51 protein-coding genes, 2 tRNA genes, 1 rRNA gene and 1 pseudogene are annotated in these 55,140 nt (G+C 33.8%); 36 read left to right on the top strand and 19 right to left on the bottom strand.

Annotated features, from left to right (window positions below; all coding sequences use genetic code 11):
• Positions 1–73 (top strand): 5S ribosomal RNA (rrf, locus tag J8H85_RS19250); the annotation flags it as partial.
• 418 nt (positions 74–491) lie between these two features.
• Here the strand turns inward: rrf and J8H85_RS16775 are convergent.
• Positions 492–564, bottom strand: a tRNA-Phe gene (locus J8H85_RS16775).
• Positions 565–745: 181 nt separating this feature from the next.
• On the opposite strand from J8H85_RS16775, the gene J8H85_RS16770 reads away from it, so the two are divergent.
• The 7 genes from J8H85_RS16770 (at position 746) to J8H85_RS16740 (ending at position 8,646) form a co-directional block, all read left to right on the top strand.
• Positions 746–1,477: a type III pantothenate kinase gene (locus tag J8H85_RS16770; RefSeq protein WP_209656538.1), complete on the top strand. Its 732-nt coding sequence runs from the start codon at positions 746–748 to the stop codon at positions 1,475–1,477.
• Positions 1,474–2,778: an outer membrane protein transport protein gene (locus J8H85_RS16765; RefSeq protein ID WP_209656537.1), complete on the top strand. Its 1,305-nt coding sequence runs from the start codon at positions 1,474–1,476 to the stop codon at positions 2,776–2,778. Before J8H85_RS16770 ends, J8H85_RS16765 begins: the two co-directional genes overlap by 4 nt.
• Positions 2,779–2,799: 21 nt before the next feature.
• Positions 2,800–4,176: a hypothetical protein gene (locus tag J8H85_RS16760; RefSeq protein WP_209656535.1), complete on the top strand. Its 1,377-nt coding sequence runs from the start codon at positions 2,800–2,802 to the stop codon at positions 4,174–4,176.
• A 28-nt stretch (positions 4,177–4,204) separates the two neighbouring features.
• Positions 4,205–4,735 carry an LPS export ABC transporter periplasmic protein LptC gene (gene lptC, locus J8H85_RS16755; RefSeq protein ID WP_245243840.1) on the top strand — a complete coding sequence of 177 codons (531 nt, stop codon included), beginning with the start codon at positions 4,205–4,207 and terminating at the stop codon, positions 4,733–4,735.
• A gap of 69 nt (positions 4,736–4,804) precedes the next feature.
• On the top strand, positions 4,805–5,002 hold the full coding sequence (locus J8H85_RS16750; protein ID WP_209656531.1) for an LPXTG cell wall anchor domain-containing protein: 198 nt from the start codon (positions 4,805–4,807) through the stop codon (positions 5,000–5,002).
• Positions 5,003–6,292 (top strand): hemolysin family protein, encoded by a 1,290-nt coding sequence (locus J8H85_RS16745; RefSeq protein ID WP_209656529.1) that lies wholly within the window; start codon positions 5,003–5,005, stop codon positions 6,290–6,292.
• Positions 6,293–6,516: 224 nt separating this feature from the next.
• Positions 6,517–8,646 (top strand): peptidylprolyl isomerase, encoded by a 2,130-nt coding sequence (locus J8H85_RS16740; protein WP_209656527.1) that lies wholly within the window; start codon positions 6,517–6,519, stop codon positions 8,644–8,646.
• Positions 8,647–8,734: 88 nt separating this feature from the next.
• Here the strand turns inward: J8H85_RS16740 and J8H85_RS16735 are convergent, their stop codons facing one another.
• Together J8H85_RS16735 and J8H85_RS16730 are read right to left on the bottom strand one after the other, a co-directional pair.
• Positions 8,735–9,661 (bottom strand): GYDIA family GHMP kinase, encoded by a 927-nt coding sequence (locus J8H85_RS16735; RefSeq protein WP_209656525.1) that lies wholly within the window; start codon positions 9,659–9,661, stop codon positions 8,735–8,737.
• Between the two features lies 1 nt (position 9,662).
• Entirely contained in the window at positions 9,663–10,991 is a 1,329-nt protein-coding gene (locus J8H85_RS16730) for a hydroxymethylglutaryl-CoA reductase, degradative (RefSeq protein ID WP_209656523.1), read from the bottom strand.
• A gap of 211 nt (positions 10,992–11,202) precedes the next feature.
• Between J8H85_RS16730 and J8H85_RS16725 the strand changes: the two genes are divergently transcribed.
• The 3 genes from J8H85_RS16725 (at position 11,203) to J8H85_RS16715 (ending at position 15,163) form a co-directional block, all read left to right on the top strand.
• Entirely contained in the window at positions 11,203–12,744 is a 1,542-nt protein-coding gene (locus J8H85_RS16725) for a peptide MFS transporter (RefSeq protein WP_209656521.1), read from the top strand.
• Positions 12,745–12,782: 38 nt separating this feature from the next.
• A complete protein-coding gene (locus J8H85_RS16720; protein WP_209656519.1) occupies positions 12,783–14,525 on the top strand; it encodes a peptide MFS transporter in 1,743 nt (580 codons plus the stop codon).
• 89 nt (positions 14,526–14,614) lie between these two features.
• Complete coding sequence (locus J8H85_RS16715; RefSeq protein WP_209656517.1) at positions 14,615–15,163, top strand: thioredoxin family protein; 549 nt, start codon at positions 14,615–14,617, stop codon at positions 15,161–15,163.
• A gap of 68 nt (positions 15,164–15,231) precedes the next feature.
• Here the strand turns inward: J8H85_RS16715 and J8H85_RS16710 are convergent, their stop codons facing one another.
• The 5 genes from J8H85_RS16710 to surE are packed head-to-tail and all read right to left on the bottom strand — an operon-like array spanning position 15,232 to position 20,099.
• Positions 15,232–17,271, bottom strand: coding sequence for a ComEC/Rec2 family competence protein (locus tag J8H85_RS16710; protein ID WP_209656515.1), 2,040 nt, complete (start codon positions 17,269–17,271; stop codon positions 15,232–15,234).
• Positions 17,272–17,295: 24 nt separating this feature from the next.
• Positions 17,296–17,880, bottom strand: coding sequence for a C40 family peptidase (locus tag J8H85_RS16705; protein WP_209656513.1), 585 nt, complete (start codon positions 17,878–17,880; stop codon positions 17,296–17,298).
• 7 nt (positions 17,881–17,887) lie between these two features.
• Complete coding sequence (gene lpxB / locus J8H85_RS16700) at positions 17,888–19,000, bottom strand: lipid-A-disaccharide synthase (protein ID WP_209656511.1); 1,113 nt, start codon at positions 18,998–19,000, stop codon at positions 17,888–17,890.
• Positions 19,001–19,045: 45 nt separating this feature from the next.
• Complete coding sequence (locus J8H85_RS16695; RefSeq protein ID WP_209656509.1) at positions 19,046–19,330, bottom strand: hypothetical protein; 285 nt, start codon at positions 19,328–19,330, stop codon at positions 19,046–19,048.
• Entirely contained in the window at positions 19,323–20,099 is a 777-nt protein-coding gene (gene surE, locus J8H85_RS16690; protein WP_209656507.1) for a 5'/3'-nucleotidase SurE, read from the bottom strand. Before surE ends, J8H85_RS16695 begins: the two co-directional genes overlap by 8 nt.
• 178 nt (positions 20,100–20,277) lie before the next feature.
• Between surE and J8H85_RS16685 the strand changes: the two genes are divergently transcribed.
• Together J8H85_RS16685 and J8H85_RS16680 are read left to right on the top strand one after the other, a co-directional pair.
• Positions 20,278–22,416: a carboxy terminal-processing peptidase gene (locus tag J8H85_RS16685; RefSeq protein ID WP_209656548.1), complete on the top strand. Its 2,139-nt coding sequence runs from the start codon at positions 20,278–20,280 to the stop codon at positions 22,414–22,416.
• Between the two features lie 7 nt (positions 22,417–22,423).
• Positions 22,424–23,518 (top strand): ABC transporter permease, encoded by a 1,095-nt coding sequence (locus J8H85_RS16680; protein WP_209656506.1) that lies wholly within the window; start codon positions 22,424–22,426, stop codon positions 23,516–23,518.
• A gap of 91 nt (positions 23,519–23,609) precedes the next feature.
• Here J8H85_RS16680 and J8H85_RS19115 read toward each other — a convergent pair whose 3' ends face one another.
• From J8H85_RS19115 to J8H85_RS16665, 3 genes are all read right to left on the bottom strand, one after another.
• The gene (locus tag J8H85_RS19115) at positions 23,610–24,236 is read right to left on the bottom strand and encodes a DUF2914 domain-containing protein (RefSeq protein ID WP_317195023.1); all 627 of its coding nucleotides are present in this window, start codon (positions 24,234–24,236) and stop codon (positions 23,610–23,612) included.
• 515 nt (positions 24,237–24,751) lie between these two features.
• Positions 24,752–25,369 (bottom strand): ribosome biogenesis GTP-binding protein YihA/YsxC, encoded by a 618-nt coding sequence (gene yihA, locus J8H85_RS16670; RefSeq protein ID WP_209656504.1) that lies wholly within the window; start codon positions 25,367–25,369, stop codon positions 24,752–24,754.
• A 96-nt stretch (positions 25,370–25,465) separates the two neighbouring features.
• On the bottom strand, positions 25,466–26,233 hold the full coding sequence (locus tag J8H85_RS16665; protein WP_209656502.1) for an alpha/beta fold hydrolase: 768 nt from the start codon (positions 26,231–26,233) through the stop codon (positions 25,466–25,468).
• 292 nt (positions 26,234–26,525) lie between these two features.
• Between J8H85_RS16665 and mraZ the strand changes: the two genes are divergently transcribed.
• The 20 genes from mraZ to J8H85_RS16570 all read left to right on the top strand — a co-directional run bounded on the left by mraZ (position 26,526) and on the right by J8H85_RS16570 (position 46,077).
• Positions 26,526–26,996 carry a division/cell wall cluster transcriptional repressor MraZ gene (gene mraZ, locus J8H85_RS16660; protein WP_209656500.1) on the top strand — a complete coding sequence of 157 codons (471 nt, stop codon included), beginning with the start codon at positions 26,526–26,528 and terminating at the stop codon, positions 26,994–26,996.
• Complete coding sequence (gene rsmH, locus J8H85_RS16655; protein ID WP_209656499.1) at positions 26,971–27,879, top strand: 16S rRNA (cytosine(1402)-N(4))-methyltransferase RsmH; 909 nt, start codon at positions 26,971–26,973, stop codon at positions 27,877–27,879. Before mraZ ends, rsmH begins: the two co-directional genes overlap by 26 nt.
• A gap of 40 nt (positions 27,880–27,919) precedes the next feature.
• Positions 27,920–28,237: an FtsL-like putative cell division protein gene (locus J8H85_RS16650; protein ID WP_209656494.1), complete on the top strand. Its 318-nt coding sequence runs from the start codon at positions 27,920–27,922 to the stop codon at positions 28,235–28,237.
• A 63-nt stretch (positions 28,238–28,300) separates the two neighbouring features.
• Complete coding sequence (locus J8H85_RS16645; protein WP_209656546.1) at positions 28,301–30,262, top strand: penicillin-binding protein; 1,962 nt, start codon at positions 28,301–28,303, stop codon at positions 30,260–30,262.
• Positions 30,259–31,722 carry a UDP-N-acetylmuramoyl-L-alanyl-D-glutamate--2,6-diaminopimelate ligase gene (locus tag J8H85_RS16640; RefSeq protein ID WP_209656493.1) on the top strand — a complete coding sequence of 488 codons (1,464 nt, stop codon included), beginning with the start codon at positions 30,259–30,261 and terminating at the stop codon, positions 31,720–31,722. The genes J8H85_RS16645 and J8H85_RS16640 overlap by 4 nt, the downstream gene beginning before the upstream one ends.
• 57 nt (positions 31,723–31,779) lie before the next feature.
• Positions 31,780–33,021: a phospho-N-acetylmuramoyl-pentapeptide-transferase gene (mraY, locus tag J8H85_RS16635; RefSeq protein WP_209656492.1), complete on the top strand. Its 1,242-nt coding sequence runs from the start codon at positions 31,780–31,782 to the stop codon at positions 33,019–33,021.
• A 49-nt stretch (positions 33,022–33,070) separates the two neighbouring features.
• A complete protein-coding gene (murD, locus tag J8H85_RS16630; RefSeq protein WP_209656491.1) occupies positions 33,071–34,408 on the top strand; it encodes a UDP-N-acetylmuramoyl-L-alanine--D-glutamate ligase in 1,338 nt (445 codons plus the stop codon).
• A gap of 70 nt (positions 34,409–34,478) precedes the next feature.
• Complete coding sequence (locus J8H85_RS16625; RefSeq protein WP_209656490.1) at positions 34,479–35,672, top strand: FtsW/RodA/SpoVE family cell cycle protein; 1,194 nt, start codon at positions 34,479–34,481, stop codon at positions 35,670–35,672.
• A gap of 41 nt (positions 35,673–35,713) precedes the next feature.
• Positions 35,714–36,067, top strand: a complete 354-nt coding sequence (locus J8H85_RS16620; RefSeq protein ID WP_209656488.1) for a four helix bundle protein — start codon at positions 35,714–35,716, stop codon at positions 36,065–36,067.
• Positions 36,068–36,070: 3 nt separating this feature from the next.
• Positions 36,071–37,180: an undecaprenyldiphospho-muramoylpentapeptide beta-N-acetylglucosaminyltransferase gene (gene murG / locus J8H85_RS16615; protein WP_379937181.1), complete on the top strand. Its 1,110-nt coding sequence runs from the start codon at positions 36,071–36,073 to the stop codon at positions 37,178–37,180.
• Positions 37,177–38,529: a UDP-N-acetylmuramate--L-alanine ligase gene (gene murC / locus J8H85_RS16610; RefSeq protein ID WP_209656486.1), complete on the top strand. Its 1,353-nt coding sequence runs from the start codon at positions 37,177–37,179 to the stop codon at positions 38,527–38,529. The genes murG and murC overlap by 4 nt, the downstream gene beginning before the upstream one ends.
• Complete coding sequence (locus J8H85_RS16605; RefSeq protein ID WP_209656484.1) at positions 38,519–39,238, top strand: cell division protein FtsQ/DivIB; 720 nt, start codon at positions 38,519–38,521, stop codon at positions 39,236–39,238. Before murC ends, J8H85_RS16605 begins: the two co-directional genes overlap by 11 nt.
• A gap of 3 nt (positions 39,239–39,241) precedes the next feature.
• Positions 39,242–40,555: a cell division protein FtsA gene (ftsA, locus tag J8H85_RS16600; protein WP_209656482.1), complete on the top strand. Its 1,314-nt coding sequence runs from the start codon at positions 39,242–39,244 to the stop codon at positions 40,553–40,555.
• A 58-nt stretch (positions 40,556–40,613) separates the two neighbouring features.
• Entirely contained in the window at positions 40,614–42,611 is a 1,998-nt protein-coding gene (gene ftsZ, locus J8H85_RS16595) for a cell division protein FtsZ (protein ID WP_209656480.1), read from the top strand.
• A gap of 161 nt (positions 42,612–42,772) precedes the next feature.
• Positions 42,773–43,222: a GatB/YqeY domain-containing protein gene (locus tag J8H85_RS16590; protein ID WP_209656478.1), complete on the top strand. Its 450-nt coding sequence runs from the start codon at positions 42,773–42,775 to the stop codon at positions 43,220–43,222.
• Positions 43,223–43,253: 31 nt separating this feature from the next.
• Positions 43,254–43,327, top strand: a tRNA-Arg gene (locus J8H85_RS16585).
• Between the two features lie 679 nt (positions 43,328–44,006).
• Complete coding sequence (locus J8H85_RS19075; protein ID WP_262897552.1) at positions 44,007–44,129, top strand: hypothetical protein; 123 nt, start codon at positions 44,007–44,009, stop codon at positions 44,127–44,129.
• A gap of 152 nt (positions 44,130–44,281) precedes the next feature.
• The gene (locus J8H85_RS16580) at positions 44,282–45,133 is read left to right on the top strand and encodes a zinc-dependent peptidase (protein ID WP_245243839.1); all 852 of its coding nucleotides are present in this window, start codon (positions 44,282–44,284) and stop codon (positions 45,131–45,133) included.
• Positions 45,134–45,214: 81 nt separating this feature from the next.
• Positions 45,215–45,640 (top strand): CBS domain-containing protein, encoded by a 426-nt coding sequence (locus J8H85_RS16575; RefSeq protein ID WP_209656476.1) that lies wholly within the window; start codon positions 45,215–45,217, stop codon positions 45,638–45,640.
• 20 nt (positions 45,641–45,660) lie between these two features.
• Positions 45,661–46,077, top strand: a complete 417-nt coding sequence (locus J8H85_RS16570) for a CBS domain-containing protein (RefSeq protein ID WP_209656474.1) — start codon at positions 45,661–45,663, stop codon at positions 46,075–46,077.
• Here J8H85_RS16570 and rpe read toward each other — a convergent pair.
• The 8 genes and pseudogenes from rpe to J8H85_RS16530 form a co-directional block, all read right to left on the bottom strand.
• The gene (rpe, locus tag J8H85_RS16565) at positions 46,074–46,736 is read right to left on the bottom strand and encodes a ribulose-phosphate 3-epimerase (protein ID WP_209656471.1); all 663 of its coding nucleotides are present in this window, start codon (positions 46,734–46,736) and stop codon (positions 46,074–46,076) included. The two genes, J8H85_RS16570 and rpe, sit on opposite strands and share 4 nt — an antisense overlap.
• Before the next feature lie 64 nt (positions 46,737–46,800).
• On the bottom strand, positions 46,801–47,202 hold the full coding sequence (locus tag J8H85_RS16560; RefSeq protein WP_209656469.1) for a BLUF domain-containing protein: 402 nt from the start codon (positions 47,200–47,202) through the stop codon (positions 46,801–46,803).
• 159 nt (positions 47,203–47,361) lie between these two features.
• On the bottom strand, positions 47,362–48,225 hold the full coding sequence (locus J8H85_RS16555) for a sigma-70 family RNA polymerase sigma factor (protein ID WP_100610046.1): 864 nt from the start codon (positions 48,223–48,225) through the stop codon (positions 47,362–47,364).
• 152 nt (positions 48,226–48,377) lie between these two features.
• Complete coding sequence (locus J8H85_RS16550) at positions 48,378–48,752, bottom strand: hypothetical protein (protein ID WP_209656467.1); 375 nt, start codon at positions 48,750–48,752, stop codon at positions 48,378–48,380.
• A gap of 335 nt (positions 48,753–49,087) precedes the next feature.
• Positions 49,088–49,372 carry a hypothetical protein gene (locus J8H85_RS16545; RefSeq protein WP_245243838.1) on the bottom strand — a complete coding sequence of 95 codons (285 nt, stop codon included), beginning with the start codon at positions 49,370–49,372 and terminating at the stop codon, positions 49,088–49,090.
• A 102-nt stretch (positions 49,373–49,474) separates the two neighbouring features.
• The gene (locus J8H85_RS16540) at positions 49,475–50,212 is read right to left on the bottom strand and encodes a hypothetical protein (protein WP_209656466.1); all 738 of its coding nucleotides are present in this window, start codon (positions 50,210–50,212) and stop codon (positions 49,475–49,477) included.
• Between the two features lie 254 nt (positions 50,213–50,466).
• A pseudogene (locus J8H85_RS16535) lies at positions 50,467–50,733 on the bottom strand (ApaG domain-containing protein); the annotation flags it as partial.
• 41 nt (positions 50,734–50,774) lie between these two features.
• Positions 50,775–51,242 (bottom strand): hypothetical protein, encoded by a 468-nt coding sequence (locus tag J8H85_RS16530; RefSeq protein WP_209656464.1) that lies wholly within the window; start codon positions 51,240–51,242, stop codon positions 50,775–50,777.
• A 329-nt stretch (positions 51,243–51,571) separates the two neighbouring features.
• Here J8H85_RS16530 and J8H85_RS16525 point away from each other — a divergent pair, with 329 nt between their 5' ends.
• The 3 genes from J8H85_RS16525 to J8H85_RS16515 all read left to right on the top strand — a co-directional run bounded on the left by J8H85_RS16525 (position 51,572) and on the right by J8H85_RS16515 (position 54,616).
• The gene (locus tag J8H85_RS16525) at positions 51,572–52,366 is read left to right on the top strand and encodes a helix-turn-helix transcriptional regulator (protein WP_209656461.1); all 795 of its coding nucleotides are present in this window, start codon (positions 51,572–51,574) and stop codon (positions 52,364–52,366) included.
• A 229-nt stretch (positions 52,367–52,595) separates the two neighbouring features.
• Complete coding sequence (locus tag J8H85_RS16520; RefSeq protein WP_209656460.1) at positions 52,596–53,294, top strand: cupin domain-containing protein; 699 nt, start codon at positions 52,596–52,598, stop codon at positions 53,292–53,294.
• A gap of 53 nt (positions 53,295–53,347) precedes the next feature.
• On the top strand, positions 53,348–54,616 hold the full coding sequence (locus tag J8H85_RS16515; protein WP_209656457.1) for a hypothetical protein: 1,269 nt from the start codon (positions 53,348–53,350) through the stop codon (positions 54,614–54,616).
• The last annotated feature ends 524 nt before the right edge of the window (positions 54,617–55,140 follow it).

Genomic DNA, 55,140 nt, shown 5'->3' with positions numbered 1-55,140 from the left:
CATTCCGAACAGAGAAGTTAAGCCCGTTAGCGCCGATGGTACTGCATTGTGGGAGAGTAGGTCGTTGCCTTTTTTGGAAACCCTTCATTGAAAAATGAAGGGTTTTTTGTTTTTATATGGTTTGGTACGGCCCCTTTTGGTAAACCTAGTTTTTGGGACTTGGCACTGGACCGGCAGCTGTGGGCAAGAGCGATAGCAGTGTCATCCTTTTTATGGGCTTTTGGGACCACTCATTGTGGGGAAAAAGTGCAACTGTGGCACTGCCAGTAACTGTGCTGCAGCCCCTAGGCCATAAAAAGATACAACGGATAGCGTGGTTTTTGCTTTTTTTCAAAAACTTGCACTAAAGGGTGACTAAATTTGTTGGCTATTTAATACGAAATGGGGATTATTGAATTTTAGAGCTTGAAAGTTAGAAGAATTTAATAGGAATTAATAGGAATTGATTAAAAACAAAAAATCCCGTAAACAAAAGTTTCGGGATTTTTTTGTGGTACCTCCAGGAATCGAACCAGGGACACAAGGATTTTCAGTCCTTTGCTCTACCAACTGAGCTAAGGTACCTCGCCAAAGCGGTTGCAAATATATGTTGATTTTTGTTATTCAGCAAGAGAAATTTGTAAAAAATGCATCTTATTTTGTGTTTTTTTATTTTTAAAAATGCATGTATTTTATAATCAATATAATAAGTAAAATAAAATTTTAATTATGTTTCGTTTCGTAAATTTGAATTTTTATAATTTCTATGAATTTAATAATTGACGTAGGTAATTCTTTTGTGAAGCTGGCCGTGTTTAACGGGAATACCATGGAACATAAAGAAGTTGTTAAACTGGATTTGATTTTAGAGCGTATAAGAGCAATTAGGCATGAGTTTAGCGCTATTAAAAGAGCCATTGTATCTTCGGTAGGCAGATTAAATGAAGCGGATGTTGAAATTATTGGTGCTTATTTCGATTTATTGATTTTAAATTCAAACTTAAAGCTTCCTTATAAAAGTTTGTACAAAACCCCAAAAACTTTAGGGGTTGATAGGATAGCGCTAGTAAGTGCATCAGTCAATCAATTTCCAAATAACAATGTGCTTATTATAGATGCTGGAACATGCATTACTTATGATTTTATAACTGCAGAAAACCATTACTTAGGGGGGGCTATTGCTCCCGGTTTACGTATGCGTTATAAAGCTTTGCATAATTTTACCGCAAATTTACCGTTATTAGATACAACTTTGCCCAATAATATTGTTGGGAATTCTACGGAAACATCTATTCACTCGGGTGTGGTATATGGTGTTTTAAAAGAAATTGATGGGGTTATAGAAGATTATAAATTAAAATATTCAGATTTAACAGTTATTTTAACAGGAGGCGATAGTAATTTCTTGTCTAAACAATTAAAAAGTAGCATATTTGCGACTTCTAATTTTCTGTTAGAAGGACTGAACTTTATTTTACAATTTAATTCAAACGAATGATTAAAAAACTTGTATTGGTTTTTATTGCAGTTTTTGCAATTAATAGTTACGGGCAAGAAGGAACAACCTCACCTTATTCTTTTTATGGTATAGGTAGCTTAAAATTTAAAGGAACAGTCGAAAATAGAAGTATGGGAGGCTTAAGTATTTATAGCGATAGTATCCATGTTAACTTAAGAAATCCTGCCGGATATGCTGGTAAAAACTTAGATATATTAAATGGGGAAAGCAGACCCGTAAAGTTTACAGTTGGAGGATCTTTTTCCAATGTGACTTTAAAGAGCAACTCAGGAAGTGACAAAGCTAGTTCTGCTACGTTCGATTATTTAGCATTATCTGTGCCAATGGGTAAATTTGGCTTTGGCTTTGGTTTAATACCTTATACATCTGTGGGATATAAACTGGAAACTTTAGATGATAACTATGATGATGGTAGAAAATCGAATAGATTTAATGGTGAAGGCGGGTTGAATAAAGCATTTTTAGGTTTTGGATATCAAGTTAATGAAAAACTAAGTGTTGGTATTGATGTTCAATACAATTTTGGGAACATTCAAAATAGTTTTACCGCTCTTAATTATGACGATGATGGCGATATCATAACAAGCCAAACCAGAGAAAACAATAGATCTGATTTAAGTGGTTTGAATGTGAATTTAGGGTTGTCCTATAAAACGATGATAAGTACTAATTTAGAATTAGTTTCAGGTTTAACTTATACACCAAAAGCTAACTTAGGTTCACAAAATACAAGATCTTTTACGGTTGTAAATACTTTAGAACCAAGATTGAATAGAACAACAGAAGTAGATTTAGAGGCACTAGGGTTATTGGAAACAGATTTGGTTTTACCGTCAAAATTCTCGGTAGGAGCAGGTATTGGGAAACCAAGAAAATGGTTTGTAGGTATTGAATCTGAATACCAACAAACAAGTGAGTTTTCAAACGACTTATATACAAGTTCTGCGATAGTCTACAAAAATGCGTCAAGTGTTTCACTTGGAGGTTTTTACATTCCACAGTATAATTCATTCACAAGTTATTTAAAACGTGCCGTTTATAGAGCTGGTTTGCATTATGAAAACACAGGCTTAAATATAGAAAATGAATCAATAAACGAGTTTGGCATATCTTTTGGAGTAGGATTACCAGTTGGTAGTTTTTTCTCTAACGCCAACTTAGGAATGGAACTTGGAAGAAGAGGAACAACAAACAGTAATTTAATACAAGAGAATTTTGTTAATTTCCAAATAAGTTTATCTTTGAATGATAGATGGTTCCAGAAAAGAAAATATGACTAACAGCGTAACATTATTATTATCATGAAAACAAAAATTACATTATTATTAGCAGCTTTATTTATTGGGTTAAATATTGGGTTTGCACAGCAAGATGAAGAGTGTATGACAAAACTTTCCATATTCCATGAATATGTTAAAGCCCAAAATTTTGATGCAGCCTACCAACCTTGGATGGATGTAAGAAAAAAATGCCCTCAATTTAATAACGCTATATATATTGATGGTGAGAAAATTTTAACCGATAAAATTGAGAAATCAACTGGTGCAGATAAAGCTGCAGCTATAAACGATTTAATTAAGCTTTGGGCTGAAAGAGGCGAGCATTTTCCTGATAAAACACCTAAAGGTGAATATGGAGCACAGTCTTGTCAATTAATGTATGATAACAGAGCTCTTTTAAATAAAACAAATGAGGAATTATATGCTTGTTTTGATGCTGTTTACAAAGAAGATAAAGCAACATTTACAAACCCTCAAAGTTTATACACTTACTTTTCTTTGATGGTAGATTTATTTGATGCAGGAAAAAAAACAGCAGAGGATTTATTTAATAAATACGATGATATTGTAGAGAAAGTTGAAGATGAAGTAAAAAACTACTCTGAAAGCTTAAACGTACTTATCGAAAAAGAGGCAGCAGGTACTGAATTAACAAATACAGAAGGGCAATACAAAGTTTATTACGAGAGCTATTTGTCTAATTATGACTTGATTGCTTCGGGTATTGATGAAAAAATGGGTACAAGAGCTAATTGTGATATTTTAATTCCTCTTTATCAAAAGAATTTTGAGGATAATAAAATGAATGCCGATTGGTTACAAAGCGCGATGAATATGATGTATCAAAAAGAATGTACTGATGATCCATTGTTTGTGAAAATTGTTGAACAAAAAAACTCTATAGCTCCAGATGCAAATACTGCATTTTATGTGGGTGTGCTTAAAGATAAACAAGGTAAATCAAACGAAGCGATTGCTTTCTATAAGCAAGCCATTGATTTGGAAACTGATAATTTCAAAAAGTCAAATCTTAACAACAAAATTGCATTAAAGCTTAAAGCTAAAGGTAGCTATGGGCAAGCAAGAACCTTCTTTAGAGAAGCTTTAAGATTGAATCCTTCAAACGGACGTCCTTACTTATCAATTGCAGCTATGTATGCAGCAAGTGCTAATGATTGTGGAGATACTAACTTTAATAAAAGAGCGGTGTATTGGTTAGCAGCAGATGAAGCTCAAAAAGCTGCACGAGTTGATTCCAAACTATCAAGTGCATCTGCAAACTCTGCAGCAAACTATTTGTCTAAAGCACCTTCAAAAGCCGAGGTTTTTAGTTCCGGTAGATCTGGTGAAACTATTAAAATTGGTTGTTGGATTGGAGCTTCGGTTAAAGTTCCTTAAATAGATGACACTAAAATTTAAAAATATATTGCTGAACATAGTCACCATTATTGTGGTGACTATGTTTTTTTCATGTAACGACAGTTTTAATCAAGTTCAGAAAATAGGTGTTTCAGAAAATGAACCCATTGGCATTGCTGAAAACATTAACCTAAAACATACCGATTCTGGCAGAGTTACCGCAAATTTGTTAAGTCCAAAAATGCTGGATTTTACCAATAGAGACTTCCCTTATAACGAATTCCCAAAGGGTATTGTATTGAATTTGTTTGACGAGCAGAATAAAAAAAGTATTGTGGTAGCCGATTATGCTATTGTTTATGATAAAACAGATCTTTTGGACCTACAAGGAAATGTAGTGATTACTACCGCTGATAACAGGGTTTTAAAAACGGAACAATTATATTACGACCAAAAAAAAGAATGGTTGTTTACCAATAAGCCTGTAACATTTAGAACAGAAACGGATATTATAAATGGTAATGGTTTCGATTCAGATTCAAAATTCAAGACAGCCGAAGTGCTAGAAGTTACAGGTATTATTTCTGTGGAAGATTAATTTTGTTCAAAATTAATTTAAAAACTATCATGCTTCAATTTTAATTATCTTTACAAATATTATATAAAAATGAAATATTCTAAAATTTTTCAATACGCCTATTTGGTTTTCGCTGTACTGTTTATTTATGATGGTATAACTAAATGGAGTTCAGGGGCCTCTAATAGTGCCTATGTTTCCTTTGGACTTGCTGCACTAGCTATTTTCATGTATTTCTTTAGAAGAAAGTTTGCTAAAAAATACGATAATACTAATAATTCAAAATAAATGAGTATTGATGTCATCATCATTATTGTATCATTAATACTATCAGCTTTTTTTTCGGGTATGGAGATTGCTTATATATCTTCAAACAAAATCCATATAGAAATTGAAAAAAAACAGGAAGGTATTTTATCAAAAGTTTTAACGAAACTTACGGCTAAACCTTCAAAATTTATTGCAACCATGCTTATTGGCAACAATATAGCCTTGGTTATTTATGGGTTTTTTATGGGCGATTTGTTGGTAGATTGGTTTAAAACCATGGTGCCAACATCATACGCTTTTTTAGATTTGATGCTTACCGATTTTAGTCTGCTATCCCAAACGGTAATTTCTACACTCGTTATTTTAATTACTGCGGAATTTTTCCCGAAAGTATTTTTCCAAATATATGCCAATACATTAATTAAAGCTTTAGCAATTCCAGCTTACGGGTTTTATGTACTGTTTACGTTTATATCCGATTTTGTTATTTGGATTTCAGATTTTGTTTTAAAACATATTTTTAAAACCGAAGGCGACCAAATACAATTAGCATTCACTAAGGTGGAATTAGGTAATTATATTAGTGAACAAATGGAATCGGTTGAAGCACATGATGACGTGGATTCCGAAATTCAAATTTTTCAAAATGCTTTAGAGTTTTCAGAAGTTAAAGCACGCGAGGTTATGGTGCCTCGTACAGAAATCACTGCTGTTGAAATTAACGATTCCATCAAATCGCTTAGCGCGCTCTTTACAGAAACAGGTTTTACCAAAATTTTGGTTTATAAAGATACGATTGACGATATTTTAGGCTATGTGCACTCTTTCGAGTTATTTAAAAAACCTAAAAATATTAAAGCCATGATGCTTCCTGTGGAATACGTTCCAGAAACGGTATTGGTAAAAGACGTGCTTAGTGTGCTTATAAAAAAGCGTAAAAGTATGGCGATTGTTTTAGACGAATATGGCGGTACTGCAGGAGTTATGACTGTGGAAGATATTGTTGAAGAATTATTTGGTGAAATTGAGGATGAACATGATACCGTCGATTTAATTGAAGAAAAAAAGGAAAATGGTTCCTATACATTTTCAGCACGATTGGAAGTAGATTATCTTAATGAAACCTACAAGCTTAATCTTCCTGAAAGTGAAAACTACGAAACTTTAGGAGGTTTAATTGTAAACCATACTGAAGAAATTCCGGCACAAAATGAAGTTGTAAAAATTGACACCTTTGGTTTTACAATTTTAGAAGTATCAAACACTAAAATAGACCTTGTAGAATTGAAACTTTTGGATGAAGATTAGTTTTTTTATCTACGAATTGAAAAGACTTAAGGGAATGATTATGCCAAAAATATGATGTCAAAAAGTATCTATGATAATTCAAAAAACGTTATTCGAAAATCCTAATTCATAAATAGAGAATAACCCTTTTATTATTAAATAGAAAATAGTATTTTCGCCCACGATATTTTGCCAAGTACAATTGGCAACCAACTTAACAATAGTTTTTTAAAAAATAATTTCAAATGGCAGTTTTAAATAAGATAAGACAACGTTCACTATTTTTAATCATTGTAATAGCGTTAGCGTTATTTTCTTTTGTATTAGCAGATTTGTTTAAAAGCGGTAGCTCGTTTTCAGCAAGTTCTCAAGATATTGTAGCTACCGTAAATGGTAAAGACATTACCCGCGAAGACTTTATGCAAAAAGTAGAGGCTGCACAACGTCAAGCAGGACCAAATGCTACAGGTTCGCAAGTTATTAACCAGGTTTTTGAACAGGAAGTTAGACAGGCCATCATGGAAAACCAGTACGAAAAACTAGGTATTTCTATAGAAAAAGACCAAATGAGAGACTTGTTAAAAACAACCTTGTCTACCAGTCCAGAGTTTTTAAACGAAGCAGGTCTATTCGATGAGAATAAACTAAATGAATACATAGCCAATTTAAAAGAAACTTCTGCCGAAGGTTACCAAGGTTGGGTTAACTACGAGAATTCTATAGCTTCAAACGCTTTGCAACAAAACTACTTTAACATGGTTAGAGCTGGTTTAACAGCAACGCTGAAAGAAGGTGAATTAGAGCATAAATTAGAAGGAAATAAAGTTGATATCCAGTTTGTTCAAATTCCTTACTCTTCAATTGAAGATGATAAAGTGAAAATTTCAACTTCTGATATTTCGGATTACATTAAAAAGCATAAAAAACAATTTGAAGTAAAAGAATCCAGAGATATTAAATTTGTTCAATTTAATGAAGTGGCTTCAGCCGAAGACGAAAAGGCTATAAAGGAAAGTTTAAAAGGTCTTTTAAAAGATAAAGTGGAGTATAACGATGTTTCAAAATCAGAAGAAACAGTTATCGGTTTTTTAAATACTACTAATAGCGAAAGTTTTGTAAATAATAATTCTGATATTAAATTTGATAAGCGTTTTGTTTTTAAATCTGATTTAACTCCTGGGGTTGCTGATAGTATTTTTAAATTAAATGTAGGTCAAGTTTACGGCCCATATACAGATAATGGATACTACAAACTTTCTAAAGTTGTTGCGGTTAAACAAATACCAGATTCTGCAAAAGTAAGACACATATTAATTCCTTTCATAGGTTCTCAAAGTGCTTCTGCAGAAGTAACAAGATCTGAAGCGCAGGCAAAAAGTTTTTCAGACAGTTTATTAACTGTGTTAAAAGCCGATAAAAGTAAATTCTCTGAATTTGTAACTGAATATTCTTCAGACCAAGGAAGCGTGAATAACGAAGGTCGTTACGATTGGCACCCTTATAATTCTATGGTACCGGAATTTAATGATTTTGAGTTTGAAGGTAAGGTAGGGGACTTAGGTGTAGTAAAAACTATTTTTGGTTTTCATATTATAGAAATTGAAGGTCAAAAAGATAAAAAGACAGCAATGCAAATTGCTACAGTTGCAAGAAAGATTGAACCATCTGAAACTTCAATTGATAAAATATTTAGAGATGCATCTAATTTTGAAATAGCTGTAGGGAAAAAAGATTTTGAAGCTGTAGCCAAAGAGAAAAATCTTGCGGTTATGCCAGTAAATAATCTGAAGGTTTTAGATGAGAATATACCTGGTGTTGGAAGCCAAAGACCCATAGTACGTTGGGCTTTTGAAGATAATACAGAAGTAGGCGATATTAAACGTTTTAATGTTACCAATGGGTATGTAATAGCACAATTAGTAGCTAAGCATGAAGAAGGACTTATGTCTGTTGAAGATGCTAAAGCAACTGTTATGCCTATTGTTCGTAATGAAAAGAAAGCAGAATTAATTAGAAAAAGAGTGTCTGCAACTAGTTTAGAGGCTTTGGCAAAAGCCGAAAATACCACTGTAAGAACAGCTGTTGGCATTAATATGAAAAATCCAATGCTTACAGGTGCTGGTAGAGAACCTTTAGTGGTTGGTTCAGCTTTTGGCTTAAAAGAGGGTAAGACTTCTAAATTAATTGATGGTGCTAACGGTGTTTATATGATTAAAGTAACTAAGGTAACGCCAGCAACTAAGTTAGATAGTTATCAAGCTGCTGCTAATAGAGTAGAGCAACAAAAATTAAATGTAGTTTCTTCAAGACTATACAATGCCTTAAAAGAGGCTGCTGATATTGAAGACAATAGAGCGAAAAACCAAATTCAATAATAATTTCTTCAAAAATAAAATTTTAGAAATATAAAAAAGGAGCAAATTTTATTTGCTCCTTTTTGTTTTATAAAAAATTTGGGCATATTTAGAAATCAAGGACCATATCCTTGTAAGGCACTATAACATCAAACCCTTTATTTTTAAAATAAGAAGTTGGGTTTTGCTGTGAAGTTGCTAAAACAAAATCGCCTCCCCAAGCACCTAAACTTTTAATGCTCCCGTTAAAGTCAGAAAACAAAATGTCTTTAACCGTTTTTTGTTTTATGGTTTTTGAAATGATGCTTTCATGCTGTGTTATTAAAATTTCAAAAGCTTCTAAAGTTTTACAGTCGATTATTTGGGTAGTGATGTGGTTGATTTCTGAAACTACCGATTCTATATTATGTTTATTGTCATTATAAGAGGCAATACCATCACGACTGTTTTGTTTTTTATTGAGATATATAAAGTATAAATGGTCTTTAAAATTAGGATTGAAATCCACCTTTATAATACTTCTATCCCTTTGTGTACAGTCCGATAATTTTAGTTGATAGGTTATAGGAAGGTTATTTTGCGCACAAGCAATATCATAACCACTACCGCCGAAAGTCTTTTCCAACAATTCAAAGGCATTTACATTGGCCCATTGTGAAATATTGTTAATTAAAGTAGAAGAAGTGCCCAGTCCCCAATTTTTTGGAAATGTTAAATCTGTAGATATTTTAAAGCCACTTTTTGTGTTTAAAAAATCAGGATTCAGTATTTTGGCAGTATTTAAAATTTGAATGATTCGTTGTGAAACCTCATTGCGAGGCGTTAACGACGAAGCCATCTCATGAAGAGGAAATGTATCTTCAAACCAAATAGAACCATCACTATTAAAACTTTTCCAACTAATTTTAGGTATATCGACAGGTTCAACAGTTAAAGATTGTCCGAATTTAGTAGGAATAGCAAGAGATAAAGCGCCATCAAGCACTACATATTCCCCAGTAATTAGAAGCTTCCCGTTGCTATAAAGTTTCTGCACGCTAATCGTTTTTCTTAAATCGTAAATCCTTAATAGCCTCCACAACTGCTGTATGCGTTACCAAATTTGTTTTAAAATGGTCGGTTAAAGTTGCTTTTTCAGTTTCAGTAGCTCCAAATTGGTTAAGAATATTCATCAAATGCATTTTCATATGCCCTTCTTGAATCCCTGTTGTGGTTAACGAACGCAAAGCCGCAAAATTCTGTGCTAAACCAGCAACGGCAACAATTTGCATCAATTCTTTTGCGGTTGGATGATGCAGTAACTCTAAAGATAATTTCACTAATGGGTGCAGTCCCGTTAAGCCTCCAATGGTTCCAAGTGCCAATGGTATTTCCATCCAAAAAGTAAAAATGCCATCTTCAATTTTGGTATGCGATAAACTGCTGTATTTTCCGTTTCTTGAAGCATAGGCATGTACGCCAGCTTCAACCGCTCTAAAGTCGTTACCAGTAGCTAAAACCACGGCATCAATACCGTTCATAATGCCTTTGTTATGGGTAACAGCGCGGTATGGTTCTACCTCGGCAATATTTACAGCCTGAACAAATTTAGTAGCAAATTCTTCAGCTGAAATGTTTTTGTCTTCATTCAAATCTTCAACTTTGCAACTTACTTCTGCGTGCACCAAACAATCGGGAACATAGTTAGAGAGTATGCTCATAACAACTTGAATGTTCTTTTCTTGTTCAGAAAATCCTTCAAAATTTAAAGCTTCATTCTTAAATGTTTTGGCAAATTGTTCTAAACAGGAATTTATAAAGTTGGCACCCATAGCATCTAAGGTTTCAAACGACGCATGCAATTGGTAATAGCCTTTTATGTCTTGTGTTTTGTTACGTAATTCAATATCTACAATGCCACCACCACGTTTTTCCATGTTTTTGGTGATAGGTTTTGCATCATCAATGAGTCGCGATTTAATATGATTGAAATAATTTTTTAGGTTTTCAATATTTCCATAGTACATAAAATGTACCTGCCCAATTTTTGTAGTAGAAATAACTTTGGTTTTAAAACCACCCCTGTCCATCCAAAATTTAGCAGCCTTACTAGCTGCCGCCACTACCGAACTTTCTTCAATAGCCATTGGAATAGTGTAAATCTTTCCATTTATTAAGAAATTAGGAGCAACACCTAAAGGTAAATAATAATTGGTGATGGTGTTTTCAATAAACTCGTCGTGAAGCTGTTGTAATTTATCGTTGGTATTCCAATATTGTTTTAAAATGCGTTTAGCGTCTTCAGTATTAGAAAAATATGTTTCAACTATCCAATCAATTTTTTTAGATTTTGAGAGTTTAGAGAAACCAGAAATGGATGCACACATTAATTTAGATTTAAAAACACAAAGATACTATATCCTTTATTTATTTGAATGCAGGCAGATTTAATTGTTAATGTTTGCTATTTTTTGAAGAATTTTTAGTAAACTTGAAAACTTTTAATAAAACAGCAACGATTGGTTGAAATTAGCAAGATTATTCTAAAGAACAATCACTTTGTTATTCAAGGGTTAAAGTTGCGATAATATTATCTATATGTCAGATTCTACCATAAGTAAACCAAATAAAGATCAATTATTTGGACATCCTAAAGGACTTTTTATCTTATTTTTTACTGAAATGTGGGAACGATTTTCATTTTATGGAATGAAAGCCCTTTTGATTTTTTACTTAACAAAATACCACTTATTCACCGATGTAGACGGTAACTTATTAATAGGAAGTTATGCAGCTTTGGTTTATGCAATTCCTGTAGTTGGTGGTTTCCTAGCAGATAGGTATTTGGGTTTTAGAAAGGCCATTGTTTTTGGAGGCATTATGTTGGTATTAGGGCATGCAGGTATGGCTTACGAAGGCAATGCGGCAACACAATCGGTTACAGGTGAAATAGTGAGAGATAATTTTGCACTTCAGGTATTTTACTTGTCCTTGGCTTTTATCATTTTAGGAGTTGGTTTTTTGAAAGCCAATATTTCTTCTTTGGTTGGAGAATTATATCATGAAGGAGACAAACGTAGGGATTCTGGATTTACTATATTTTATATGGGAATAAATCTAGGCTCGTTTTTAGCAACTATTATATGCGTTTGGTTAGGAGAAACCTATGGTTGGAGTTATGGGTTTGGTGCTGCAGGTGTTGGTATGTTTTTTGGTTTGTTAACCTTTATTTCTGGTAAAAAGTATTTGTTAGGCAAAGGAGAGTCTGATGTGCCAGAACTATTAAACAAAAAAACATTAGGTATTAAAAATGAGTGGCTTATTTATGCTTTAAGTGTGCTGGCTACCTTAGTAGTTTGGCAAATGGTACAAAGCCATAGTGTGGTTCAAAACCTACTTATTATTGCAGGAGCAGCTTCATTTATATATATAGTATACTATGCCTTTACCCAATTGGAAAAGGTTGCAAGAGAACGTTTAATAGCCTTAACAATATTGATTGTTTTTACGGTTATTTTTTGGGCATTATTTGAACAAGCATATACATCTTTAAATTTATTTGCAGACCGTATTTTAGATAGAGGTGAAATAGCAGCAGGAACATTTTTAAGTCTTAACGCTTTATTTATTATTATTCTTGCTCCTATTTTTGCTTGGTTATGGGTAAAACTTGGTAAGTACAATCCAAATACAGCTGTGAAATTTTCGTTGGCATTAATTTTGGTAGGTTTAGGTTTTGGATCGTTGGTAATGGGAATAAATGCTTCTGAATTAGGGAAAGTTGCAATATATTGGTTAGTAATAACTTATTTTTTACATACTTGTGGCGAATTATGCTTGTCTCCAGTAGGTTTGTCGGCAGTCACTAAACTATCACCGGTTAAAATTGTTGGATTTATGATGGGCGTTTGGTTTTTAGCAACGGCAAGTTCTGAATTTATTGCATCTATTTTGGCAAACATAGCTTCGGTTGATACAACCAACGGAACCGCACCCGATTTGAATCTAGCAAAACAGAGCTATCTTAAACTTTTTGAATATTTATTTTATACAGGTTTAGGTTTTGGGGTGCTGTTATTAGTGCTTTCGCCAATTATCAAAAAATTGATGCATGGCGTAGATAAAGAATTGAATAGTTAAATATAATAAAGCAAATAAACGAATTATAATTATTGATTATGAGTGAGAATTCTACCGACCAGTTTTTTAAAAGTACCGTTTTAGGGCATCCATCAGGTCTATTTATATTATTTTTTACCGAAATGTGGGAGCGTTTTTCTTATTATGGAATGCGAGCATTATTAGTACTGTTCTTAACAGCTTCATTGTTAGATGAAGGTTGGGGATGGCCACGTGAACATGCCATGGCATTATTTGGATCTTATGTGGGGTTGGTATATCTGTCAACCATGATGGGTGGTTATTTTGCAGATAAAATAATTGGATTTCGTTGGGCTGTCGTGGTTGGAGCATTGCTAATGACTTTGGGGCACGCCTCTATGGCTGTTGAAACCCAATGGTCAATATATTTGGGATTAGGGTTATTGGTTATAGGTAATGGGTTTTTTAAGCCCAATATGACGTCTATTGTCTCAGAAATGTATAAAGACAGACCAGAGAAAAAGGATGGTGCTTATACTATTTTTTATATGGGGGTGAATGCTGGAGCGTTTTTAGGAATTCTGCTATGTGGTTATTTAGGTGAGCGCGTAGGTTGGAGTATAGGATTTGGACTAGCGGGAATTTTTATGTTCTTTGGGTTGGTTCAGTTTTGGTTAGCTCAAAATATTTTTGGAGATATAGGTTTGAAGCCTAAAAAAGATGATAAAAACTCAATAGAATCTAAAGATAATGATAAGAGAGTCCCATTTACTTCTTGGCAATTAGGATTGATTGTTCTAATGGTCGTTTTGGGGCTGTTATGGGTTTTAAATGCACCTGCAACAACAATCTCTAATGGTGAGGTTAATATATTTTCGTTTTTAGGTGAAAATGGAAATAATATAGCCATTATAACGGCTCTTGTGCTATTTCTAATACTGTTAATTTATAGATTTACGCAATATTCAAAAATTACCAGAGAGAAATTAATAGCTGTTACTTTTTTTGCAATCCTATCGGTTTTCTTTTGGGCTATTTTTGAGCAATCTCCAGGAACTCTAACCATTTTTGCTAGAGATTATACCGATAGAACTTTAGATGGTTCTTCTGCCACGATATTTAGAATTGTTAATGCATGTATGACCATTATTCCTCTTGGCATTATTACTTGGGTTTTGTTCTTGCTTTTTAAACAAACATTTGCCAAGTATAAATGGGCAAATGTGGTTTTAAGTCTAAGTTTTATAATCGTTTGGGGTATTGCTATTTGGATGTTGTTAGATCAATTAAATGATAAAGAGCTTGAAATTCCAGCTTCTTGGTTTAGTGTTTTAAATTCACTGTTTATTATAACATTAGCTCCTTTGTTCTCAAAATGGTGGGAAAGTAAATATAACCCTTCAGCAAACGGTAAATATGGTATTGGTATGTTTTTGCTAGCCTTAGGAATGGCATGTGTTGCTTTTGGAGCAATGGGTATAGAGCCTGGTGCCAAAACAGCTTCCGTAAGTATGATATGGTTGGTTTTGGTGTATTTATTCCATACTATGGGAGAACTGTGTATTTCACCAGTAGGATTGTCTTATGTTAGTAAGTTGGTGCCAGCAAGAATGATTGCCTTTATGTTTGGCGTTTGGTATTTAGCGATTGCGATAGGAATGAAAGGTGCTGGAGTGTTTGGTGAAAATGTTGATAAAATTGCCAATGAAAATGGTATCAGTTATTTTTTCTGGATATTAACAATTATATCTGTTATCGCTGGAGTAGTGGCTATTTTATTCCAGCCTATCATTAAAAAATTAATGCACGGTGTTCGTTAATCGAAAAAAATAGTTAAAAATATTATGAAATGCGCCACTTTTGGCGCATTTTTTGTAAGTTCGACGCTAGTATCACAACAAAGTGAATTATGAAGAGATTATTATATATTTTAGTTTTTGCTGTTTTAACATCGGTTACCGGTATGGCACAAGAGATTAATTGGATTACACTTGAAAAGGCCGTAGAACTTCAAAAGAAAAACCCAAAGAAGATAATGATAGATGTTTATACAAGCTGGTGTGGTCCTTGTAAAATGTTAGACAGAAACACTTTTCAAAACCCAGATGTAGCCAAGTATGTTAACGAAAATTATTATGCAGTTAAGTTTAATGCGGAAGGTAATGAAACGGTAAACTATAAAGGGAAAACTTTTACGAACCCAGGTTATAAACCTGAATTGGCAAGCAGACGTAATTCAGCACACCAATTAGCAAGCTATTTTCAAATTCAAGCATACCCAACCATTGTTTTTATGGATGAAAAAGCCGATGTTATTGCGCCTATTCGAGGATATCAAACACCACCTCAATTAGAGTTGTATTTAAAAATGTTTAAAGCTGATGAGCATAAAACCTTAGATACCCAAGAAAAATTTAACACCTATTACACTGCTTTTAAGCCTCAATTTAAGGGGTAATCAGTGTTTTTTTTGGAATTTGGAATTTATTTTTTTGAAATTTTAATATTTAATAGAAGTAGATTATTTCAGTATTTTATAATAAAAGCTCCTTTTTTGCTAGTTTGGTGAAATGAGAGCTTTCTTTTTTTGCAAACGCTTTCCCAACCTTCTACATACGATTTATAGTTGCTGCCATCTGCAATTATGTATTTTGGCTTTAAGGAATCAATCAATCGGTTTAAGTTTATTTTAGGCGATTGACGAAGCAATACATAATCGGGTTGAAATGATTTTATATTGTAAATTCCTAAACTGTCAATCACTAATAATTTTTTGGTATTCAGCATGTAAACTGGCTGTAGCTTATCTTCTCTAATGGTTTTAATGTGATTTCCAACCGTATAATCTTTAACTATTTTAGTTTTCAGTTTTGTGATGGTGTCCAAATCAGAAGCCAATGTTATACCCTTGTTCATTGTGTTTCCCAACAAAGTATATCTGCTTTTATGAAATACAATAAATTGATTTTTAGGTGTGTTGGAATTCGTGTAAATGATGGCAGATTGCACCAATAGAATACTTATTAAAAACCATTTTAAAGCTGAAAAATTTCGTTTTGCGTAAAGAAGAACAAGAGCAATGATGAAAATGTATGAAACGAAAACGTGGAGTAAACTAAACGGAATATCCTTAAATAGAAAATCTTCTTGCTTTGAAATCCATCCTACAAACGAATTCATTAAATTAATGACATAGCCATAACTAGTGGCTATAAATTGAGGTAGTATATTTAAAATTGCTAAAAAAATAAGTAATATTCCAAAGCCTAAAATAATGCCTAAAAGTGGTATGATTACCAAGTTTGAAAGAAAGAACAAACTCGGAAATTGATGAAAATAATATAAACTTAACGGAATAATTCCAAATTGAGCAGAAACCGTAACGGTTAGTGTATGCCAAAGGGTATCAGGAAGCCAATATTTAGTTTTCCATAGTTTATATAATAATGGGTCGATGGCTACAATGGCAAAAACAGCCAAATAACTTAATTGAAACCCAACATCAAACAAAAACATAGGCTTGAATAGTAAAATTATAAGCATTGATATGGCAAGCGTATTATAAATATTGGTGGGTCTATTTAAATTTTTCGCAATAGCTACCACGCTAAACATGGTAACTGCCCGTGTTACAGAGGCAGAAAGTCCTGCTATAATGGCAAAACTCCATAAAATACTCACTAATAAAATGGCATTCATTAATTTGCCATGTTTAATTTGTGTTACGGGTTTGAAAATAAATTGTAAAATCAATAAAATAAGCCCGATGTGCAACCCTGAAATAGCTAAAATATGAATAGCTCCTGCATTTGTGTAACTGGTGTAAACTTCTTCACTAATGTCTTGCCGTTGCCCCAATAAAAGGGCATTGATAATAGCTAATTCATCGGGTTTGAAATGATAGGGTTTTAGTTTTTCGTTTATATGGTTTCTAATATTATTTGCAATTCCAAAAAGGGTATGGGTAGATGATTTTACTTTGAAAAGAGAAGACTCAGTAGTAAATATTTGATGGTAAATATATTTTTTTTCTAAGTAAGATTTGTAGTTGAATTGGTTTGGGTTTAACGGATTGATTAAATCTTTAAAGGCTGTTTTGCTGATAAAAACAGCATCAACTTTCAGCGGTTTGGTTAATGAATCTTTTTGGATGTTTAAAAGCGATTTGCCTATAACCTCCTCGTTATCAATATTCAATAAATCAATTATATATTTATCGTAATAGTTTCCTGGTTTTAAAACTTCGCGAACCCTAAACGTGATGGTTTTTAAGGAATCAGGTTCTTTAGAAATTAAATAGGAATAATGTTTCGGATTGTTTTTGTCATTATGAAGATTGGTAACTAAAATACCTATTAAAACCATAGTGATAAAACTAAAAATGCCAAACCAAATGGTTTTAACAAATTTGTTTCTAGCAATAAGAAAAAAAGTAGTAGTTAAAAGAAAACCAATGCCTGCAAAAAGTAGATTTATGTATAGTGGTATGTTGAAACCATAGCCAATAACAATGCCCAAAATAAAGCAAAAAGTTAGTTTTATTATGGTGAAATTGAGTAGCTTCATGACTACTCTAATATATAAAATTTCCTATAATATTCTACGTGCTTCTACAAAAGCGTTATTCCAGTAATTTTCTGAAAGTTTAGAAATAATAACGCCAGCACTTGTTGTGGAATGAATAAACTCAATATCGCCATTTTCAGAGGTAACTACAAGTCCTACATGGCTTATGTCGTTTCTTCTATTCATCGTCTTAAAAAAAAGTAAATCGCCTTCTTGGGTATTTTTTAAATTGATTTTTTCACCTTGTTTAGCCATATCTCTGGAAATTCTTGGTAAAATAACATCAAAAGCTCTAAACGATTCAAAAACCAACCCAGAACAATCCATACCATCTCTTGTAGCACCGCCAAATTTGTATTTTACGCCACTAAACTGTTTTGCATAATCTACAATGCCAAAGGCTTTTGATACTTCGTTGTTTGTGTTATCATCGTCATCGTCTTCCTTTTTTTTGACATCGAACGTACTTGTGGTTCTGTTTGAAGTTACTTCTGTGTTAGGTTGAGAGATAACTTTTTTTGTAGATGATTTTTTTACAACAATACTTTTTGAAGATTTACAACTGCTTAAACTAACCGCAATTAGCATTAAGATAATTAAGTTCTTCATAAATAAATTAGGCTTTAATAGATTTGTAAATTAACTTGGCGGTTTTTTCACTGGCACCTTTACCACCCAAGGCTTTTTCAAGTTCGTAATAATTAATAAATATTTTAGAACGTTCTTTTTCGTCTAAAATTTTATCAAGTTCTTTTTTAAGACGTTTTTTATTGAAATCATTTTGAATAAGTTCAGTAACTACTTCTTTATCCATAATTAAATTTACCAAAGAAATGAATTTTAAAGTAATAATGCGTTTGGCAATTTGATATGAAATAGCACTCCCTTTATAGCAAACCACTTGTGGTATTTTGAATAAAGCAGCTTCTAAAGTGGCAGTTCCAGATGTTACCAAAGCTGCATAAGAAACACTTAACAAGTCATAAGTTTTATTTGAAATGAATTTTACGTTATCCGATTTTATAAAGGGCTCGTAAAAACTATATTCCTGACTTGGTGCTCCTGCAATAACAAATTGGTAATCAGGAAAATCATCAACCAAACTAAGCATAACGGAAAGCATGTTTTTAATTTCTTGTTTTCGGCTTCCCGGTAATAATGCGATAATAGGTTTGTCGTTTAGGTTGTATGCTTCTCTAAATTTATATTCACCAACCTGAGTTCTATTGGCAATAGCATCAATTAAAGGGTGTCCAACAAATGTAACCTTATAATCGTGTTTTTTGTAAAAGGGTTCTACAAAAGGCAATATGACATACATCGCATCAATATCGCGTTTTATGTCTTTTACCCTGCCTGCTCTGGAAGCCCAAACTTGTGGGGATATATAATAATTGGTTCTAAAACCCGCTTGTTTTGCCCACTTCGCTATGCGCAAATTAAATCCTGAATTATCTATAAAAATAATAACATCGGGGTTATAGGTTTGAATATCGTTTTTGCACAATGAAATATCTTTAAAAATAGCAGATAAGTTCAGAACAACTTCGGCAAACCCCATAAATGCACGTTCTTTATAGTGTTTTACCAGGGTGCCGCCAACCGCTTGCATAAGGTCTCCTCCCCAAAATCTAAAATCAGCATGTACATCTTCATTCAGTAATGCTTTCATGAGGTTGGAACCATGTAAATCGCCTGATGCTTCTCCTGCTATAATGTAGTATTTCATTTAACTGGTCTTGGGTTATAGATCTTAGGCCTTATGTCAACTTGTCTAAAACAATTTAAAAATTAAAGTAAAAACAGCAATAAAAAGGGTTATTAGTAAAACGCCTCGGGCTCTATAATCCTTTCGTTTTCTTATAAAAATAAAAAAGGCTATTAAATTTAAAATAGCACCTAAGCTAATAAGTTTGCCTAAAAAACCTTCGTTAGCGGCTGCTTTTATTACGGTTATAAAATCGTCTCCTTGTCCTAATAAAGTGGCAACCAAAAATAAGCCAACACAATTAGCTATTAAACCAACAAGTGCCCCTATTAAAATATCTTTTTTAATCATTTAAATTCCAAGTGTTTAAAGTTTGAATGTAATGGTGTGCAGTTAAATCAAATTGAATGGGTACAACCGATATATAGCCGTTTTCCAAAGCCCATTCATCGGTGTCTTCACCACCATCTAAATTAACAAATTTTCCGGTAAGCCAATAATAGTCGCGACCTTGTGGTGTTTTGCGTTTATCAAATTCTTCCACCCAATTGGCTTTCGCTTGTCGGCAAATTTTTATGCCTTTTATTTTTTCTTTAGAAAGATTAGGGATGTTCACATTTAAAACAACGCCATTGGGTAAACCTTGGTTTAAAACATTTTCTACAATGGTTTTTACAAAGTCGTGGGTAGCTTCAAAATTGGCGCTCCAAGCATAATCCAATAACGAAAATCCCACCGCTGGAATCCCTTCAATACCTGCTTCAATAGCGGCACTCATGGTGCCAGAGTAGATCACGTTTATAGAAGAATTGGACCCATGATTTATTCCCGACACACAAATATCGGGCTTTCTGGTCAATTTTTCTCTAATGGCAAGTTTTACACAATCGGCAGGAGTGCCCGAACAGCTGTATTCGGTTTGTGGACCATCATCAATAAAAACTTGTTCAACATATAAAGTCGAATCTAATGTAATGGCGTGTCCCATACCACTTTGAGGACTGTCTGGAGCCACAACCACCACATCACCAATGGTTTTCATAATGGAAATTAAGGTTCTTATGCCAGGTGCATTTATGCCATCGTCGTTAGTAACTAATATAAGTGGTTTTTTTGTCATTTTATACTTAAAAAAAGTATCGCTAAAATACATAAATTCCTTATGAAATAGGTTATTTCTTCAGTTTAACAAAAAATTAGTAGCACATTCCCTTTAATGGCATAGTTTTTTCTTTATTTTAGTAAAAAAATGAAGGGCGTTCTATGAGCCATTGAATATTAACCGAATGAAAAAAATTATGAGAAGGAATTATAAAGTGTTGTTGTTGTCGTTGTTGTTAGCCTTCGCCTCGTGTAGCTTTACAACTAAAAAGTTCAGCAATCCTGACAAAGATAAATTACTAATTCAGGTCATTACTTTTGTTTTAGAACAAGGGCATTTCGACCCCATTCTAATAGATGATGCATTTTCAGCTGAATTATTTAAAGATTATTTAGAAATAATTGACCCCGTAAAACGCTATTTCTATGAGTCTGATTTTAAAGAATTTGAAAAATATAAATTAACAATAGACAATCAGCTTAAAGCAACAGATATCACATTTTTTAATGTGGTACACGAGCGTATGTTGAAACGTATTGAAGAAGCCAAAGTAATTTACAAAGAAGTATTATCAGAGCCTTTTGATTATTCAGTAGACGAGACCTTTAATACCGATTACGAAAACAGTAGTTTTACAAAAAACAGAAAGGAATTAAAAGAACGTTGGAGACAACAACTTAAGTTTTCTACACTTTCAAACTATGACGATTTGTTGGCACAAGAGGAACTGGCAAAGAAAAATGACCCTTCCTATGTGATGAAATCTGAAGCTGAAATTGAAAAAGAAGCGCGCGAATCTACTTTAAAATCCATCGATGTGTATTTCAATGATAATATTGATGATTTAGAACGTGAAGATTGGTTTGCCATTTACGTAAATACCATTGTTGAAGAATTTGACCCACATACTTACTATTTGGCGCCTAAAAACAAGGAAGATTTTGATCAACGTATGTCTGGTAAATTAGAAGGTATTGGTGCCAGATTGCAAAAAAGAATGGACTATATTAAAATTGTTGAATTAATTTCTGGAGGTCCTGCTTGGAGAAGCAAAGAATTGGAAGTTGAAGATATTATTTTAAAAGTAAAGCAAGAAGATGAAGCGTTTCCTGTAAATATTGTTGGCATGCGAATTAATGATGCCATCAAATATATTAAAGGGCCAAAAGGAACTAAAGTAACCTTAACCATTAAAAAAGTAGATGGTACTATTAGAGACATAACCATTACCAGAGATGTGGTAGAGTTGGAAGAAACCTACGCCAAATCTTCGGTGGTTAAAAAAGATAATATGATTTTTGGTGTGATTGATTTACCCTCTTTTTACGTAGATTTTAAAGACTATAAAAACATAAACGCAGCCAAAGATGTTAAAGCAGAAATTGAACGATTGAAAGCAGAAGGTATTCAAGGGCTGATTTTAGATTTGCGTAACAATGGTGGTGGTTCTTTACCAACGGTGGTAGATATGGCAGGTTTGTTTATTAAAGAAGGTCCAATTGTTCAAGTGCGTTCTACAGGTGAAGCTAAAGAGGTATTGCGTGATAAAGATAAATCCATTTCTTGGGATGGACCGTTGGTGATTCTAGTGAATGAAATATCGGCATCAGCTTCCGAAATTATGGCTGCTGCTATGCAAGACTATAAACGTGCCATTATTATTGGTGGCAAGCAAACTTATGGAAAGGGAACCGTTCAAAATGTGATCAACCTTAACACTATGCTTCGAAATAATACTAGTGGCGATTTAGGAGCACTGGCTTTAACTACCCAAAAATATTATAGAATTAATGGTGGTTCGGTACAGTTAGAAGGTGTTAAAAGTGATGTAAATGTGCCTGGGCGTTTTAGTTTTATTGAAGTTGGCGAAAAAGATAAAGAAAACCCATTACCTTGGGATGAAATTGATGCAGCCGACTATACACCATGGGAAAACTATTTTGATTATGAAGCAACCATTAAAAAAAGTAAAGAACGTATAAACCATAACCAGCAGTTAAAACTTGTTGAAGAAAATGCCAAATGGGTGAAAAGTAAAATTGATGAAACCGTTGTGTCTTTAAATTATAAAAAATATAAAGCGGAGCTGAAGTTGAATGAAGAGGAAGCGAAACGATTTGATGCTTTAACAAATTATAAAACCAATTTAACATTCTATTCTACAAAATACGAAAAAGAACTTTTTACTAAGGATACAACCGATTTAAAGGAAAAACGTGAGAGATGGCACGAAAGTTTAAGCCATGATATCTATATAGAAGAAGCTGTCCATGTTTTAGAAGATTTAAAAACAGCGTCTCCTATTAAAAAAGTAGTAGCAACTACAAAAGGTTAAGTAGTATATGAGTCATAAATCAAACTCATTAAAACAATTAGCGCTCCAAAAGTTCAAAAAAAACTTTTGGGGCGTTTTTAGTTTCTACTTTATAATTTTTATTGGATTGGTTTCGGTGTTTGCCTACGTGTTTGCGCCCGATAGTTCGCAATATGCCAATCAAATGCATTTGGCAATTCATTCAAAAAAACCAGGGTTTAAAGTTACCATGCTTACCATTCCTTCACAACTAAAAACCAATCAAAGAGGTTTTGATAAGTTGTTTTTTGGGGATAAAACTGCCGATAACGAAATTCCTATTTCGGAGTATAAAGTGCCGAACGGCGTGTTAACTTATAAAGAATACGCGTCGGATGGGTTGGAAGGTGTTGAAAAAACCATGAAGGTAACTGAGTTTCCAAACAATTCAGTCGATGCATATATTAAAGAAAAAACCTTTCTATTTGGCACCGATAAATATGGGCGCGATTTGTTAAGTCGTGTTTTGGTAGGAGCAAGAATCTCTTTTTTTATAGGTTTTGTAGCGGTATTTATATCGTTGGTAGTTGGTGTTTTTATGGGAAGCATCGCCGGCTATTTTGGAGGTAAAGTAGATGCTCTTATTATGTGGGTTATTAACGTAACCTGGTCTATACCAACATTGTTATTGGTTATAGCTATTACTTTAGCCTTAGGAAAAGGTTTTTGGCAAGTATTTATTGCGGTAGGTTTAACTATGTGGGTTGAAGTGGCTCGGGTAGTGCGTGGTCAAATAATCAGCGCCAAAGAAATGCAATACGTTACAGCAGCCAGAGCTTTGGGGTTTAATGATTATAGAATTATTACCAAACATATTTTGCCCAATATTATGGCGCCGGTTATTGTAATTTCGGCAGCTAATTTTGCTGCTGCTATTTTAATTGAAAGCGGGCTTAGTTTCTTGGGTATTGGTGCACAACCACCTATGGCTAGCTGGGGTGCTATGATAAAAGACCACTATAACTATATCATTCTTGGGAAGCCTTATTTGGCTATTATCCCCGGACTTTGTATTATGAGTTTGGTAATGGCGTTCATGCTTATTGGCAATGCGTTGCGTGATGCTTTGGATGTTAAGGGGTAGTTGGTTGGTAGCTTCTCTTACATTTTTTTTTGTTCTTTCATTATTATTAAAAGTTACAAAGCAAAGTTTCTTTTAGCAAATAGTATATTTCTCAGAATTTTTTCTCTACAAGTTTTATAGCCTGCGAGTTGTTTTTCATTACAATTTCGAAATCAATGACGCCAATAACCAATTCTTCTTCAGTAATAACATCAACTTTCCACAGTCCTTCTTTTACATTATTCTTAAAGGTATAACCACGATAACCACCATTTCTACCGCCACTGATATCGTAACCTATATCTTCAATAATTTCCCATTCGTCGCTAGTATCATTATACCACTTCCAACGATGAAATATCAGTTTTTTAATTTCTGTTGGTGCAAATATGGATGCAAAAACATAAACATTTTGGTCAGGATTGTAAGTGAATTTTAATTTGTGTTCTCTCCAGAATATATGCTCAGCATTGTTTTCAAAAGTAACAATGTAGTTGTTGTTTTCTACTTTTATGTCATGTGCAGCAATTCCTGTTTCTAATGCAAGTGGTACAGGAGGGATGAGTTTAAAATAATAAAATACATTAATGATTGTGTAAATAGCCAGTACGATTCCAATAATTCTGCCAATGTGCATTTCTGCTCGTGTACTTGGACTTGCATTATAAATTATTACTATCAGTGTTAATGTAGAAACTAAACTAACTAAACCTGAAAGAATAAAAATATTTGTGTTCATTATTCTGATGAATACAGGTATAATGAATGTAAAAAAAGTAAAACTTATAAAAAAGTAGACACTAAATTGCAGGTATTTGTTCGATATACGCTTTTTTAGAAACTCATTAGCAAAAAGTAGCGTAACAAGAATAAAAAAAATGAAAATGTTTTTGATAGAGATACACTTCTTGAAAAATAAATTACAAATGCACTTGAAAGTCCACCAAAAAAAAACTGAATTGCTAATGGAAAATATTTTTCATATCGTCCAAGAATGGTTTCTTTCCATTTACCATCATCAGCTAAATTGTAGAGGTATAATGTTATGGTCAATGAGGTCATGTGTAAGCACAAAACCGTTAAATCGTATAGTCTATCAATTCGTCCTAGAGTCAATGTATCAAAAATAAAGCCGCCTATAAAAAAACAATTGGAGCATATTTTTGATGTTTAAGCATGAACCTACTTAAGATGTTATTTCTATATGTGGCCAAGGCTTTTTTCATGTGAATTCTGTAAAACACACTATAAGATTCAAATTCCATTGGATTTTAAATCCATATTCTCATTCAACTCATCAATATAATTTAAAACGTCATCTTTTCCAGCTTCATTGCTAGAAGAGGTGATAAAGTATTTGGGCATGTCTTCCCAAGTTTCTAAAAGCACCTTTTTGTAGTCTTCAACATGTCTTAGAATAGCATTGGGTTTTAGTTTGTCGGCTTTAGTAAAAATAATGGAAAACGGTATGCCATGTTCGCCCAGCCATTGCATAAATTCCAAATCGATGGGTTGGGGGTCATGTCTAATATCAACCAAAACAAAAGCGGTTACAAGTTGCTCGCGCAAACCAAAATATTGGGTAATGAATTTTTGAAACGTTTTTTTTGCGTTTTTAGAAACACGTGCATAACCATAACCCGGTAAATCTACCAAATGCCAATTTTTATTAATTAAAAAATGATTGATAAGTTGTGTTTTTCCAGGTCTTCCCGATGTTTTTGCTAAACTTTTACGGCTGGTAAGCATGTTTATAAGTGACGATTTACCTACGTTGCTTCTGCCAATAAATGCATATTCGGGTAGCAATCCTTTTGGACATTTTGCCACATCAGAATTACTCATTATAAATTCGGCCGATTTTATATGCATTATTAGTCTTTTTACATTCCCATGAAAGAGGGAATCTTATTTATTGAACTTTAAATTTCCTATACAGGAAATTAGGCTTTTAAAATTTCAGAAATTTTATTTTATGCCTCGTTTTTGCAACCAAGCATCAAGAATTTGATTAAACTCGTCGGGGTGTTCCATCATAGCGGCATGCCCACATTTATCAATCCAAAACAGCTCAGAGTCTGGTAAAAGACTGTCAAATTCTAGAGCGACTTCTGGGGGTGTTACATTATCGTTTTTACCCCAAATAATACAAGTTGGGATGTTCATTTTTGGTAAATCTTTAGCCATGTTATGGCGAATGGCACTTTTGGCAATAGCCAGTGTTTTTATAAGTTTGTTGCGGTCGTTTACCGTTTCGTAAACTTCATCTACAATTTCCTTGGTGGCTACAGCTGGGTCGTAAAAAACATCTTGTGCTTTCTTTTTAATCACCTCGTAGTCGCTACGTTTGGTATAACCTCCGCCCATAGCGCTTTCGTAAAGTCCTGAGCTACCGGTTATTATAAGTGCTTTTACTTTTTCGGGGTATAACTTTGTATGGTAAAGGCCAATGTGTCCACCTAAAGAATTTCCAAGTAAAATAATTTCATCATAACCTTTAAATTCTATAAAGTCGTGTAAGTATTTAGCGAAACTTTTTACGTTGGTTTTTAGTAAAGACATGGTGTAAATGGGCAACTCAGGAATGATAACTTTAAACCCTTTTTGGCTAAAGTTTTTAATTACCGAATCAAAATTGCTTAAACCGCCCATTAGTCCGTGTAATACTATAATTGGCGTTCCTTCACCAGCTTCTATGTAGCTGTAGTTTTTCTCTTTTTTTAAACGGTGCGTCATTAATCGGTTGGCATTGCTTTAAAAACAAATATAGTTATTTCATTCATATTTCAATCATTTTATTGGTTTTCAAAAATAATATTTCAAAATAGAGATGTTAACAATTGTTCAGATATGAAATGGTCTCGTTTAATCTGTTGATACTAAGTGGTAGTGGGTGTTAAGAGGTCTTAAAAACATCCACTAGGAGCATTTAATCGAAAAATTATTAACAAAGTGGTAGGAAGTGGTAAAAAGTGGTAAAATTTTCAATATATTTGAAACTTAAACCCAAAAAAGCTCACAAACCACATTGGACTTATTAACAGGAACATACGATTGCAAAGTGGACGCTAAAGGCAGATTAATGATGCCTGCTCCGCTTAAAAAGCAACTGTCTTCAGTTTTAGATGGTGGTTTTGTGTTGCGTCGTTCGGTGTTTCAAAAGTGTTTGGAACTCTACCCAATGAGCGAGTGGCAGATGTTGATGCAAAAAATGAATAAGTTGAACAGGTTCAATAAAAAGAACAACGATTTCATTCGTCGTTTCACCGCAGGTGTAAAAATGGTTGAGGTGGATGTGAATGGGCGCTTATTAATTCCCAAAGACTTAACGGTTTTTGCAAATATTTCAAAAGACATTGTGGTGGCTTCTGCTATTAATATTATTGAAATTTGGGATAAAGATTTATATGAACAAGCCATTGATGATGCTGCTATAGATTTTGCGGATTTAGCAGAAGAGGTGATGGGACAAGATGATGATGACCATGGAATATCATAACCCCGTATTGTTGAAAGAAACCGTTGACGGGTTAAATATTAATCCGGACGGTATTTATGTAGATGTCACTTTTGGAGGCGGAGGGCATAGTAAGGAAATATTAAAACGACTTGGTGATAAAGGGAAATTGTTTGCTTTCGATCAAGATCAAGACGCTCTTGAAAATACGATTGACGATTCTCGATTCACGTTGATAAATGAAAACTTTCGCTATATAAAACGCTTTTTAAGGTTTTATGGTGCTAAAAAAGTAGATGGGATTTTGGCAGATTTCGGGGTGTCGTCGCATCAGTTTGACGTTGCTGAGCGTGGTTTTTCAACACGTTTTGAGGCGGATTTGGATATGCGTATGAACCAGCAAAACGCACTATCTGCTTTTCAGGTTGTGAACAAATACGATGAAGAGCAGTTAAAGCAAGTGTTTTTGCAATATGGCGAATTGAGAGCAGCTCCAGCTATGGCGCGATTGATTGTGGAACAGCGCGAAGTGCAACCCATTGTTACCAGTGAAGAATTGAAAGCAGTGTTGAAAAAGTTTTTGCCGCCAAGACATGAAAACAAAGTGTTGGCTCAAATTTATCAAGCCATTCGTATTGAGGTGAATCAGGAAATTGAGGCTTTAAAAGAATTTTTAGAGCAAACACCTGAGATTTTAAATGAAGGTGGGCGCTTGAGTTTGATATCCTATCACTCTTTAGAGGATAGATTGGTGAAGCGTTTTATAAGAAACGGTATGTTTGAAGGAGAGCCAGAGCGCGATATGTATGGAAATTTTGAAGTGCCTTTTAGAAAAGTGAATGGACTGATAGTGCCTTCAAAAGAAGAAATAAAAATAAACAGTAGAGCTAGAAGTGCGAAGCTTCGGATAGCTGAAAAAATATAATTGGAAGTGACTAATTCGGGGTTGAAGCCGAAATTTAACTATGAAAACAAACATCTATAAAATATTAAAAGGCACTTTTTTGGTAAGTGACGACTCTTTTAAAAATTGGAGGTTTATCATATTTATTTCGGCTTTAGCTATAATCATGATTGCAAGTTCGCACAGTGCAGACAAAAAAGTATATGAAATAGCACGATTAAAAAATGAAGTAAGCGAAATGCGTTCGGCCTTTATAGATGGACGTTCAAGGCTTATGAAGTTGAAAATGGAATCGAATATTAAAGAGGTTATGCTTGAAAAGGGTATTGAGCCGTCGGTGATTCCTCCAAAAAAAATAAAAGTAAAATCTCAAAAATAACTCAGAAAGTTAGTGGTAAACGAGAAAAACATATTAAACCGATTGTATTTTGTAGCAGGATGTATGTTCGTCTTCGGACTTGCCGTGGTGTTTAAATTGGTTAGTATTCAGTTTTTTCAAGGTGATAAATACAAAGCCTTGGCAAGTGAGCGCGTTGTGAAAAATGTGGTAATTCCTGCCAATAGAGGTAATGTGTATTCTGTAAAAGGAAATTTGTTGGCTACTTCCATACCTAAATACGATATTAGGTTTGATGCGATAACTCCTAGCGCAAAAACCTTCGAAAAGTATGTGAAACCATTAAGTGATTCGCTTTCAAAATATTCGGGAAAATCGTCTAGCTACTATCAAAATGAGCTTAGAAAAGCACGTGCCAATAAAAACAGATATTACCTCATTGCCAGAAATGTGGGGTATTCAGATTATATCCGTTTGCGCAATTTTCCCTTACTGCAATTAGGTGCTTTTAAAGGCGGATTGATTGTAGAGCAAACCACGAAGCGTGAGCATCCTATGGGTGGTATTGCGCAACGTTCTATTGGTTACGAGCGTTTTGATGAAAAAGGAAATGTTACTAGAGCGGGTATTGATGGTGCTTTTGGGGTGAAGTATTTACGTGGAACCGATGGTCAACGAAAAAAACAGCAAATTGGAAAAGGGCAATGGAAGCCATTGAACGATGCCAACGAAATTGATCCTAAAAACGGCTATGATGTTTACACAACTATTGATGTAAATATTCAAGATATAGCACATCATGCGCTTTTAGAGCAATTGGAAAAATACAAAGCAGACCATGGCTGTGTGGTGGTAATGGAAACAAAAACAGGTGAAATTCGTGCCATTTCAAACTTAGGAAGAAATAGCGACGGGTATTATTACGAGCGTTTGAATTATGCGGTTGGTGAATCTCACGAGTCTGGTTCAACTTTTAAGTTGATGGCTTTAACGGCCGGTATTGAGGATAAAGTTATTGATACAAGCGATGTGGTTGATACCGAAAATGGAGTTATAAAATTCTACGGAAAGTCGGTGAGGGATTCTCATCATGGTGGTTACGGTAAAATCACCATTTCTAAGGCATTCGAGGTATCTTCAAATACAGCTATTGTAAAAGCAATTGATAAAGCTTACGGAAAAACACCTAGCAAATTTGTAGATAGGTTGTATGCTATGAATCTTAATAACGATTTAGATCTTCCAATAATTGGAGAGCCAAAACCGGTAATTCCAGATCCTCGAATTAAAAACGGACGCTGGAGTGGTATTGCATTGCAATGGATGGCTTATGGTTACGGTGTGTCTTTTACACCACTTCAAACCTTAACTTTTTATAATGCTATAGCCAATGATGGGGAAATGGTAAAACCCCAATTTTTACGTGAAGTAAAAGAATTTGATCACGTGGTAGTGCCTTTTAAAAAGGAAGTGATAAACAAACAAATTTGTTCTAAAGAAACGGTTTCAAAAGTAAAACAACTGCTTAAAAATGTGGTTGAGAAAAAACATGGAACAGGTCATAGGTTGTATTCTGAAAATTTCTCAATGGCAGGAAAAACAGGTACTTGCCAAAAAGATTATGCCAATAAAGATAAGTTGAGTTATATCTCATCGTTTGCGGGTTATTTCCCTGCTGAAAACCCGAAATATTCATGCATTGTAGTTATTCATGAGCCCGATAAAAGTGTTGGATATTATGGAGCCGATGTGTCGGGGCCTGTTTTTAAAAAAATAGCTCAAAAAATATTTACCGATACACCTATTACAGATGAGGTGAAGTCATTACAAGTTAAAGTTGCTTCGGTTGAAAATGAATACGAGAGTTTTTATAAAACAGCTCAAACCTACAAAACCGTGATGCCAAACGTGGTTGGGTTGCCGGCAATGGATGCGTTGGCGTTGTTGGAAAACATGCAAGTAAAAATAAAAGTGAAATTAGAAGGTAGTGGTGTTGTTAAAAAGCAATCCATCAATCAAAATATAAAATTAAAAAACAACCAAGTAGTCGTTTTATCCGCTTCATGATAGCATTAAAAGACATATTATACAAAGTAACAATTAATGCGGTAGCAGGTTCTACCAGCGTTGGTGTTGCTGCTATAGATTTCGACTCTAGAAACATCAAGAGTGGTTATGCGTTTGTGGCTATAAAAGGAACGGTTTCCGATGGACATAAATTTATAGATGTTGCTGTAAAACAAGGTGCAGTTGCGGTTATTTGTGAAGAAATGCCTGAAAAGTTAAGTGAAGGTGTTACTTATATAGAAGTGGATAATTCCAGTAAAGCCTTGGCTTTTATGGCGGCTAATTTCTACGGAAATCCATCTGAAAATTTAAAATTGGTAGGGGTAACCGGTACTAACGGAAAAACCACAGTTGCCAGTTTGTTGTATCAGCTATTTAAAAAAGCAGGATATAAAGTTGGGTTGTTGTCCACCGTGAAAATTATGGTAGATAATACAGAATATAAAGCAACCCATACCACACCCGATTCTTTAACCATTAATAAGTATTTGGATTATATGAATACTGAAGGGGTGGAGTTTTGTTTTATGGAAGTAAGCTCGCATGGTATTCATCAATATAGAACTGAAGGTTTGCGTTTTGAAGGCGGTATTTTCACCAATCTTACGCACGACCATTTAGATTATCACAACACATTTGCGGAATATCGCGATGTAAAAAAATCGTTTTTCGATGCGCTTCCAGAAAAAGCGTTTACATTGGTAAATGTGGATGATAAAAATGGATTGGTGATGTTGCAAAACACCAAAGCTCGAAAATTCACCTATGCGTTAAAAGGCTATGCCGATTATAAATCCCAAATATTAGAAAACCAATTTGGAGGTTTGTTATTGAAAATTAATGATGCTGAAGTTTGGACGCGCCTTATCGGGAATTTCAATGCCTATAATATTTTGGCAATTTACGCTACAGCGGAATTGTTAGGACTTGAAAAAGTAGAAATTCTACGTTTAATAAGCGAATTGGAAAGTGTAAGCGGCCGTTTTCAGTATGTGATTTCAACTAATAAAATTACTGCTATAGTTGATTATGCACACACGCCCGATGCACTTAAAAATGTATTGGAAACCATCAATAGTATCCGTACTAAAAATGAAGAATTAATTACCGTTGTGGGTTGTGGTGGCGATAGAGATAAAACCAAACGTCCTAAAATGGGACACATCGCAACGGCTTTAAGTACCAAAGTGATTTTTACAAGTGATAACCCGAGAAGTGAAGAGCCTGAGGCCATTTTAAAAGATATTGAAAAAGGCGTAGAACCTCAAAATTATAAAAAAGCCCTAACGATTACCGATAGACTTCAGGCCATAAAAACAGCCTGTCAATTGGCACAACCAAATGATATTATTTTGATTGCAGGCAAAGGCCATGAAACCTATCAAGAAATAAAAGGAGAACGCTTTGATTTTGATGATTTTAAAATAGTGAAAGATTTTTTGAACCAGTTTAATAAATAAAAAATTGTCACCTCGAGCGCAGTCGAGAGGATTTAATAAATAATAAACAATAACCAAATGCTGTATTACCTATTTGATTATTTAGAAAAACAATTCCAAATTCCTGGAGCATCCCTATTTGGCTTTATAACCTTTAGGGCAGCATTGGCTATGATTTTGTCGTTGTTAATTTCTACTATTTACGGAAAGCGTATCATTCGTTTTTTACAAAAACAGCAAGTAGGTGAAACCATTAGAGATTTAGGTTTAGAAGGGCAAAGTGAAAAAGCAGGAACACCCACAATGGGTGGTATCATTATTATACTTGCTACATTAATTCCAGTGCTTTTGTTGGCTAAATTGAGTAATGTTTACATTGTGTTGCTTATTGTTACAACGCTTTGGATGGGTGTCATCGGGTTTATTGATGATTATATTAAAAAATTCAAAAAGGATAAAGAAGGATTAAAAGGCCGTTTTAAAGTGCTTGGTCAAGTAGGGTTGGGGATTATTGTGGGTTCTACTTTATATTTCAGCCCCTATGCAACTATCAAAGAGAAATTACCTTTGGAAGTGCGTCAACAAATGATAGCAGAAAATCCAAATGTGGCACCTGCACAGTTGTTTAAAGAAGAAACAAAGTCAACCAAAACAACTATACCGTTTGTAAAAGGAAATGAGTTTGATTATGCCGATATTATAACTTGGGTAAGCCCAAAATTAAAAGATTATGGCTGGGTTGTTTTTATAATCATCTCAATTTTTATCATCTCGGCAGTTTCAAATGGAGCTAATCTTACCGATGGTATCGATGGTTTAGCGGCAGGAACTTCCGCCATCATCGTTCTAACCTTAGGGATTTTTGCTTGGGTGTCCGGTAATATTATTTTTTCTGATTACCTCAATATCATGTACATACCACGGGTGGAAGAAATCACTATTTATATCGCAGCCTTTGTGGGGGCGCTTATTGGGTTTTTGTGGTACAATACCTATCCAGCACAAGTGTTTATGGGCGATACGGGAAGCTTAACCATAGGAGGTATTATAGCGGTTATAGCTATAGCTGTTCGTAAAGAATGGTTGATTCCGGTATTGTGCGGCATCTTTTTAGCTGAAAATTTATCGGTAGTTATGCAAGTAAGTTGGTTTAAATATACCAAGAAAAAATATGGAGAAGGACGTCGCATTTTCAAAATGTCGCCATTACATCACCACTATCAGAAATCGGGATATCACGAAAGTAAAATTGTAACACGTTTTTGGATTGTGGGGATTTTATTAGCAATCCTTTCAATTGTTACTTTGAAAATCAGATAATAATTGTCATGCTGAGCGCAGTCGAAGCATCATATGAAATGAAAATGGAATGACAAAACAAAGATTAGTCATATTAGGTGGAGGCGAAAGCGGTGTAGGGACAGCGCTTTTAGGAAAAGCAAAAGGTTACGATGTTTTTGTTTCCGATAAGGGGAAAATAAAAGAGAAATATAAACAAGTTCTTATACATAATGAGATTGAATGGGAAGATGAAACGCATACAGAAGCTAAAATTCTGAATGCTGACATCGTAATGAAAAGCCCTGGAATTCCTGATAAGGTGCCTTTGGTAAAGCAAATTCGCGAACAAGGCATTTTGGTAGTTTCAGAAATTGAATTTGCAGCTAAATATACAAGCGCAACCGTTGTAGGCATTACAGGGAGTAATGGCAAAACAACCACGGCAACCTTAACACATCATCTTCTAAAGGGAGAATTGCAGGTTGGGTTAGCAGGTAATATTGGCGACAGTTTTGCAAAACAAATTTTGGAAAAAGATTACCCGAATTATGTGTTGGAGATCAGTAGTTTTCAGTTAGATGATATTGTCGATTTTAAACCACACATTGCAGTAATAACAAACATTACACCCGATCATTTAGATAGATATGATTACAAATTGGAAAATTATATCGCTTCGAAATTCAGAATTGCAGAAAATCAAACAAAAGAAGATTTTTTGATTTATGATGCTGATGATGATATTCTAACAGATTGGTTAAAAAAACACCCGGTTCAATCCACATTATTGCCATTTTCATTAACAAAAACTATTGAAAACGGCGCGTATTTAGATAAACAAGATATAATAATAACAATAAATAACAATAAAATAATTATGCCAACAACAAGTCTAAAGTTAGAAGGAAATCACAATGTTAAAAATGCGATGGCTGCTTCTACTGTGGCTCATTTACTGAAAATTAGAAAGCAAACCATACGTGAAAGTTTAGAGAATTTTCAAGGTGTAGAACATCGTTTGGAACAGGTTTTAAAAATCAATAAAGTTCAGTACATAAACGATTCAAAAGCAACCAATGTAAATGCAACATATTATGCTTTAGAAAGCATGGATGCGCCAACAGTTTGGATTGTTGGAGGTGTAGATAAGGGTAATAACTACGAAGAACTTTATTCTTTTGTGAACGAAAAAGTTAAAGCCATTATTTGTTTGGGTGTTGATAATGAGAAATTATTAAAGGCTTTTGAAGGTATGGTTGATGTTATTGTTGAAACACAATTTATGAGTGAAGCTGTAAAAATAGCTTACAAACTAGCCGAAGCGGGTGATAATGTATTGTTATCGCCAGCATGTGCAAGTTTCGATTTGTTCGAAAATTATGAAGACAGAGGGCGTCAATTTAAAGAAGCGGTAAGGAATTTATAATAAATAATGTTTTTTGTCATGCTGAGCTTGTCGAAGCATCTCATTTTAAAAGAAAATAGAAATTAAAAACGTGCAAACACTATTTAATAACATAAAAGGCGATAGATTAATTTGGGCCATTGTTGCGTTGTTGGCAATAGTGTCGTTTTTGCCTGTTTATAGTGCTGCAAGTAATTTGGCGTATAGAAGCGTTAGCGGAAATACGTTTACCTTTTTTGTGAAGCATTTGGTGCATTTAGGATTAGGGTTTGCCATTATGTATGGAGTTCATAAAATTCCTTACAGGTATTTTAAAGGCTTGTCCTTGGTGATGATCCCCATAGTGTTGGTGTTGTTAGGAATTACCATGTTGCAAGGTACCGTTGTGGAAGGCGCAAGCGCCAGTAGATGGATTCAAATACCTATCGTGGGGGTGTCTTTTCAAACATCCACTTTTGCATCCGTAGTGCTTATGGTTTATGTGGCAAGGTATATGTCTAAAGTTAAAGATAAAGACATCACTTTTAAAAGTTCCATTTTGCCACTTTGGGTGCCTGTTTTTATGATTTTGGCATTAATTCTCCCCTCAAATTTTTCAACAACGGCCATTATGTTTTTAATGGTGGTGATTTTGGTGTTTTTGGGTGGTTATCCCGTTCGCTACATCGGTATTATTTTAGGTTTGGGGATATTAGGTTTGGTGCTTTTTGTAATGGTTGCTAAGCTAACTACAGGTCCGTTAAGTGTGAAGGTTGAAACTTGGGAAAACCGTATAAAGAATTATTCTAACGGTGAAGATACCGAAGCCGATTATCAAATCGAGAAAGCTAAAATAGCCATTGCATCGGGCGATGTTTTTGGTGTTGGGCCTGGGAAAAGTATCCAAAAGAATTTTTTACCACAATCGTCATCCGATTTCATTTTCGCCATCATTATTGAGGAATATGGTATTGTTGGTGGTTTTTTCATCATGATACTTTATATGTGGTTTTTGTTTAGGGTTGTAATAGTGGCGCAAAAAGCCGATACGGTTTTTGGTAAATTATTGGTGTTAGGCGTTGGATTGCCCATTGTGTTTCAAGCACTTATAAATATGGCGGTTGCAGTAGAGTTGTTCCCTGTTACAGGGCAGACGTTGCCATTAATAAGTAGTGGAGGAACCTCAATTTGGATGACGTGTTTGGCTATAGGCATTATATTAAGTGTAAGTGCTAAACGAGAAGAAATAAAAGAACAAGAAACAATGGATGAAAATCCACTTGAAATATTAAGCGAAGCGATTTAATAAATTATGATATACGATTGTTGAATTACGATTTGTGAAGAATGAAAGAAGCATTAAAAAACAGAACTAAAAAATTTGCGTCAGATTGTTGGAATTTGTGTGCAAAGTTTCCTGTTTCAAGAAAATATAATGCTTATTGTAATCAATTAATTAGGTGTTCTAGTTCGGTTGGCGCAAATTATAGATCGGCTTGTAGAGCGAAATCGGATGCGGATTTTATTAATAAACTTAAAATAGTAGAAGAAGAAACGGATGAAAGTATGTATTTCTTAGAATTGTTGTTAGATGTGTCTGTAAATGAACAGGAGGAAATGAAGAGATTGCATAAAGAAGGAAATGAATTATTATCAATTGTAGTTGCATCTATAAAAACGATGCGAAATCGTAAATCGTAAATTGTGAATCAAAAATCTAAAACATATAAAATCATATTGTCTGGAGGCGGCACGGGAGGTCATATTTATCCTGCCATTGCTATTGCAAACGAGTTGAAATCTCGTTTTCCAGATGCAGAGTTTTTATTTGTTGGTGCAAAAGATAGAATGGAAATGGAAAAAGTGCCACAAGCGGGGTACGACATTAAAGGGCTTTGGATTTCTGGAATTCAGCGAAAGCTAACCTTGAAAAACTTAGCGTTTCCGTTCAAATTAATTAGTAGTCTTTGGAGTGCTCGGAAAATTGTGGAGTCGTTCAAGCCCGATGTAGCCATTGGTACTGGTGGTTTTGCTAGCGGACCATTATTGCAGGTTGCTGCGGCAAAAAACATTCCTTATTTAATACAGGAACAGAATTCGTTTCCTGGTATTACCAATAAAATGCTAGCTAAAAAAGCTCAAAAAATATGTGTGGCTTATGATGGTTTAGAGCGCTTCTTTCCTAAGGATAAAATAATTAAAACTGGTAATCCTGTTAGAAAAGGATTGTTGGATATTGAAACGAAAACAATTGAAGCTAAAAACTTTTTCAATTTAAAACATGGAAAATATACGCTTTTGGTTTTAGGTGGTAGTTTGGGTTCTAGACGCATCAATCAGTTGATTGAGAAAGAATTGGATTTTTTAGATACCCAAAACGTTCAGGTTATTTGGCAATGTGGTAAGCTCTATTACAGTCAGTATAAAATTTATAACCATACAGTTAATGTGCAGGTTTACGAATTTTTAAACAACATGGATCTTGCTTATGCTGCAGCAGATATTGTTATATCCCGTGCTGGAGCAAGTTCGGTGTCCGAGTTATGTATAGTGGGTAAGCCCGTTATTTTTATACCATCTCCAAATGTGGCTGAAGACCACCAAACAAAAAATGCGATGGCTATAGTAGATAAGGATGCGGCCATGATCATTAAAGAGGAGGATTTGGATGCCGATTTCGAGAACAAATTTTCGCAGCTTATCTCGTCACCAGAAAAGCAGAACAAATTAGGTGAAAACATAAAAAAATTGGCATTGGTTAATGCAACAAGTCAAATAGCCGATGAGGTTGAAAAACTTTTAAAAAGGAAATGAATTTAAACAGCATAAATAACGTTTACTTTGTAGGTATTGGAGGCATTGGTATGAGTGCTTTGGCACGTTATTTTGTGGCTAATGGTAAGCTTGTTGCTGGGTATGATAAAACACCTTCTGAAATCACCGATAGTTTAAAGGCTTTAGGTGTTGAAGTTCATTTTGATGATGCCGTTAAACATATCCCTTCACCATTTTTAGATGCTGAAAAGACTTTGGTTGTTTATACACCCGCCATTCCGCAAGGGCATTTGGAGTTTGAATATTTTAAAGCCAACCATTTTAAAATTCTAAAACGTTCTCAAATTTTAGGATTAATAACTGAAAGTACCTTTTGTTTAGCGGTTGCAGGTACACACGGAAAAACAACCACGTCCAGTATTTTAGGACATTTGTTAAAGGAATGCGATGTGCCAATGACCGCCTTTTTAGGTGGTATTTGCGAAAATTACAACTCCAATTTAATAATCAACGGTACTGAGGTTTCGGTGGTGGAAGCCGATGAATTCGACCGTTCTTTTTTAACACTATCGCCAAATTTAGCCTGCATTACTTCTATGGATGCCGACCATTTGGATATTTATGGCGATGCTTCAGAATTAATAAAATCCTTCAAAGATTTTTCAAAAAAAATAAAACCCAACGGAAAATTATTTGTTAGAAGCGGATTGCCCATTCAAGGCATTACCTATGGTATAGAGGATGATTCCGATTATTCGGTTCAAAATATAAAAATAGAAAACGGCGCTTATGTTTTTGATGTAAAAACACCAAAAACAGTGCTGGAAAATTTACAATTTAACCTACCTGGTAGACACAACCTGTCTAATGCACTAATAGCCTTGGCGATGGCTGTAGAATATGGTTGCCCTCACCGGCAGCTCGCCAAAGCATTAGCGTCTTTTAAAGGCGTAAAGCGCCGATTCAGTTATCAAATTAAAACAGAGGATTTTGTGTTTATTGATGATTATGCGCATCACCCAGAAGAAATTAACGCCGTACATCAGGCAGTGCGGGAAATGTATCCAAACAAAAAAGTGATGGCTATTTTTCAGCCGCATTTATTTAGTAGAACCCGCGATTTTATTGATGATTTTGCTAAAAGCCTATCAAAATTTGATGAGGTATTGTTGTTGGATATTTACCCAGCTAGAGAATTGCCAATGGAAGGGGTTACATCGTCTTGGTTGTTGAGTAAAATAGAAAATGAAAATAAACAATTAGTAAATAAGGCCGATTTACTGAAAAAAATACACGAAAGCAGCGCTACCGTTGTGCTAACTATTGGTGCTGGAGATATTGGTGAAGAAGTAAAACATATTAAAAAGGAATTTACTCGTGAAAATTAACTGGAATTACATAAAAATGTTTGCTTTAGCAGCCTTGGTTGTTTTTCTGTTTGCGTTTGCTTCCAATAGAAATTCTGTTAGGAATATATCCAGTCCAAATATTGAATTTAAAGGCGAGAGTAACTTGTTTATAACAAACGAGAATGTTAGTAAATTGTTAATACAAAATTTTAAAGGTGTTAAAAATGTTCCTAAAGAAACTTTAGATTTGAATGCGTTAGAAAATGCCCTAAAATCTAACCCCATGATTAAAAATGCAGAAGTGTATGTTACTGTAAATGGTACACTTAATGCCGAAATTGAACAAAAAACACCTATAGCAAGAGTAAGTACAAATGTGTCTTATTATATAGACGGTGACGGTTTATACATGCCTTTGTCTAGTAATTTTTCTGCTAGAGTGCCACTGGTTACTGGTTATGTTGAAAAAAACAATTTAAAAAGCATCTACATAGTTGCAAATAAAATTAAAGAAGATGAATTCTTAAAAAAGCATGTTATAGAAATTCATCAAGGCATTGATATGGCGGTTTATTTAAAGCTGAGACAGTGTCAATTTTTAGTGCAATTGGGAGATGTAACATTTTTAGATAAAAAAATTAATAATCTAAAGGCGTTTTATCAAAAGAGTATGAAAGAGAACACGCTTAACAGTTATAGTAAAGTCAATTTACAGTTTGATAACCAAGTAGTATGTACCAAAATATAAGCCATGGAGCATAATTTAGCAGTAGGATTAGACATAGGGACCACAAAAATTGTGGCTATGATTGGTCGTAAAAACGAGTATGGAAAAGTTGAGATTTTAGGCATTGGTAAATCTAAAAGCTTGGGTGTGCATCGTGGTGTGGTAAATAATATTACGCAAACCATCCAATCCATACAGCAAGCGGTACAAGAAGCAGAAGCTGCTTCCGATATGAAAATTGAAGGTGTTACCGTTGGTATTGCTGGGCAACATATTCGCAGCTTACAACATAGTGACTATATAACCAGGGCAAATGCAGAAACGGTAATTGATGATGAGGATATTGACAGATTAATAAACCAAGTACATAAATTAGTAATGCTTCCTGGTGAAGAAATTATTCATGTATTGCCACAAGAGTATAAAGTAGATGGGCAAGGTGAAATTAAAGAACCTATAGGGATGTACGGAGGTCGTTTAGAAGCGAACTTTCATGTAGTTGTAGGACAAGTGTCATCTATACGAAACGTGGGTCGTTGTATACAAAGCTCAGGTTTAAATTTAGAAGGTATTACGTTAGAACCTTTGGCATCGGCAAATGCGGTTTTAAGTCAGGAAGAAAAAGAAGCAGGAGTTGCACTTATAGATATTGGAGGTGGTACTACCGATTTAGCTATTTTCAGAGATGGTATTATTCGTCACACAGCAGTCATCCCTTTCGGTGGCAACGTTATTACTGAAGATATTAAAGAAGGTTGCTCCATAATAGAAAAACAGGCCGAATTATTAAAGATAAAATTTGGTTCAGCTTGGCCAGGGGAAAATAAGGATAATGAAATTGTATCCATTCCAGGGTTGCGAGGTAGAGAACCAAAGGAGATAACCCTTAAAAATCTCTCTAAAATAATTCATGCCCGAATTGTTGAAATTATTGAGCAAGTGTATGTGGAAATTAAAAACTACGGACACGAAGAGCAAAAGAAAAAATTGATTGCAGGTATTGTTTTAACGGGAGGTGGTTCTCAATTAAAACATTTAAAACAATTGGTAGAATATATTACAGGTATGGATACCAGGATAGGCTACCCAAACGAACATTTAGCGGGCGATAGTGATGATGATATTACAAGCCCTCTATATGCTACAGCCGTAGGTTTGGTTTTGGATGGTTTAAAACGCAACGAACGTAAAAAAATAGAACAGCAAGAGAAAAAGCAGGAAGAAAAGGAAGAACAAAAACCTGTAGAAGAAATAAAAGAAAAACCAGTAAAAGAACGTCGTTCTTTTCTAGACAAATTAACAGAGCGTGTCAAAGATTTTTTAGATAACGCAGAGTAGCACAAAATCCATTGAATAAAAGTAATTATAAAAGTATAATACCAGTAAAACAGAATTTATGAGCAGCAAAAACGAATTCGCAAGTATAGCATTTGATTTACCCAAAAATCAATCAAATGTCATTAAAGTTATTGGTGTTGGCGGTGGCGGTAGTAATGCCATTAACCACATGTTCCAACAAGGCATTAAAGGAGTCGATTTTTACGTCTGTAATACAGATGCACAAGCACTTCAAAATAGTGGCGTACCAAACAAGATCCAATTAGGACTTAACTTAACCGAAGGGTTAGGGGCCGGTGCTAACCCTCAAGTAGGAGAACAATCTGCAGTTGAAAGTTTCGAAGATCTTTCAAATATGCTAGACACCAATACCAAAATGGTTTTTATTACCGCTGGTATGGGAGGTGGTACAGGTACAGGTGCAGCACCCATTATTGCTAAAATGGCTAAAGATTTAGATATTTTAACAGTAGGTATCGTTACCATGCCATTTCAATTTGAAGGTAAAATGCGTATTGAACAAGCGCAAATTGGTATCGAAAACTTAAGAAATGTAGTCGATTCATTAATCGTAATAAACAACAATAAACTTCGTGAGGTATATGGAAATCTTGGTTTTAAAGCAGGATTTTCTAAAGCAGATGAAGTGCTATCTACAGCTGCTCGTGGGATAGCCGAAGTTATTACGCACCATTATACACAAAACATCGATTTACGTGATGCTAAAACCGTATTGAGCAATAGTGGAACAGCTATCATGGGGTCTGCATTGGCATCAGGGAAAAGTCGTGCACAAGACGCCATTCGTAAAGCGTTAGATTCACCTTTATTAAATGACAATAAAATTACTGGAGCTAAAAATGTATTGCTGCTAATAGTTTCAGGATCTCACGAAATTACTATTGATGAAATAGGCGAAATTAACGACCACATTCAAAATGAAGCAGGTCATGGCGCCAATATTATTATGGGGGTTGGTGAAGATGAGAGTTTAGAAGAATCTATTGCAGTTACTATAATTGCTACGGGTTTTAATATTGAGCAACAAGATGAGATTTCCAATACCGAAGCAAAAAAAGTAGTACATTCTCTTGGCAATGATGATGTAGAAGTAAGTCCAAAACAGAAAGAACCAGTAATTATTGCACCTACAATAGAGTTAAAAGAAGAAAAAGAACCACCTGTTGTAAAACATACTTTGGATTTTGATATTGAAGAGGATGAGCCTGTTGTATTTGAAAAAAAAGCCGTAGTTGAAGAAAAAGTTAGTAAGCCTTCAATTAACAACAACATTGATTTGATACCAACTTCAGAACTTATAAAAAACATTAAAGTTGTTTATGAAGAGGTAAGGGCCAATGTTCAGGAAGATGAAGATTTCATTATCAAACCGGTTACAAGGATGTCTAAAGCAGACAAAAATATAGCGGATATAGAAGTGGTTTCAGATTATATTGAAGAAGAAAAACAAATAACTTTAACGTTCGATTTGCCTTTGTCAACAAACAAGAAATTAGATATTGAAGAAGATGACATCCCATCAAAGAAGGTTGATGATGACGTTAAGAAAATAGCGGTAAATGATTATGTAGAGTTAATTCCGGTTAACGAAACAAATGAAAAAGGTGATGTTCGCTATGCTTTAGAAGATTATATTGAAGTTGAGTCTTCAATGAATAAAAAGCAAGTGGAAACTAAAAAAACTATAGAAGAATTTGATCAAGAAATAGTTTTTGAAAAGAAAGTGGTTAAAGCTCCTGTTAAAGAAGAAAATTTGGATGAAGAGTTAGATCCAATGAATAGTCCTATTTCTGAAATATTGATAGAACGAGCAGAGGAACGCAGACGCAAAATGAAAGATTTCAACTATAAATTCAATAATGCGAAAATTGACGATATAGAAAGAGTGCCCGCTTACAAGCGTCAAGGTGTTGATTTGGACCAAGCAAAGCATTCATCTGAAACAGATTTTTCAAGATCAAGTGTAGGAACTGATGATAATGATGATATTCAAATAAGAAGTAACAATTCATTTTTACATGATAATGTAGATTAAAAACATACTGGCCTAACTTAGTTATGAACCCGAAAAGTTTCCCTCAGCTTTTCGGGTTTTTTAATTCCTGCGAAAGCATGAATCTAATATATTTTAACTTAAAACTAAAGATTGAAGACTGCATACTTTTTTTTATCTTCGCATTCTAATAAAATAAAACAATGAGTTTACAACAGGATATCATGACGGCTTTAAAGGAAGCCATGAAAGCTAAGGACCAAACAGCTTTAACGGCTTTACGCGCAGTAAAATCGGCTATTTTATTAGCACAAACTGAAAGTGGTGCCAAAGAGGAGTTAACGGAAGAACAAGAGCTTAAAATACTTCAAAAGCAAGTAAAACAACGTAAAGATAGTGCCGCTATTTTTATTGAACAAGGACGCGAAGATTTAGCAGCGCCAGAATTGGCAGAAGCTGAGGTAATCAATCAATTTTTACCGGAAGCCATGAGCGAAGAAGCTATTGCGCAAGTTGTAGTAGATACTATTAAAAAATTAGGAGCAGAGGGTATGAAAGATATGGGAAAAGTTATGGGTGTAGTAAGTCAAGAACTTGCAGGAAAAGCCGATGGTAAAACCATATCAAGTATTGTAAAAGCTAAATTAGCTTAAAATATAAGATTCCTGCTTTAGCAGGAATTATGGCCACGTAGCTCAGCTGAATAGAGCACTGGATTTCGGCTCCAGCGGTCGGGGGTTTGAATCCCTCCGTGGTCACAAAAAAGCAATTAGAAAATAATCAAGAGATTATTTTAATTGCTTTTTTTTCTTAAAAGCAGAACGCACTTAGATCTGCAATCACATTAAATAACCATCATATTTGAGACTGTCTGAAAAGTCTATATATTGTCAAACTGAACTTGTTTCAGTTTTAATAAATATTGATTATCAACGAGTTAAGATTCTGAAATGAATTCTGAATGACACTTGTTGATACTTTTCAGACAGCCTCTTTTTTTTTTTTGAAATTTTGAAAAGTTAACCTAAATCAATCAAAGTTTACAGTCTCCTCATAAGATTAATGTTAAATTTTAGAGAGCGCCGTTCTTTTTACCGCAAGGTTCATTCATCAAAAATATAAACCCTTAATCTATTTTATTAGAATTAGTAGATATAATCCTTTATGTTTGTTAAGTACCTGATAATCAATATGTTGAAATGATTGTAAATTTCGATAAACTGTAAGGTACTGCAAAAAATATGGATAAAATGACAATCCTTGTAAAAAACCTCGATAAAAGGAATATTAATTAAAACGCTATAAAAATGAAAGAATTTAATCAAAAATTTAGACTATTTATCAAAGAATTAAAAGAACATGCCATTGCTGCTTCTTATGCAATTCATAGATAATAAAATTTAAGAGAATTAATTAAACTGTAAAAACCTAAGAATTATGAGTGAAAAAACTACACAGAAAAACAATAGTAATTTAAAAGATTTCAAAGAAAAGTTTAAATTATTTATGGAAGCGTTAAGGGAGCAAGCAATTGCTGCATCTTATTCAATCCATAGATAATTAAACATATTTAACGTACAGCCTAAAGACATATCTTTAAGGCGGAATAAAACTAACCTAAACATTAAATCATTAAAGTTGATTTTATGTTTAGGTTTTGTATTTTTAAGCTATCAAAATCTCATTATATTTTAAAATAATCGTTTCGCCTCATGCTATACCTACTGGTTATTGAAAATTTTACTTTGGGAAGTAAAATTATGGTTGGAATTTTTCTTGCCGTACTTATGGGTATTATTCTGTATTATACCTTTAAAATGGTAGAAATGGGCTATGTTTTAAAACAAAGAAGACCTTTATACAATCATTTTTATTTTCGATTAAAGCGATTAAATCAAAACCAAAAAGATGTTTTACAACATCAATTCTCGTTTTATAAAAAACTTAATGCGATAGAGAAAAAACATTTTAACCATCGTGTGGCATCTTTTATTTCAGATAAACATTTTATTGGTAGAGATGGGTTGATTATAAATGATGACATAAAAATTTTAATTTCGGCTACGGCGGTTATGTTAACCTTCGGTTTTCGTGATTTTTATATAGGTATAATTTCTAAAATAGTTGTTTACCCCAAAGCATTTTATTCCAATACTAATCAAGCGTACCACAAAGGAGAATTTAATCCTAGACTTGAGACTTTGGTGCTTTCTTGGGAAGATTTTTTAAAAGGATTTAGCAATAGTACCGATAATGTAAATTTAGGCATACACGAATTTACCCATGCCATACATATTAATAGTATGAAAGAGCATGATGTGAGTTCTACTATTTTTAGTGATTCATTTAAAGAATTATCTGATATGCTTGCTGAGAGTGAACCACTAAGAAATAGATTAATGGCTTCTAACTATTTCAGAAAGTATGCTTTTACCAATCAGTTTGAATTTTTAGCGGTAGTTATTGAAAATTTTATTGAAACACCCCAAACTTTTAAAACGGAATTCCCTAATGTTTATAGTAAAGTAAAGCAAATGCTAAATTTCAATATAGCAGGCTATTAAATTGATAACATGATTTTTATCATGCTTTTTTACTGTTTGATTTTTTAATTTTATTGAAAGTTACAACTAAAATTATAAGTCATGATACGTAAAGCTCCCATTTCAATGTTAATGACAGTTCCTGTTATTACATTAAAAAAGAAAGATAGTTTAGAAACAGCAGAAAGACTTTTTAAAAAACACCGCATACGCCATATACCTGTTGTTAATGACAATGTTGTGGTGGGTATGTTAAGCTATACGGATTTACTTCGACTAAGTTTCGCTGATGTTACTGATAACTCAGATTCAGATGCTGGTGCCGATGCCATGGTATATAATATGTTTACTATAAAACAAGTAATGAAAAAGCATATCATATCGGTTTCACCTTCAAATTCGATAAAAGAAGTTGCTGAAATATTTGCTAGCAAAGAATTTCATGCTTTACCAGTTGTGGATAACAACAAACTAGTTGGGATTGTAACGACCACCGACCTTATAAAATATTTATTAAAACAGTTTTAACAATTTAAAAATTAAAAGAAATGATACAGAATGAACCAATTTCTGAAATAATGGTTAAAACCATAATAGCATTAAAAAGAGGAGATGATTTGGAAAGAGCGGAAATGCTTTTTAAAACACATAAAATTAAACATATTCCGGTAGTGAGTTCAGATGTTGTAATTGGTATGTTGAGTTATTCTGATCTGCTGAAAATCAGTATTCCAGAAACTACCGAAGATGCACATAACGTAAAAGCCATAGTATATAATAACTTTACCATAGAGCAAGTAATGAACAAAAATATAGTGACTATAAATACCAATACTTCAATTAAAGAGGCTGCAACTATTTTAGCCAATAGAGAGTTTCATGCACTTCCGGTTGTAGATAATGGAGTATTAATAGGAATTGTAACCACCAGAGATCTATTAAATTATTACATAAAACAATACTAAGAGTTTGCAACAGCTCTTAGCTCTTTTATAGTTTCAATTTGGTTGTCGCTTTTGAAAACAAAACTGCCAGCAACTAAAACATCGGCTCCAGCATCAGCAAGTGCTTTTGCGTTTGCAGTAGTAACACCGCCATCAATTTCAATAATGGTTTTAGCGCCTTTACGTGCAATAAGCTCTTTTAGCTGTTTTACTTTGTCATATGTGTTTTCAATAAAACTTTGGCCACCAAAACCTGGGTTAACACTCATAATAAGTACCAAGTCGATGTCGCAAATAGTATCTTCTAAAAGACTCACATTCGTGTGAGGGTTTAATGAAACTCCTGCTTTCATGCCTTCAGCTTTTATAGCTTGCAAAGTTCTATGTAAATGTGGACAAGCTTCATAATGCACCGTTAAAATATCGCTACCTAAATCTGCAAATGTTTTGATGTATCTGTCTGGGTCAACAATCATTAAATGTACATCTACCGTTTTTTTTGTGTACTTAGTAATGGCTTGCAATACGGGCATGCCAAAAGAAATGTTTGGCACAAAAACACCATCCATAATATCTATGTGAAACCAATCTGCTTCACTTTGGTTTACCATTTCAATATCACGCTGAAGGTTAGCAAAATCGGCAGCTAGTAGAGAAGGTGCTATTAATTTAGGAGTCATTTATTATAATTTAATTTAATGCAAAAATAAATGAATTAATAGTGAATGCTACTAATGTTAAAGATTATTTGAAAAAATTTTCGGTTGTTGTTAAAAACAAAGAAGCGTTATCAATGTTATTTATGGTTGGCGAATTTAAATAGGATTGTAATCCAAATAAGGATTCTACACGTTTTATAGTATTGTATCCTGTGCCAAAGTTTTCAAAGGAATAAGATGTTATATGTGTATTTAATACTTCATTAATTTGATGGTGTCTGCTATCTTTTTTAATGGAAAGATATAAATTATCTAAAATAGTTTCAGGGCCTTCAAGTATTTGAAAAAATCGATTGTTTTTTGCTACCAATACCCCTTTTATATTATGTTTATTATTGAATAATCTTGTTTTATGAAACAACATTTCTAAATTAAAAGCAGAAATATGTTCAGCATATAAGCTTGTGTAGCAGATAGTTTTAATCATTAGAATTGATAAAAGGTGTTTTTTGATATTGAAAATAATATACAAATAAAAAATGAACCCCCGGTAATCAGCCGGGGGTTCTTTCATCAATCAAAAAACGAACAGTTATGTGTAACTGTTTGTTACTGTAATTTAGTCGTAATTCTAATAAGGAAATTACTAACCTAAATATGTTTTTAATATTTTACTTCTAGAAGTATGCTTCAATCTTCTAATGGCTTTTTCTTTAATTTGGCGTACACGTTCACGAGTTAAATCGAACGTTTCACCAATTTCTTCTAAAGTCATTGGGTGTTGGTTTCCTAAACCAAAGTATAAACGGATCACATCGGCTTCACGAGGTGTTAATGTTTCCAAAGCACGCTCAATTTCAGTACGTAATGATTCGTGTAATAACTCTCTATCAGGGTTTGGAGATTCACCACTATTCAATACATCATATAAGTTAGAATCTTCACCTTCTACTAAAGGCGCATCCATACTTACATGACGGCCAGAATTTTTCATAGACTCCTTAACATCGTTAATGGTCATATCCAATTCTTTTGCAATTTCTTCAGCAGATGGCGGACGCTCATGCGATTGCTCTAAAAAAGCAAATGTTTTATTAATCTTGTTAATAGAACCAATTTTGTTTAAAGGCAAACGTACAATACGCGATTGTTCAGCCAAAGCTTGAAGAATCGATTGACGAATCCACCAAACGGCATAGGATATAAATTTAAAACCACGAGTTTCATCAAAACGTTGTGCGGCTTTAATTAAACCTAAATTACCTTCATTAATTAAATCGGGTAATGTTAAACCTTGGTTTTGGTATTGCTTAGCTACCGATACAACGAAACGTAAATTAGCTTTAGTCAACTTTTCTAAAGCAGCTTGGTCGCCAGCTTTAATTCGTTGTGCTAATTCTACTTCTTCGTCTGCGGTAATCAAGTCAACTTTTCCAATTTCTTGAAGATATTTGTCTAACGAAGCGGTTTCTCTGTTGGTAACCTGCTTCGTAATTTTAAGTTGTCTCATCTAAAGTGCTCCTGTAAGTTTATGAATATTATTATTAAATAGTTATACGTAACTATATCAAAAAATGTTACAAAATTTTTTAATTTATTTTTACATCTACTTTAATATGACTCAAACATTTTAAAAAAGTCACTTTTATTAAGTAGTATGCTTTAAATTTTTATCAATGATTTTTTGCTAAGGTTGGTGTCTTCTAGCATTTCTTGAGTAAATGCATAATGGCCGCGTGCGGTAATTAATCTAAAACTGGAAGATTTTAGCTTGCTAAGTGCATTTAGAAACAGCCATTTAGATTTTAATAGATTGGGTTTCTCAGATTTTAAACTGATATCAAAATAGTGCTTTCTGCCTTCTTTTTCTGCAACAATATCTGGAGTTATGGTAATGTCGCTTCCAGCTTTGGAGTAAGATTTTGGGGTTTCATATCCCTCCATATCAGCTTTAATGTTTTCAAAACCTCTATTTTCTAAATAGGTTATGGAATTTTCTAAAATGTCTGCGTATTTTGCTTTGTCTTCGTATATCATAACTCGTAATATAATGAAAATGAGGAGAAAAGCAAATTTTTAACAAGGTTTAACGTTTATGGTCTATTTAAAACGAAGTGTTTCAATCTTTTTATTGGAAAAGATTTTAATGAAATATTTTTGAAAAATTTCACTTCTGGGAACAAAACTTTCTAATTTATATATTACTTGAATTTCAAATTTTCATTTAATTTAAAATTAAGGGATTTAGGTTTAATAGGTAGGATTGATTTTTTAGTTGGTGAATGGTGTTTTTTCAGAAGGTAAATTCAATTCAGCTAAAATTTTATTCAATTCCATAAGGGAATCGTTGTCAATCAATTCTGTGTTGATTTTCAATTCTCTTTGTTCTGTTTCAGTGTATAATCTCCCGCAAACTTTTTAATCCAAAGTATTTCGTTAAGGTTTACTTTTTTTCTAAATCCATAAAGACCATTTTTCTGGATGCTGCCGTTTTCAATAGTTAGATATTGATTTGTTAAATCGTATAGGTAATGTCCAACATATAAAATTCCAATAACTAAATATCCGTAATCTTGCCAACGTAAGTTATCTTCTTGAAGAACATTAAAAACGCCGAATCCAATCCAAAAAAGCCCAACTATTAAATTTGCAAGCAATCCTTTTTTTCTTAAATTTTATTTTCATGTTTTGAGGATTGTTTTTGTTAAGGTTGTTGTGTAGAGTGTGTTGGTTGTTAAGTCCAAAACTGTTCAATTGTTTTATATATTGTTAGCATAAGAACTCTCTGTAATATTTTTTTCAATTCCCCATTCCTCTAAATTCTCGCAAAAATTGAAAGAAATAGAGATATAATCTTCATCCCAAATGTTTACTTTATCTATTGGCATATTTTTCCAATCATTAACACATTTCTCTAATATTTGAAATAATTTTGGATCAATTTTATTTAATTCTTTTAGAGATTTTTCGTAATTTAAATGTTTCTTTGGGTCAGCTTTTACAGCTATATATTTAGCAATATAATAATCGATTGCTTTTCCATTATATTTTCCGAAAGTTTTGAATTGTGATTTAATGTTTTGAACTTCTGCTTTTGTGCATTTATTTTCTTCATAGTCAATAATAAATTTCTTTTTGTCAAATCCTAGTTCCAAGTAAATAGGTAACATTTTGATGTGTTCCATACAGTTTCCAAAATGTTCAATTAGACCGTCAGAAAAAAATCTATTAAGATTTGGATTTCCGCTTATCGCATTTGATAAGCTTGCTCCAAAATATATTTCTTTTTGTCTGATTAGAATATGAAGTAATTCGTGTGTAAAAGAATTTATATCAATATTGTTTTGGCTTACAAATATAGTTGAGTTATTGTTTGCAGAAAAGCAAGAATAATTAGGACTATCAATGTATTCAACAGTTACCGAATGAGTTTTATTTAAATCATTCCATATCTTTTGATTTCTTTCGTCTATAAGTTTAGTATTTGCAATGTCCATTTTCAATATTTAAGCTTACCTAGATATAATTATCAATAACACATTATATATCTACAAACATAATAAATAATAACTTACAAAATTGGATTTAAAATTTTTAGCAGATTCTCCAACTGCGTTAGCGATAGTAGTGGATAGCTTTTGGCGAGTATGCGCAGCGAGCCAAAACTAGTAAAGGATAGCGCGACCCTTGTGGTAACGCCCAAAATATAATTTAAAGGATGGTTTTGTTGTTTGCTCTTTACAACTAAATATTAATTGATGGCAAACGGTGCGCTTAATTTAAACGTAGGTATGGTAACATTGAAGTTTTTGGTGGTGGTAAAATTCACCATGCTGTAATACCCTTGCATGGCGCCAAATGGCGAGGTTAATAAACAGCCCGATGTGTAGGTGTGCGATTCGCCCGGTTTTAAAACGGTTTTTTTGCCTATAACGCCTTCGCCAGAAACTATTTCAACATTATTTAAAGCGTCTAGAATTTCCCAGTGGCGTGCGTTAAGTTGAACGGAGTCTTTACTTTACTTATCAATCCCTAATTATTGATTTTTACTTGGATATTTTAATGATCGCTTTTGGTAAGTCCCAGAAAAAAGACTATTGCTAACATTATCAAAGTGACTAATCTCACTAAACTTAGTAATTCCCACAATTTTGCCCGAACTGTTAACCCCATATCAACATGTCCTGAATAAGGAGTTTTTGTAATTTCTAAAAGTTCGGGAACGAAGTAAATAGCTGTTATTGTTAGAATCGAAACATAACCTATTAGCACTATTAGAATGTTCTTTTTCCGAGAAGTTTTCCAAAATAATACCAGAGTAAAGAATAGTAAAAGTAAAGTAACAGGATGGACGGGAATCCAAAATGCCTCTGGGTTAAGTCCGTACACTCCCTGAAACATACTCAGAGAATGAGGAGGAGCTGTGATCCACTGAGGAACCACGCAAAGATGTTCGTAAATCGCAGCTCCAATTACAACGGCAAAAGCTAGACATGCAAATGCATAAAATATGTTTTTTAAATTCATATTAGTTTCGTTTTAATTTTTAAGTGAGCAAAGGTAATAGCTCATTACATCTTGTAATTGTATTAATCGGACATCCTTTAACTAATTAATAATTATTCAATGAAATCTTAACAGCATTTTCTTGTAACTAGATCAACTTGAAATATGAGAAAAGAGGACCTGAGTTACCAGAGAAAGCTGTTTTTAATTATGTTACACTGATTTCTTTGTCATTTTAGTTATTTCAGATGCCTTTAAAATTTCTGTATCAAGTGAAATACAAATTCATTTATTTGCTTATTTTTACTGTGAATTAAGACCTTATTAGGTTAGGACTTTTAGTTAAAAGTATGATTAGCAATTTTATACCAAGGCCTTCATCGCATCTTAGTAATTATGTTATGATGTTATGGGAGGTTTATGGTGGTCATAATGTAAAAGAAGTTATTCTCCCTCAAGGTGCCATAGAATTAGTTTTTAATTTGGGCGATGAAATAACAGGGATTCTCCCTGGCGATAAAAGCTTAAATACACCTGCATGCTTTATTCAAGGCTTAAATACAAATATCATTAGTGTAAAATATATAGGCCAGCAACACTTGTTTGGCATTCGTTTGATGCCTTCCTCGGTAAAAAAGTTATACAAAATTGATTCAGGAGAATTAAAGAATATCCTAGTTGACCTTACACTCATCAAACCTCAATTCATGTCACTTTGGCATCAATTAATGGAAGTTAAATCTTTTGAAAAGAGAGTACAGGTAATTGAAAATGAATTTCCATTAATTGAAAAGCCAGATTGCCTTCGTACTCAAAAGATGTGCAATATGTTTTTTACCAATAGTATAGAAGGTTTTGAATCTGTTGAAGCATTGTCAAAATCCATACATTACTCAACCCGACAGGTCAATCGAAAAGCCCATAGCCTTTTTGGTATATCAGGTGAAGAATTAACTACCTATAAAAAGTATTTGCGATCGGTCAATCTTATTCATGCCGGAAATTACACATTAAGTGAAGTAGCTTATGAAGCTGGTTTTTTTGACCAGGCACATTTTTGTAGAAATTTTAAAATGTTCTCTGGTATTACGGCAAGTGAATACAATTCTTGTAAGAGTGAGTCCCCTTTCCATATCTATACCTAGTCTTTATTTTTCTTAGTTTTTTTTGGATAACATGTCCGATATATACAATTTGTTAAGCTAGAACTTTCACAATTTTGCCATGCATTTAATTTAAGATAATCATGTGTGCAAAAACTACAAATTCACTTTAGCTACTACCATATGGGTATGCTTTGCTACTGCCTATTGCTGTAGAAATAAATTTTTTATCGGACTCTTATTTAATTAATAACAAGCAAATCAAAAAAAAATGACAACTTACATCATCAAAAAAATTACTATTTATTTATTAATTGCTATGACACTATACTTGGTCATAGGCTACCTTTTCCACTTGCTGATTTTTCCTGAGAATAAGCCAGAAGTAAGCAAGTACTTTAAACCTCACGACAGCTTTTATAGTAAGATTGAAGGCGTTAAACAACAGGTTGAAAAGCAGGAAAATGGATTCGTACACTGTTCTGCTGAAATAGAACCTTTTGCAGAAGGGCCACCAAGACATATTCATACCTCATTTGATGAGGTGTTTGAAGTGGTTAATGGTAAGTTAACAATATGGGTAGATGGCGAGGTCAAATACATCGTTGCAGGAGATAAATTGGTTATTCCCAAAGGTATTCCTCATAAACCATATAATGAAACAAATGAACGCATTCAGATAAAAGGCACCATAGCCTTTCCTGAAAAGTTCGCATATCATCTTCCTCAAGTATATGGTATTTTGGAAGAAAATCCAGATCTAGCGTATTCATCTGGCATGATCTTACAAATGGCTTTGTTTAATACAGCGGGCTTTGATTCTTATCTTGCTGATGGACCTCCCGTGTTAGTGCAAAAAGTCACCGGTTTCTTTTTCACGCCTCTTGCGAGACTCTTTGGTTACAAGAGTTATTATCCAAAGTACGACATCAGTTATCAAAACAATATTAAAACAAACAAAAGTGAATAATAGGCGTATACTGCTTTTTTTAAATAAATAAAATAACAAAATCTATAATAACAATGAAAACTTATAAAATTAACATTTTGGTCTTACTTACTCTTTTAACTGTAGCCTTTATTTCTTGTGAAGATGAGGGTGTTAAAAATGATGATAACGGAAACCCTTCTGGTCCAGTCGTTGGAAAAGTAACAGAAATTGGTGTTCCATTGGGGGAGGTAGAAACCACAATTATAGGTCCTTCAGGTGGGAGCTTTTCCACATCTGATAACAGATTGAGAATTGATGTCCCTGCAGGAGCTTTTACTTCGGATCAAACATTGACGGTTCAACCTATCACCAATAACAACGGCCCAGGTAAAGGACTTGCTTACCGCCTCTCACCGCATAGCCTTACTTTCTCAAAACCAATAAAATTAACTTTCAGCTATACGGATGAGGAAACCAGCACTACCTTTGCTGAGGCGTTGGCTATTGCTTATCAGGACAAGTATAAGGTATGGCAGGCTATCGGTATATCCGAACTTGACCTTATCAATAAAACTGTTTCTGTTTATACAACTCACTTTAGTGATTGGAGTTTATTTGAGTCTTTTCATATAATTCCTGCCACCTCAACTGTTAGTCTGGGAGAGACCATAGAACTAAAAGTAGTTGGATACTTCGGTGAAGACCTTCTCGTTCCTCTAGTAGCTGGTGAGCAAGCGCCAATTACTGAGCCAAGAGAAGCTTCACAATATGTAAAGAAATGGACTCTAGCCGGTTCAGGAGTTTTAAAATCAACTGGTGCTAAGGCAACATATACAGCGCCTAATCAAGTTCCAACAGTAAATCCGGTTGCGGTAACAGCTGAAGTAGATTTAAAACATAAAGGAAAATATTTTCTAGTTCGAAATCTTTACATAGGGCAGACTGGAATTTATCTTAAGTTAGACAACAATGACTTTTTTCATATGGAAGGGGAGGTAAGGTATATTCAAGATGCAGATTTGAGTATGTTAACAGGGGGGACCATCCTGAATGGAGAAACTAGAGGCATTGCTATTCATTGGCAGGGAAAAATTTCTAAACAGACTTTTCAATGGACATCAGAGTTTCCTTTATTTAATTATAATTATCAGTCAAGATATATGTATTTACAATATTATTATCAAGAGGTTTCACCAGGTAGCCTAATCATAACAGGATATGGAGATGTTGGTGAATATGTAACTGGTACGTTTTATCTTGAGGCTTCAGGTTTATTGGATAGTCAAGTACCCGCAGGTGGCAACCCATGGCCAAGAAAAGGAAAAATAGAAGGCTTCTTCAAGGTTAGAAGAAGTATTTAAGAATCCTATAGAAACTAGAGTTTTCGAAGAGTTTTTTTAATCTAATTTTTTATGGTTCAGGTTGATATGTTGTTAGGTTACCCTTCAAAATAGATATATTATAATTTAATAAAATTGAATGTTAATATTGTGACCGTGTTTAAACCGTATATTGAAAAGCTAATCAGTCTCAGTTATGGTATTCAACCTGAAAAAGTACTTAATTGATAGAAAAGCAATTTAAAATGGAATTGAAATTCCAAAAAGCCTGTTTCAAATTTTGAAACAGGCTTTTTTATGTAGGTGTTTTAAAAACTTCTAATCGTCTCTATCATTCATAAAGATTTTCTTTACATGTTATTAGTTGCACTTTCGTGATAAGCTCTATTTTAGGAAGGATTCCCGAAGAATCCTCGAAGGAATTGAACTGCCCCCAAAAAGTTAGACACTATTTGAGGGTATTTTTATGGAAAGAAAAGTCAAGTACAATTACGATTTTAAACTTCGTTGCGTAAAGGAAGTGTTGAAAAATCATCAAACAGTAG

The sequence above is a fragment of the Mariniflexile gromovii genome (genome assembly GCF_017814435.1).
Lineage (GTDB): Bacteria > Bacteroidota > Bacteroidia > Flavobacteriales > Flavobacteriaceae > Mariniflexile > Mariniflexile gromovii.
The sequence above is the reverse complement of the archived record's forward strand: the minus strand, read 5'-3'. Positions and strand labels throughout refer to the sequence as shown.

Bases quoted from the DNA above. Each gene is read 5' to 3' on its own strand.
- J8H85_RS16770 (WP_209656538.1), top strand. From the start codon at position 746: ATGAATTTAATAATTGACGTAGGTAATTCTTTTGTGAAGCTGGCCGTG.
- J8H85_RS16765 (WP_209656537.1), top strand. From the start codon at position 1,474: ATGATTAAAAAACTTGTATTGGTTTTTATTGCAGTTTTTGCAATTAAT.
- J8H85_RS16760 (WP_209656535.1), top strand. From the start codon at position 2,800: ATGAAAACAAAAATTACATTATTATTAGCAGCTTTATTTATTGGGTTA.
- J8H85_RS16750 (WP_209656531.1), top strand. From the start codon at position 4,805: ATGAAATATTCTAAAATTTTTCAATACGCCTATTTGGTTTTCGCTGTA.
- J8H85_RS16745 (WP_209656529.1), top strand. From the start codon at position 5,003: ATGAGTATTGATGTCATCATCATTATTGTATCATTAATACTATCAGCT.
- J8H85_RS16740 (WP_209656527.1), top strand. From the start codon at position 6,517: ATGGCAGTTTTAAATAAGATAAGACAACGTTCACTATTTTTAATCATT.
- J8H85_RS16730 (WP_209656523.1), bottom strand. From the start codon at position 10,991: ATGTGTGCATCCATTTCTGGTTTCTCTAAACTCTCAAAATCTAAAAAA.
- J8H85_RS16725 (WP_209656521.1), top strand. From the start codon at position 11,203: ATGTCAGATTCTACCATAAGTAAACCAAATAAAGATCAATTATTTGGA.
- J8H85_RS16720 (WP_209656519.1), top strand. From the start codon at position 12,783: ATGAGTGAGAATTCTACCGACCAGTTTTTTAAAAGTACCGTTTTAGGG.
- J8H85_RS16715 (WP_209656517.1), top strand. From the start codon at position 14,615: ATGAAGAGATTATTATATATTTTAGTTTTTGCTGTTTTAACATCGGTT.
- J8H85_RS16710 (WP_209656515.1), bottom strand. From the start codon at position 17,271: ATGAAGCTACTCAATTTCACCATAATAAAACTAACTTTTTGCTTTATT.
- J8H85_RS16705 (WP_209656513.1), bottom strand. From the start codon at position 17,880: ATGAAGAACTTAATTATCTTAATGCTAATTGCGGTTAGTTTAAGCAGT.
- lpxB (WP_209656511.1), bottom strand. From the start codon at position 19,000: ATGAAATACTACATTATAGCAGGAGAAGCATCAGGCGATTTACATGGT.
- J8H85_RS16695 (WP_209656509.1), bottom strand. From the start codon at position 19,330: ATGATTAAAAAAGATATTTTAATAGGGGCACTTGTTGGTTTAATAGCT.
- surE (WP_209656507.1), bottom strand. From the start codon at position 20,099: ATGACAAAAAAACCACTTATATTAGTTACTAACGACGATGGCATAAAT.
- J8H85_RS16685 (WP_209656548.1), top strand. From the start codon at position 20,278: ATGAGAAGGAATTATAAAGTGTTGTTGTTGTCGTTGTTGTTAGCCTTC.
- J8H85_RS16680 (WP_209656506.1), top strand. From the start codon at position 22,424: ATGAGTCATAAATCAAACTCATTAAAACAATTAGCGCTCCAAAAGTTC.
- J8H85_RS19115 (WP_317195023.1), bottom strand. From the start codon at position 24,236: ATGAACACAAATATTTTTATTCTTTCAGGTTTAGTTAGTTTAGTTTCT.
- yihA (WP_209656504.1), bottom strand. From the start codon at position 25,369: ATGCATATAAAATCGGCCGAATTTATAATGAGTAATTCTGATGTGGCA.
- J8H85_RS16665 (WP_209656502.1), bottom strand. From the start codon at position 26,233: ATGACGCACCGTTTAAAAAAAGAGAAAAACTACAGCTACATAGAAGCT.
- rsmH (WP_209656499.1), top strand. From the start codon at position 26,971: ATGATGATGACCATGGAATATCATAACCCCGTATTGTTGAAAGAAACC.
- J8H85_RS16650 (WP_209656494.1), top strand. From the start codon at position 27,920: ATGAAAACAAACATCTATAAAATATTAAAAGGCACTTTTTTGGTAAGT.
- J8H85_RS16645 (WP_209656546.1), top strand. From the start codon at position 28,301: ATGTTCGTCTTCGGACTTGCCGTGGTGTTTAAATTGGTTAGTATTCAG.
- J8H85_RS16640 (WP_209656493.1), top strand. From the start codon at position 30,259: ATGATAGCATTAAAAGACATATTATACAAAGTAACAATTAATGCGGTA.
- mraY (WP_209656492.1), top strand. From the start codon at position 31,780: ATGCTGTATTACCTATTTGATTATTTAGAAAAACAATTCCAAATTCCT.
- murD (WP_209656491.1), top strand. From the start codon at position 33,071: ATGACAAAACAAAGATTAGTCATATTAGGTGGAGGCGAAAGCGGTGTA.
- J8H85_RS16620 (WP_209656488.1), top strand. From the start codon at position 35,714: ATGAAAGAAGCATTAAAAAACAGAACTAAAAAATTTGCGTCAGATTGT.
- murC (WP_209656486.1), top strand. From the start codon at position 37,177: ATGAATTTAAACAGCATAAATAACGTTTACTTTGTAGGTATTGGAGGC.
- ftsA (WP_209656482.1), top strand. From the start codon at position 39,242: ATGGAGCATAATTTAGCAGTAGGATTAGACATAGGGACCACAAAAATT.
- ftsZ (WP_209656480.1), top strand. From the start codon at position 40,614: ATGAGCAGCAAAAACGAATTCGCAAGTATAGCATTTGATTTACCCAAA.
- J8H85_RS16590 (WP_209656478.1), top strand. From the start codon at position 42,773: ATGAGTTTACAACAGGATATCATGACGGCTTTAAAGGAAGCCATGAAA.
- J8H85_RS19075 (WP_262897552.1), top strand. From the start codon at position 44,007: ATGAGTGAAAAAACTACACAGAAAAACAATAGTAATTTAAAAGATTTC.
- J8H85_RS16580 (WP_245243839.1), top strand. From the start codon at position 44,282: ATGCTATACCTACTGGTTATTGAAAATTTTACTTTGGGAAGTAAAATT.
- J8H85_RS16575 (WP_209656476.1), top strand. From the start codon at position 45,215: ATGATACGTAAAGCTCCCATTTCAATGTTAATGACAGTTCCTGTTATT.
- J8H85_RS16570 (WP_209656474.1), top strand. From the start codon at position 45,661: ATGATACAGAATGAACCAATTTCTGAAATAATGGTTAAAACCATAATA.
- rpe (WP_209656471.1), bottom strand. From the start codon at position 46,736: ATGACTCCTAAATTAATAGCACCTTCTCTACTAGCTGCCGATTTTGCT.
- J8H85_RS16560 (WP_209656469.1), bottom strand. From the start codon at position 47,202: ATGATTAAAACTATCTGCTACACAAGCTTATATGCTGAACATATTTCT.
- J8H85_RS16555 (WP_100610046.1), bottom strand. From the start codon at position 48,225: ATGAGACAACTTAAAATTACGAAGCAGGTTACCAACAGAGAAACCGCT.
- J8H85_RS16550 (WP_209656467.1), bottom strand. From the start codon at position 48,752: ATGATATACGAAGACAAAGCAAAATACGCAGACATTTTAGAAAATTCC.
- J8H85_RS16540 (WP_209656466.1), bottom strand. From the start codon at position 50,212: ATGGACATTGCAAATACTAAACTTATAGACGAAAGAAATCAAAAGATA.
- J8H85_RS16530 (WP_209656464.1), bottom strand. From the start codon at position 51,242: ATGAATTTAAAAAACATATTTTATGCATTTGCATGTCTAGCTTTTGCC.
- J8H85_RS16525 (WP_209656461.1), top strand. From the start codon at position 51,572: ATGATTAGCAATTTTATACCAAGGCCTTCATCGCATCTTAGTAATTAT.
- J8H85_RS16520 (WP_209656460.1), top strand. From the start codon at position 52,596: ATGACAACTTACATCATCAAAAAAATTACTATTTATTTATTAATTGCT.
- J8H85_RS16515 (WP_209656457.1), top strand. From the start codon at position 53,348: ATGAAAACTTATAAAATTAACATTTTGGTCTTACTTACTCTTTTAACT.